This window comes from Azospira sp. I09 (assembly GCF_009177135.1).
Taxonomy (GTDB): domain Bacteria; phylum Pseudomonadota; class Gammaproteobacteria; order Burkholderiales; family Rhodocyclaceae; genus Azospira; species Azospira oryzae.
The window spans coordinates 1,909,368-1,966,344 of record NZ_AP021844.1; the positions used below are offsets into that span (position 1 = coordinate 1,909,368).

53 protein-coding genes, 1 tRNA gene, 1 other RNA gene and 1 pseudogene (1 of these 56 running past the window's edge) are annotated in these 56,977 nt (G+C 62.4%); 5 read left to right on the plus strand and 51 right to left on the minus strand.

Annotation, left to right across the window (positions count from 1 at the left end):
* Positions 1–12: 12 nt before the first annotated feature.
* The 21 genes from lpxC to rsmI form a co-directional block, all read right to left on the minus strand.
* A complete protein-coding gene (gene lpxC, locus AZSP09_RS08880) occupies positions 13–936 on the minus strand; it encodes a UDP-3-O-acyl-N-acetylglucosamine deacetylase (RefSeq protein ID WP_130459170.1) in 924 nt (307 codons plus the stop codon).
* Positions 937–1,160: 224 nt separating this feature from the next.
* Positions 1,161–2,312, minus strand: a complete 1,152-nt coding sequence (gene ftsZ / locus AZSP09_RS08885) for a cell division protein FtsZ (protein ID WP_014235354.1) — start codon at positions 2,310–2,312, stop codon at positions 1,161–1,163.
* A gap of 66 nt (positions 2,313–2,378) precedes the next feature.
* Entirely contained in the window at positions 2,379–3,608 is a 1,230-nt protein-coding gene (ftsA, locus tag AZSP09_RS08890; protein WP_014235355.1) for a cell division protein FtsA, read from the minus strand.
* 36 nt (positions 3,609–3,644) lie between these two features.
* The gene (locus AZSP09_RS08895) at positions 3,645–4,379 is read right to left on the minus strand and encodes a cell division protein FtsQ/DivIB (protein ID WP_014235356.1); all 735 of its coding nucleotides are present in this window, start codon (positions 4,377–4,379) and stop codon (positions 3,645–3,647) included.
* A 15-nt stretch (positions 4,380–4,394) separates the two neighbouring features.
* Positions 4,395–5,315 carry a D-alanine--D-alanine ligase gene (locus AZSP09_RS08900; protein WP_152089813.1) on the minus strand — a complete coding sequence of 307 codons (921 nt, stop codon included), beginning with the start codon at positions 5,313–5,315 and terminating at the stop codon, positions 4,395–4,397.
* Between the two features lie 19 nt (positions 5,316–5,334).
* Entirely contained in the window at positions 5,335–6,738 is a 1,404-nt protein-coding gene (murC, locus tag AZSP09_RS08905) for a UDP-N-acetylmuramate--L-alanine ligase (protein ID WP_152089814.1), read from the minus strand.
* Positions 6,735–7,802: an undecaprenyldiphospho-muramoylpentapeptide beta-N-acetylglucosaminyltransferase gene (gene murG, locus AZSP09_RS08910; RefSeq protein WP_152089815.1), complete on the minus strand. Its 1,068-nt coding sequence runs from the start codon at positions 7,800–7,802 to the stop codon at positions 6,735–6,737. The genes murC and murG overlap by 4 nt, the downstream gene beginning before the upstream one ends.
* Positions 7,799–8,965, minus strand: coding sequence for a putative lipid II flippase FtsW (gene ftsW / locus AZSP09_RS08915; RefSeq protein ID WP_130459175.1), 1,167 nt, complete (start codon positions 8,963–8,965; stop codon positions 7,799–7,801). Before ftsW ends, murG begins: the two co-directional genes overlap by 4 nt.
* Entirely contained in the window at positions 8,962–10,320 is a 1,359-nt protein-coding gene (gene murD / locus AZSP09_RS08920) for a UDP-N-acetylmuramoyl-L-alanine--D-glutamate ligase (protein ID WP_152089816.1), read from the minus strand. Before murD ends, ftsW begins: the two co-directional genes overlap by 4 nt.
* A gap of 30 nt (positions 10,321–10,350) precedes the next feature.
* Positions 10,351–11,454, minus strand: coding sequence for a phospho-N-acetylmuramoyl-pentapeptide-transferase (mraY, locus tag AZSP09_RS08925; RefSeq protein ID WP_014235362.1), 1,104 nt, complete (start codon positions 11,452–11,454; stop codon positions 10,351–10,353).
* Positions 11,454–12,863 (minus strand): UDP-N-acetylmuramoyl-tripeptide--D-alanyl-D-alanine ligase, encoded by a 1,410-nt coding sequence (locus AZSP09_RS08930; RefSeq protein WP_152089817.1) that lies wholly within the window; start codon positions 12,861–12,863, stop codon positions 11,454–11,456. Before AZSP09_RS08930 ends, mraY begins: the two co-directional genes overlap by 1 nt.
* Positions 12,860–14,365, minus strand: coding sequence for a UDP-N-acetylmuramoyl-L-alanyl-D-glutamate--2,6-diaminopimelate ligase (locus AZSP09_RS08935; RefSeq protein WP_172974726.1), 1,506 nt, complete (start codon positions 14,363–14,365; stop codon positions 12,860–12,862). Before AZSP09_RS08935 ends, AZSP09_RS08930 begins: the two co-directional genes overlap by 4 nt.
* Positions 14,362–16,095 (minus strand): peptidoglycan D,D-transpeptidase FtsI family protein, encoded by a 1,734-nt coding sequence (locus AZSP09_RS08940; RefSeq protein ID WP_130459178.1) that lies wholly within the window; start codon positions 16,093–16,095, stop codon positions 14,362–14,364. Before AZSP09_RS08940 ends, AZSP09_RS08935 begins: the two co-directional genes overlap by 4 nt.
* 1 nt (position 16,096) lies before the next feature.
* Positions 16,097–16,366, minus strand: coding sequence for a cell division protein FtsL (gene ftsL / locus AZSP09_RS08945; RefSeq protein WP_014235366.1), 270 nt, complete (start codon positions 16,364–16,366; stop codon positions 16,097–16,099).
* A 1-nt stretch (position 16,367) separates the two neighbouring features.
* Positions 16,368–17,327, minus strand: coding sequence for a 16S rRNA (cytosine(1402)-N(4))-methyltransferase RsmH (gene rsmH / locus AZSP09_RS08950; protein WP_152089818.1), 960 nt, complete (start codon positions 17,325–17,327; stop codon positions 16,368–16,370).
* Positions 17,324–17,773, minus strand: a complete 450-nt coding sequence (gene mraZ, locus AZSP09_RS08955) for a division/cell wall cluster transcriptional repressor MraZ (protein WP_014235368.1) — start codon at positions 17,771–17,773, stop codon at positions 17,324–17,326. Before mraZ ends, rsmH begins: the two co-directional genes overlap by 4 nt.
* Before the next feature lie 398 nt (positions 17,774–18,171).
* Positions 18,172–18,608: RNase P RNA component class A (gene rnpB / locus AZSP09_RS08960), an RNA gene on the minus strand.
* A 9-nt stretch (positions 18,609–18,617) separates the two neighbouring features.
* On the minus strand, positions 18,618–19,433 hold the full coding sequence (locus AZSP09_RS08965; RefSeq protein WP_152089819.1) for a DUF3025 domain-containing protein: 816 nt from the start codon (positions 19,431–19,433) through the stop codon (positions 18,618–18,620).
* Positions 19,430–19,939 carry a hypothetical protein gene (locus AZSP09_RS08970; protein ID WP_152089820.1) on the minus strand — a complete coding sequence of 170 codons (510 nt, stop codon included), beginning with the start codon at positions 19,937–19,939 and terminating at the stop codon, positions 19,430–19,432. The genes AZSP09_RS08965 and AZSP09_RS08970 overlap by 4 nt, the downstream gene beginning before the upstream one ends.
* A gap of 39 nt (positions 19,940–19,978) precedes the next feature.
* Complete coding sequence (gene pyrC, locus AZSP09_RS08975; RefSeq protein WP_152089821.1) at positions 19,979–21,013, minus strand: dihydroorotase; 1,035 nt, start codon at positions 21,011–21,013, stop codon at positions 19,979–19,981.
* A gap of 110 nt (positions 21,014–21,123) precedes the next feature.
* On the minus strand, positions 21,124–21,966 hold the full coding sequence (gene rsmI, locus AZSP09_RS08980) for a 16S rRNA (cytidine(1402)-2'-O)-methyltransferase (RefSeq protein ID WP_152089822.1): 843 nt from the start codon (positions 21,964–21,966) through the stop codon (positions 21,124–21,126).
* A 20-nt stretch (positions 21,967–21,986) separates the two neighbouring features.
* Between rsmI and AZSP09_RS08985 the strand changes: the two genes are divergently transcribed.
* Positions 21,987–22,391 carry a YraN family protein gene (locus AZSP09_RS08985; RefSeq protein ID WP_172974727.1) on the plus strand — a complete coding sequence of 135 codons (405 nt, stop codon included), beginning with the start codon at positions 21,987–21,989 and terminating at the stop codon, positions 22,389–22,391.
* Complete coding sequence (locus AZSP09_RS08990) at positions 22,372–22,749, plus strand: HIRAN domain-containing protein (protein WP_152089823.1); 378 nt, start codon at positions 22,372–22,374, stop codon at positions 22,747–22,749. The genes AZSP09_RS08985 and AZSP09_RS08990 overlap by 20 nt, the downstream gene beginning before the upstream one ends.
* Positions 22,750–22,929: 180 nt before the next feature.
* Here AZSP09_RS08990 and tyrS read toward each other — a convergent pair whose 3' ends face one another.
* On the minus strand, positions 22,930–24,204 hold the full coding sequence (gene tyrS / locus AZSP09_RS08995; RefSeq protein ID WP_014235375.1) for a tyrosine--tRNA ligase: 1,275 nt from the start codon (positions 24,202–24,204) through the stop codon (positions 22,930–22,932).
* Positions 24,205–24,347: 143 nt separating this feature from the next.
* On the minus strand, positions 24,348–25,175 hold the full coding sequence (locus tag AZSP09_RS09000) for a ferritin-like domain-containing protein (RefSeq protein ID WP_152089824.1): 828 nt from the start codon (positions 25,173–25,175) through the stop codon (positions 24,348–24,350).
* Between the two features lie 192 nt (positions 25,176–25,367).
* Here AZSP09_RS09000 and AZSP09_RS09005 point away from each other — a divergent pair, with 192 nt between their 5' ends.
* Complete coding sequence (locus AZSP09_RS09005) at positions 25,368–25,937, plus strand: glutathione peroxidase (protein WP_152089825.1); 570 nt, start codon at positions 25,368–25,370, stop codon at positions 25,935–25,937.
* A 46-nt stretch (positions 25,938–25,983) separates the two neighbouring features.
* Positions 25,984–26,787, plus strand: coding sequence for a GTP cyclohydrolase FolE2 (gene folE2, locus AZSP09_RS09010; RefSeq protein ID WP_152089826.1), 804 nt, complete (start codon positions 25,984–25,986; stop codon positions 26,785–26,787).
* Between the two features lie 180 nt (positions 26,788–26,967).
* Here the strand turns inward: folE2 and AZSP09_RS09015 are convergent, their stop codons facing one another.
* The 25 genes and pseudogenes from AZSP09_RS09015 to AZSP09_RS09130 all read right to left on the minus strand — a co-directional run bounded on the left by AZSP09_RS09015 (position 26,968) and on the right by AZSP09_RS09130 (position 54,333).
* Positions 26,968–28,050, minus strand: a complete 1,083-nt coding sequence (locus tag AZSP09_RS09015) for a sulfate/molybdate ABC transporter ATP-binding protein (protein WP_130459187.1) — start codon at positions 28,048–28,050, stop codon at positions 26,968–26,970.
* 10 nt (positions 28,051–28,060) lie between these two features.
* The gene (cysW, locus tag AZSP09_RS09020) at positions 28,061–28,927 is read right to left on the minus strand and encodes a sulfate ABC transporter permease subunit CysW (RefSeq protein ID WP_014235380.1); all 867 of its coding nucleotides are present in this window, start codon (positions 28,925–28,927) and stop codon (positions 28,061–28,063) included.
* Positions 28,924–29,772, minus strand: a complete 849-nt coding sequence (gene cysT / locus AZSP09_RS09025; RefSeq protein ID WP_014235381.1) for a sulfate ABC transporter permease subunit CysT — start codon at positions 29,770–29,772, stop codon at positions 28,924–28,926. Before cysT ends, cysW begins: the two co-directional genes overlap by 4 nt.
* Positions 29,773–29,846: 74 nt before the next feature.
* On the minus strand, positions 29,847–30,860 hold the full coding sequence (locus AZSP09_RS09030; RefSeq protein ID WP_014235382.1) for a sulfate ABC transporter substrate-binding protein: 1,014 nt from the start codon (positions 30,858–30,860) through the stop codon (positions 29,847–29,849).
* 133 nt (positions 30,861–30,993) lie between these two features.
* Positions 30,994–33,912, minus strand: a complete 2,919-nt coding sequence (locus AZSP09_RS09035; RefSeq protein ID WP_152089827.1) for an EAL domain-containing protein — start codon at positions 33,910–33,912, stop codon at positions 30,994–30,996.
* The gene (locus AZSP09_RS09040; RefSeq protein ID WP_152089828.1) at positions 33,909–34,943 is read right to left on the minus strand and encodes a cytochrome-c peroxidase; all 1,035 of its coding nucleotides are present in this window, start codon (positions 34,941–34,943) and stop codon (positions 33,909–33,911) included. The genes AZSP09_RS09035 and AZSP09_RS09040 overlap by 4 nt, the downstream gene beginning before the upstream one ends.
* A 234-nt stretch (positions 34,944–35,177) precedes the next feature.
* Positions 35,178–35,441 carry a transposase gene (locus AZSP09_RS09045; RefSeq protein WP_152089829.1) on the minus strand — a complete coding sequence of 88 codons (264 nt, stop codon included), beginning with the start codon at positions 35,439–35,441 and terminating at the stop codon, positions 35,178–35,180.
* 131 nt (positions 35,442–35,572) lie between these two features.
* The gene (locus AZSP09_RS09050) at positions 35,573–36,541 is read right to left on the minus strand and encodes a UDP-glucose 4-epimerase family protein (protein ID WP_172974728.1); all 969 of its coding nucleotides are present in this window, start codon (positions 36,539–36,541) and stop codon (positions 35,573–35,575) included.
* Positions 36,538–37,668 carry a glycosyltransferase family 4 protein gene (locus tag AZSP09_RS09055; protein ID WP_152089830.1) on the minus strand — a complete coding sequence of 377 codons (1,131 nt, stop codon included), beginning with the start codon at positions 37,666–37,668 and terminating at the stop codon, positions 36,538–36,540. The genes AZSP09_RS09050 and AZSP09_RS09055 overlap by 4 nt, the downstream gene beginning before the upstream one ends.
* Positions 37,669–37,678: 10 nt before the next feature.
* Positions 37,679–39,637 carry an asparagine synthase (glutamine-hydrolyzing) gene (gene asnB, locus AZSP09_RS09060; protein WP_152089831.1) on the minus strand — a complete coding sequence of 653 codons (1,959 nt, stop codon included), beginning with the start codon at positions 39,635–39,637 and terminating at the stop codon, positions 37,679–37,681.
* Positions 39,637–40,122 carry an asparagine synthase-related protein gene (locus AZSP09_RS20735; protein ID WP_172974729.1) on the minus strand — a complete coding sequence of 162 codons (486 nt, stop codon included), beginning with the start codon at positions 40,120–40,122 and terminating at the stop codon, positions 39,637–39,639. The genes asnB (AZSP09_RS09060) and AZSP09_RS20735 overlap by 1 nt, the downstream gene beginning before the upstream one ends.
* 7 nt (positions 40,123–40,129) lie before the next feature.
* Positions 40,130–40,975, minus strand: coding sequence for a class I SAM-dependent methyltransferase (locus AZSP09_RS09070; protein ID WP_197739008.1), 846 nt, complete (start codon positions 40,973–40,975; stop codon positions 40,130–40,132).
* Complete coding sequence (locus AZSP09_RS09075) at positions 40,972–42,069, minus strand: glycosyltransferase family 4 protein (protein ID WP_152089832.1); 1,098 nt, start codon at positions 42,067–42,069, stop codon at positions 40,972–40,974. The genes AZSP09_RS09070 and AZSP09_RS09075 overlap by 4 nt, the downstream gene beginning before the upstream one ends.
* Positions 42,066–42,908, minus strand: coding sequence for a glycosyltransferase family 2 protein (locus AZSP09_RS09080; protein WP_152089833.1), 843 nt, complete (start codon positions 42,906–42,908; stop codon positions 42,066–42,068). Before AZSP09_RS09080 ends, AZSP09_RS09075 begins: the two co-directional genes overlap by 4 nt.
* Positions 42,898–44,001 (minus strand): glycosyltransferase family 4 protein, encoded by a 1,104-nt coding sequence (locus AZSP09_RS09085; RefSeq protein ID WP_152089834.1) that lies wholly within the window; start codon positions 43,999–44,001, stop codon positions 42,898–42,900. Before AZSP09_RS09085 ends, AZSP09_RS09080 begins: the two co-directional genes overlap by 11 nt.
* Complete coding sequence (locus tag AZSP09_RS09090) at positions 43,998–45,497, minus strand: hypothetical protein (protein ID WP_152089835.1); 1,500 nt, start codon at positions 45,495–45,497, stop codon at positions 43,998–44,000. The genes AZSP09_RS09085 and AZSP09_RS09090 overlap by 4 nt, the downstream gene beginning before the upstream one ends.
* A 69-nt stretch (positions 45,498–45,566) precedes the next feature.
* Positions 45,567–46,811, minus strand: coding sequence for a lipopolysaccharide biosynthesis protein (locus AZSP09_RS09095; RefSeq protein WP_152089836.1), 1,245 nt, complete (start codon positions 46,809–46,811; stop codon positions 45,567–45,569).
* A 107-nt stretch (positions 46,812–46,918) separates the two neighbouring features.
* The gene (locus AZSP09_RS09100) at positions 46,919–47,587 is read right to left on the minus strand and encodes a class I SAM-dependent methyltransferase (RefSeq protein ID WP_152089837.1); all 669 of its coding nucleotides are present in this window, start codon (positions 47,585–47,587) and stop codon (positions 46,919–46,921) included.
* Positions 47,577–49,433 carry an asparagine synthase (glutamine-hydrolyzing) gene (gene asnB, locus AZSP09_RS09105; protein ID WP_152089838.1) on the minus strand — a complete coding sequence of 619 codons (1,857 nt, stop codon included), beginning with the start codon at positions 49,431–49,433 and terminating at the stop codon, positions 47,577–47,579. The genes AZSP09_RS09100 and asnB (AZSP09_RS09105) overlap by 11 nt, the downstream gene beginning before the upstream one ends.
* 15 nt (positions 49,434–49,448) lie before the next feature.
* Positions 49,449–50,744: a nucleotide sugar dehydrogenase gene (locus AZSP09_RS09110; RefSeq protein ID WP_152089839.1), complete on the minus strand. Its 1,296-nt coding sequence runs from the start codon at positions 50,742–50,744 to the stop codon at positions 49,449–49,451.
* 5 nt (positions 50,745–50,749) lie between these two features.
* Positions 50,750–51,757, minus strand: coding sequence for an NAD-dependent epimerase (locus AZSP09_RS09115; RefSeq protein ID WP_152089840.1), 1,008 nt, complete (start codon positions 51,755–51,757; stop codon positions 50,750–50,752).
* An 804-nt stretch (positions 51,758–52,561) separates the two neighbouring features.
* Positions 52,562–52,873: pseudogene (locus AZSP09_RS20320) on the minus strand (hypothetical protein); the annotation flags it as partial.
* Between the two features lie 57 nt (positions 52,874–52,930).
* Positions 52,931–53,116, minus strand: coding sequence for a hypothetical protein (locus tag AZSP09_RS20325; protein ID WP_232058769.1), 186 nt, complete (start codon positions 53,114–53,116; stop codon positions 52,931–52,933).
* 5 nt (positions 53,117–53,121) lie between these two features.
* Positions 53,122–53,604: a helix-turn-helix domain-containing protein gene (locus tag AZSP09_RS20330; RefSeq protein ID WP_232058770.1), complete on the minus strand. Its 483-nt coding sequence runs from the start codon at positions 53,602–53,604 to the stop codon at positions 53,122–53,124.
* Between the two features lie 495 nt (positions 53,605–54,099).
* Positions 54,100–54,333, minus strand: a complete 234-nt coding sequence (locus tag AZSP09_RS09130) for a hypothetical protein (RefSeq protein WP_152089841.1) — start codon at positions 54,331–54,333, stop codon at positions 54,100–54,102.
* A 218-nt stretch (positions 54,334–54,551) separates the two neighbouring features.
* Between AZSP09_RS09130 and AZSP09_RS09135 the strand changes: the two genes are divergently transcribed.
* The gene (locus AZSP09_RS09135; RefSeq protein WP_232058771.1) at positions 54,552–54,812 is read left to right on the plus strand and encodes a tyrosine-type recombinase/integrase; all 261 of its coding nucleotides are present in this window, start codon (positions 54,552–54,554) and stop codon (positions 54,810–54,812) included.
* A gap of 40 nt (positions 54,813–54,852) precedes the next feature.
* On the opposite strand, the gene AZSP09_RS09140 is transcribed toward AZSP09_RS09135, so the two are convergent.
* From AZSP09_RS09140 to AZSP09_RS09150, 3 genes are all read right to left on the minus strand, one after another.
* Positions 54,853–54,928 (minus strand) — tRNA-Phe (locus tag AZSP09_RS09140).
* A gap of 74 nt (positions 54,929–55,002) precedes the next feature.
* Positions 55,003–56,538, minus strand: a complete 1,536-nt coding sequence (locus AZSP09_RS09145; RefSeq protein ID WP_152089842.1) for a sensor histidine kinase — start codon at positions 56,536–56,538, stop codon at positions 55,003–55,005.
* Positions 56,504–56,977, minus strand: the 3' portion of a protein-coding gene (locus AZSP09_RS09150) for a response regulator transcription factor (RefSeq protein WP_014235386.1). It continues 210 nt past the right edge of the window; only the last 474 of its 684 coding nucleotides appear in the window; its start codon lies beyond the right edge, outside the window; the stop codon is at positions 56,504–56,506. Before AZSP09_RS09150 ends, AZSP09_RS09145 begins: the two co-directional genes overlap by 35 nt.

Sequence of the window (56,977 nt, forward strand, 5' to 3'; positions counted from 1 at the left end):
TCCCGCGCCGGCTCAGGCTGCCTGGACCGGCAGTTCCAGCCAGCGGGCGACGCCTGCCGGAGCCTGGGACTGGTCTTCGAAAGTGGCCCACTCCCAGGACTCGCGCTCCTGCAGCAGCTGGCGGGCCAGCATGTTGTTCAGGGCATGACCCGACTTGTGGGCGGTGAAGGCTGCCAGCAGGGGATGGCCCAGCAGGTAGAGGTCGCCCACCGCATCCAGCACCTTGTGTTTGACGAACTCGTCGCCATAACGCAGGCCGTCGCTGTTGAGCACCCGGTATTCGTCGAGAACGATGGCGTTCTCCAGGCCGCCCCCCAGGGCCAGGCCGTTTTCCCGCAGCATCTCCACATCCTGCATGAAGCCGAAGGTACGGGCCCGGGCCACTTCCCGGGTGTAGGACTGCTCGGCGAAGTCGACGCTGACGGACTGGGCCGACTTGTCGATGGCCGGGTGGTTGAAAATGATGGAGAAGGTCAGCTTGTAGCCGTCGTAAGGCTCGAAGCGGGCCCACTTGTCGCCGTCCCGCACCTCGATGGGGCGCGTGACGCGGATGAATTTCTTGGCTGCCGGCTGCTCTTCGATGCCGGCCGACTGGATAAGAAAGACGAAAGGTGCGGCGGAACCGTCGAGGATCGGCACTTCGGCCGCATCCAGGTCCACGTAGGCATTGTCGATGCCCAGGCCGGCGAAGGCCGACATCAGGTGTTCCACCGTCCCCACCTTGACCCCATCCACCTCCAGGCAGGAACACATGCGCGTATCACCCACCAGCAGGGCGTCGGCACGGATTTCCACGGGCTGGGGCAGATCCACGCGACGGAAGACGATGCCGGTATCGGGCGCGGCAGGACGCAGGGCCATGGTGACCTTGACGCCACTGTGCAGACCGACGCCGGAGGCGCGGATCAGGGATTTGAGGGTACGTTGTTTCAACATGTCGGCAATCGTTTTTCCGCTTCAAAATCAAAGCGAAGACGGAACAAGGGGGGAGCCCGCATTCTAGCACGAAGGCGGGCTCCCCCTTAAGGAGGCGTTTTGTTACAACACGTTACCGCAGGTCTGGGCGACCGCCAGACGCCGGTCACCCCGGCGGGAGGCAGCGCCGTCCGCTTGCCCGTCAGACGGGCAGGCAAAGACGCCCGGCCGGTCGCCCCCGACCCTTAGTCCGCCTGCTTGCGCAGGAAGGCCGGGATGTCGTAACGATCGACGCCGCTGTTGGCCAGGGCTTCGACGGTGGCGTTGCGGCCCTTGCGGATAACGGCAGGCACGGCGTCCAGCTGGCCGTAGTCGATGGCCATGGGAGCGTCGTCGGTACCGGTACGCACGGCGGTGTTGATCACCTCGAAGGACTGGCGGCGGGCTTCCGCCTTGCCCAGGCCGGTGGCGACCACGGTGACGCGCAGCTGCTCGCCCATGGCTTCGTCGAACACGGCGCCGAAGATGATGTGGGCGTCCTCGGCGGCGAATTCCTTGATGGTCTTCATCACCTCGTTCACTTCCTTCATCTTCAGGCTGCGGGAGGCGGTGATGTTCACCAGCACACCGCGGGCACCGGACAGGTTGATGCCTTCCAGCAGGGGGGAAGCCACGGCCTGTTCGGCAGCGATGCGGGCCCGGTCCACGCCGGAAGCGTAGGCGGAGCCCATCATGGCCATGCCCATTTCGCCCATGACGGTGCGCACGTCTTCAAAGTCCACGTTCACCAGACCGGGGAGATTGATGATTTCGGCGATACCGCCCACGGCATTGCGCAGGACGTTGTCGGCAGCCTTGAAAGCCTCTTCCATGGACACATCGTCGCCCAGGACTTCCATCAGCTTGTCGTTGAGGATCACCACCAGGGAATCGACGTGCTTCTGCAGCTCGGCGATGCCGGCCTCGGCGGCCTTCAGGCGCTTGCCTTCGAAGCCGAAGGGCTTGGTCACCACGGCCACGGTGAGGATGCCCATTTCCTTGGCCACTTCCGCCACGATGGGAGCGGCGCCGGTACCGGTGCCGCCGCCCATGCCGGCGGTGATGAAGACCATGTTGGCGCCCTTCAGCTGCTCGGCGATACGCTCCCGCTCTTCCAGGGCGGCGGCGCGGCCGGCTTCCGGCTTGGCGCCGGCACCGAGGCCGGAGGCACCGAGCTGCATCTTGTCGGCTGCCATGTTGCGGCTCAGGGCCTGGGCATCGGTGTTGGCGGCGACGAACTGCACGCCGTTCACCCCTTCACGGATCATGTGATCCACGGCATTGCCGCCGGCACCGCCGACGCCAACCACCTTGATCACGGTTCCGCTCGATTCTTCTTTATCAATAATTTCAAACATGGATCGCCTCCTTCAATTAACCACATTCAAACTTGCGTTGAACAAAACAGCTTGCATAGAAACTTTTTAGAAATTCTTCTCGAACCAGGACTTCATGCTGGAAAACACCTGCTTGACGCTGCGCGTCTCCTGCACCTTCAGACCCCGCTTGCGCTGGGTCTGGGCCTCGATCAGCAGGCCGAAGGCAGTGGAGAAGCGCGGGCTCTGCACCACATCCGCGAGGGCGCCGGCGTACTTGGGCACACCCAGGCGCACCGGCATGTGGAATATTTCTTCGCCCAGCTCGATCATGCCGGGCATCACCGAAGCGCCGCCGGTGAGGACGATGCCGGAAGACAGCACCTCGTCGAAGCCGGAACGGCGCAGCTCGGCCTGAATCAGTTCGAACAGCTCCTCCACCCGTGGCTGGATCACGTCGGCCAGGGCGCGGCGGGAGAGCTTGCGACTGGGGCGGTCGTCCACCCCTGCCACCTCCAGCACCTCTTCCGGGTCGGCCAGCTGGGACAGGGCGCAGCCGTACTTGCGCTTGATGTCCTCCGCCTCCCGGGTGGGGGTGCGCAGGGCCATGGCGATGTCGTTGGTGACCTGATCGCCGGCGATGGGGATGACCGAGGTGTGGCGGATGGCGCCCTGGGTCCACACGGCGATGTCGGTGGTGCCGCCGCCGATATCCACCAGGCACACGCCCAGGTCCTTCTCGTCCTCGGAGAGCACTGCGAAGCTGGAGGCCAGGGGCTGCAGCACCAGGTCGTTCACCTCCAGGCCGCAGCGGCGCACGCACTTGACGATGTTCTGGGCGGCGGAGACGGCGCCGGTGACGATGTGCACCTTCACTTCGAGGCGGAAGCCGCTCATGCCGATGGGCTCGCGGATGCCGTCCTGGTCGTCGATGATGAATTCCTGGGTCAGGATGTGCAGGATCTCCTGGTCGGCCGGGATGGGCATGGCGCGGGCGGTCTCGATCACCCGGTCCAGGTCCATGGTGTTCACTTCCTTGTCCTTGATGGCCACCATGCCGTTGGAGTTGAAGCTCTTGATGTGGCTGCCGGCGATGCCCGTATAGACGTTGGCCACCTTGCAGTCGGCCATCAGCTCCACCTCCTGGATCACCCGGGAAATGGCACTGACGGTCTCCTCGATGTTGACCACGACGCCTTTTTTCAGCCCCTTGGAATCCTGGCTGCCCATGCCGATGACGTTGAGACGCCCCTCCGGGGTGATCTCCGCCACCAGCGCCACGATCTTCGAGGTGCCGATGTCCAGGCCGACGACCAGTTCCTTGCTATCCCTGCTCATGATGTTCCTTTGCCTTCGCTACTTTTTGCATTGCACTCATTTCCCCGCGGCCGCCAGTCGCAGGGCGAAACCGTTGGGGTACCGCAAATCCACCACCTGGGGCCGGGGCGTGCGCTCCGCCAGCACCGTGTGATAAATCTCGATGAAACGTGACAGGCGCTGGCCCACCGGCGCCTTGGGCTGCTCCCGCCCCAGCTCCAGCACCATGCCGTCGTCCAGCTTCAGCTGCCAGGCCAGCCGGGGCGACAGCACCAGCTGCAGCGGCTGCCGCCCGGTGGGCTGCAACTGCCGGGAAAACTCGTCGAAACGGCGCAGCACGTCCGGAGCCGTGCCGATGGGGCCGTTCAGCTGGGGCAGCCCCTCCCCCCGGGACTGAGGCAGGCTGGCGGCGAACACTTCGCCGTAGGTATTCACCAGCTGGCCGCTGCCCTCGCCCCAGCGCGCCGCCGGACGATGCTCCTCGACCCGCACTTCCAGGCGGGAAGGCCAGGCCCGGCGCACCTCCGCCTTGCGCACCCAGGGCAGCTTTTCCAGGGCGGTACGCAGGGCATCCAGATTGACGCTGAAGAAGTTGCCCCGCACCAGACCGGACAGGGCCCGCTCCACTTCGCCCCGCTGCACTTCGCGCAGTTCCTGGGCGAACACCACTTCCTTGAGGGGGAACAGGGGCAGGCGGGCGGCGCCCAGGCCCAGCGCCACGAGCAAAGCCGCCGCGCCCGCTGCAAGCAGCAGGTCGGCTACGGCCGTCATGAGCTGGGGCTTGTGCCACATGTCGCCTCGCTGTCCTTAGCCCAGGGTGGCGAGGGCCAGGACCCTCAGCACCAGCTGTTCGTAATCCATGCCCGCCACCCGCGCCGCCATGGGCACCAGGGAGTGGTCGGTCATGCCAGGGGAGGTATTCACCTCCAGGTAGTAGTGGTTGCCGGCCTCGTCCATGAGGAAGTCCACCCGGCCCCAGCCGCGGCCGCCGATGGCCCGGAAAGCCTTCAGGGCGCCGGCCTGGATCTCGGCCTCCTTCTCGGCGGAAAGGCCGCAGGGGCACAGGTAGCGGGTGTCGTCCCGCAGGTACTTGGCTTCGTAGTCGTAGAACTCGTTGGCCGGCTCGATCTTGATGATGGGCAGGGCCCGCATGTCGTCGCCCTGGCCGATGATGGCCACGGTGTATTCGCCGCCGGTAATGCCCTGCTCCACCAGCACCAATTTGTCGTGCTCGGCGGCGGCGACGTAGGCGGCCTGCAGGCCGCCCTCGGTCTTGACCTTGGAAATACCGATGGAGGAACCCTCGCAGGCCGGCTTGACGAACAGGGGCAGACCCAGCTCCTCTTCCACCTCGGCGAAATCGCTGTGCTCGTTCACCAGGGCATAGGCCGGCACCGGCAGGCCCACGGCCTGCCACATCAGCTTGGTGCGCCACTTGTCCATGCCCAGGGCGGAGGCCAGAACGCCGCTGCCGGTATAGGGGATGCCCATCAGCTCCAGGGCGCCCTGGATGGTGCCGTCTTCGCCGAAGCGGCCGTGCAGGGCGATGAAGGCCCGGTCGAAGCCCTTCAGCTCGTCCAGGGAACGTTCCGCCGGATCGAAGGCGTGGGCGTCCACGCCCTGGTGCTGCAGGGCAGCCAGCACGCGGGAGCCGCTGTTGAGGGAAACGGCCCGCTCGGCAGACTTGCCGCCGAAGAGAACCGCCACTTTGCCGAAATCCTTGTTCATTGCTTTCTCACACACTCACTTACTTGGCCGCCGGCTGGGCGGCTAATTTGGCCGGGATGCCGCCGATGGAACCGGCACCCATGGTCAGCACCACATCGCCGTCCCGGACGCAATCCAGAATGGTCTGCTGCATGGCGGCGATGTCCTCCACGAACACCGGCTCCACCTTGCCGCCCACCCGCAGGGCCCGGGCCAGGGCCCGGCCGTCGGCGGCGACGATGGGTTGCTCGCCGGCCGCATAGACGTCGGCCAGGAGCAGGGTGTCCACGGTGGACAGCACTTTCACAAAATCTTCGAAGCAGTCCCGGGTGCGGCTGTAGCGGTGGGGCTGGAAGGCCAGCACCAGGCGGCGCCCGGGGAAGGCGCCGCGGGCGGCGGCCAGGGTGGCGGCCATTTCCACCGGGTGGTGGCCGTAGTCGTCCACCAGGGTGAAGCTGCCGCCGGTCGGGCAGGCCACTTCGCCGTAACGCTGGAAGCGCCGGCCGACGCCCTTGAATTCAGCCAGGGCGGTGACGATGGCCTCGTCGGCCACGCCCACCTCGGTGGCCACGGCAATGGCGGCCAGGGCGTTGAGTACGTAGTGGCGGCCCGGCAGGTTGAGGGTGATGGGCAGGCGGGTGGTGCTGCCATTGACCCGCACCACGTCGAACTTCATCTGGCCGCCGGCCTCGACGATGTTCTCGGCGTAGACGTTGCAGGTGGCCGGGTCCAGGCCGTAGCGGATCACCTGCTTGGGCACCTGGGGCAGGATCTCCCGCACATTGGGGTCGTCCACGCACAGCACCGCCACGCCGTAGAAGGGCAGGCGGTTGAGGAAATCGACGAAGGCGCCCTTGAGCCGGCCGAAGTCGTGGCCGTAGGTTTCCATGTGGTCGGCGTCGATGTTGGTGACGATGGAAATCACCGGCGACAGCAGCAGGAAGGAGGCGTCAGACTCGTCCGCCTCGGCCACCAGGAAATCGCCGGAGCCTAGGCGGGCATTGGCGCCGGCCGCATTGAGACGACCGCCGATGACGAAGGTGGGGTCCAGACCGCCTTCCGCCAGGATGGAGGCCACCAGGCTGGTGGTGGTGGTCTTGCCGTGGGTACCGGCGACGGCGATGCCCTGCTTCAGGCGCATCAGCTCGGCCAGCATCTGGGCCCGGGGCACCACCGGGATGTGGGCCTCCCGGGCCGCCACCACTTCCGGATTGTCGGCCTTGACGGCGGTGGAGACCACCACGGCGTCGGCACCGGCGATATTGGCCGCATCGTGGCCCTTGATGACCTTGGCGCCCTGGGCGGTGAGGCGGGCCGTGGCGGCGTTCTCGCCCAGGTCGGAGCCGGACACCTGGTAGCCCAGATTGAGCATGACCTCGGCGATGCCGCTCATGCCCGAGCCGCCGATGCCGACGAAATGCAGATGTTTGATCTTGTGTTTCATTCTTTGCTCGCAGCTTCCATGCATGCCTTGGCCACCATGGCCGTGGCATTGGGCTTGGCCAGCTCCCGCGCCTTCTCGCCCATCTGGGCCAGCTGGCTGCGGGGCATTTCCTTGAGGAGCGCCAGGCGCTCCGGCGTCAGTTCGTTCTGGGGCAGGAGGATGGCGCCCCCCACCTGGGTCAGGAATTCGGCATTGCCGGTCTGGTGGTCGTCCACCGCATGGGGATAGGGCACCAGGATGGCCGGCACGCCGGCGGCTGCCAGCTCGGCCACGGTGAGGGCGCCGGCCCGGCAGATCACCAGGTCGGCCCATTCGTAGGCGCCAGCCATGTCGTCGATGAAAGGCACGCAGTGGGCGGCGACGCCGGCGGCGTCGTAGCCGGCCTTGAGGGCGTCGATCATCTTCTCGCCGGCCTGGTGCACCACCTGGGGCCGCTCGGCCTCGTCGAACAGGGCCAGGGCCTTGGGCACCGTGTCGTTAAGGACCTGGGCGCCCAGGCTGCCGCCCACCACCAGCAGGTGCAGATTGCCTTCCCGGCCTTCGTAGCGCTTCAGGGGGTCGCCCAGGGCGGCGATTTCCGGACGCACCGGGTTGCCCACCCACTCCCCGTTCTTCATCACGTCGGGGAAGCCGGTGACCACCCGGTCGGCGACGCCAGCCAGGACCTTGTTGGCCAGGCCGGCGATGGAATTCTGTTCATGCACCACCAGGGGCTTGCCCAGCAGGGCGGCCATCATGCCGCCGGGGAAGGTGATGTAGCCGCCCATGCCCAGCACCACGTCGGGCTTGACCACGCGGATGGCGCGGAAGGCCTGCCAGAAGCCCCGCAGCAGATTGAGGGGCAGCAGCAGCTTGCGCAGCAGGCCCTTGCCGCGCAGGGCGCCGAACTTCACCGGCACCAGGGGGAAGCCGCGCTGGGGCACCAGCCGGGCTTCCATCCCTGCCGGGTTGCCCATCCACACCACGTTCCAGCCGGCCTCGTGCATGTAGTCGGCCACCGCCAGGGCGGGGAAGATGTGGCCGCCGGTACCGCCGGCCATGACCAGCAGGGTCTTCTGGCTCATACCTTGCCTCCCCGCATCAGTTGTCGATTCTCCCAGTCCACCCGCAGCAGGATGGCCAGGGCCACGCAGTTGGCCACCACGCCGGAGCCGCCGAAGCTCATCAGGGGCAGGGTCAGGCCCTTGGTGGGCAGCAGGCCCATGTTCACTCCCATGTTGATGAAGGACTGCACCCCCATCCAGATGCCGATACCCATGGCCACCAGGGCCGGGTAGAGGCGCTCCAGGGCCACCGCCTGGCGGCCGATGGCAAAGGCCCGCTGCACCAGCAGGGCGAACAGGCCCACCACCACCAGGACGCCGACAAAGCCCAGTTCCTCGGCGATGACAGCGAGGAGGAAGTCGGTGTGGGCTTCGGGCAGGTAGAACAGTTTTTCCACGCTGCCGCCGAGGCCGACGCCGAACAGCTCGCCGCGGCCGAAGGCAATCAGGGCGTGGGACAGCTGGTAGCCCTTGCCGAAGGCGTCGGACCAGGGGTCCATGAAGCCGAAGAGACGGTCGCGCCGGTAGGGGGAGACGATGATGAGGATGGCGAAGGCGGCCAGCAGCACCACGAACAGCACGGCGAAGAGCCGGGCCCGCATTCCGCCGAGGAAGAGGATGCCGATGGCGATGCTGATGATGACGACGAAGGCGCCGAAGTCCGGCTCCTTCAGCAGCAGGCCGCCGATCACCACCATGGCGCCGGCCATGGGCAGGAAGGCCTTCTTCAGGTCGTGCATGTGGGGCATCTTGCGCACCGTGTAGTCGGCGGCGTAGAGCACGGCGAACAGCTTCATCAGCTCGGACGGCTGCAAGTTGGCAAAGCCCAGGGGCAGCCAGCGGCGGGCGCCGTTCACGTCCCGGCCGATGCCCGGGATCAGCACCACGGCCAGCAGCACGGCACCGGCCAGGAACAGCCAGGGCGCCAGTTCCTGCCACACCTTGACCGGCACCTGGAAGGCCACGGCAGCGGCCACCATGGCGACGCAGAGGAATACGCCGTGGCGGATGAGGAAGTAGGCCGGCTGGTAGCCGAAGGCCTTGCTGCCCTCGGCGGTGGCGATGGAGGAGGAATAGACCATCACCAGCCCCAGGGCCAGCAGGCCGAGGACGGACCAGAGCAGGAGCATGTCCACTTCCGTGGGCTCCTGGCGCGGCTGATTGAGGGCCTGGACCATGCTCATGCCCGGCCCTCCAGCTGTTGCACCGCGTCGATGAAGGCCTGGGCGCGGTGGGCGTAGTTCTTGTACATGTCCAGGCTGGCGCAGGCCGGGGACAGCAGCACCGCGTCGCCGGCCTTCGCCTGGGCGGCCAGCCAGGCGACGGCGGCGGCCATATCGGCGAAGGATTCGGTGGGCAGGCCGCAGCCGGCGATGGCCTGGCCGATGGCCGGGCCATCCTTGCCGATCAGGGCCACGGCACGGCCGTGCTGCTGCAGGGCGGCCTTGAGGGGCGAGAAGTCCTGACCCTTGCCGTCGCCGCCGAGAACGATGGCCAGGGGCCGGCCCAGGCCCTCGATGGCGGCCAGGGTGGCGCCCACGTTGGTGCCCTTGGAGTCGTCGTAGTAATCGACGGCGCCGATGCGGGCCACGTGTTCCACCCGGTGGGGCAGACCCTTGAAGGCCTTGAGGGCGGGCAGCACGGCGGCGGGAGCGACGCCCACCGCCTCCAGCAGGGCCAGGGCGGCCATGGCATTGGCGGCGTTGTGCAGGCCGGCCAGCTGCATCTCGGCCAGGGCCAGCAGCTTGTCGTTGCCGCGCATCAAGTAGCCGTCGGCAATACCGTAATCCAGAGCCCGGCCCGGCTGGTCCAGGCCGAAGGTGACGAAATTGCGGCCGCAGCGGCCCAGGCCCAGGCTGCGGTCGTCGTCCCGGTTGAGGATCATGGCGCCCTTGCCCTGAAAGATGCGGGCCTTGGCCTCGGTGTAGCGGTCCATGGAGCCGGCGTAGCGGTCCAGGTGGTCTTCCGAGACGTTGAGCACGGTGGCGGCGTCGGCGTTGAGGCTGTGGGTGGTTTCCAGCTGGAAGCTGGACAGTTCCAGCACCCACAGCTGCGGCAGGTCGTTGCCGTCGAGGGCATCCATCAGGGCGTCCAGGGCGGCGGGGGAGATGTTGCCGGCGACCCGGGTGTTAAGGCCGGCGGCGGCACCGAGGGCGCCGGTGAGAGCCGTGGTGGTGGTCTTGCCGTTGCTGCCGGTGATGGCGATGACCTTGGCGGCGGGGCTGTAGCGGCCCAGGGCCCAGGCAAAGAGTTCGATTTCGGAAACCAGGGGCACGGCGCCGGCCACGGCGCTCACCTGCTCCACCGGCACCCCCGGGGAGATGGCGATGAAATCTGCCCCGGCGAAGGTAGCGGCCTGGAACGGGCCGGTGACAAGCTCCGCAGACGGCACGGCGCTGCGGAAGGCGTCCGCATTGGGCGGCAGGGCACGGCTGTCGGCGACGCGCACCCGCGCGCCTTCCCGGGCCAGCCATTTGGCCATGGCCAGGCCGGACTCGCCGAGTCCCACTACCACCGCCTGTTTGCCTTGGACGTTCATTTCGTTCTATTGCCTTCGCTTAACGCGGTTTCAACGCAGCTTCAGAGTGGAGAGGCCGAACAGCACCAGCATGATGGTGATGATCCAGAAGCGGACCACCACCTGGGTTTCCTTCCAGCCTTTCTGTTCAAAGTGGTGATGCAGGGGCGCCATCAGCAGGATGCGTCGCCCCTCGCCGTAGCGCTTCTTGGTGTATTTGAACCAGCTCACCTGCAGCATCACCGACAGGGTTTCGACGACGAAGACGCCACCCATGATCAGCAGCACGATTTCCTGGCGCACGATCACCGCCACGGTGCCCAGGGCCGCGCCCAGGGCCAGGGCGCCCACGTCGCCCATGAACACCTCGGCCGGATAGGCGTTGAACCACAGGAAGCCCAGGCCGGCGCCGCACAGGGCGCCGAGGAACACGGCCAGCTCGCCGGCGCCCGGCACATAGGGCAGGAACAGGTACTTGGCGTAGCCGGCGTGGCCGGCGACGTAGGCGAACACCGCCAGGGCCGCCGCCACCATGACGGTGGGCATGATGGCCAGGCCGTCCAGGCCGTCGGTGAGGTTCACCGCGTTGGAGGTGCCGACGATGACGAAGTAGGTCAGGGTGATGAAGCCGATCACACCCAGGGGATAGGAGAAGGCCTTGAAGAAGGGAATGATCACTTCGGTCTGGGCCGGGCCGGTGGCGGAAAGCCCCAGATAGACGGCGGCTGCCAGGCCGAATACGGACTGCCAGAAGAACTTCCAGCGGGAAGCCAGGCCGTTGGGGTCCCGGTACACCACCTTCTTCCAGTCGTCGTACCAGCCCACGGCGCCGAAGCCCAGGGTCACCACCAGCACCACCCAGACGTAGCGGTTGGAGAGGTCGCCCCACAGCAGGGTGGTGATGCCGATGGCGATGAGGATGAGGACGCCGCCCATGGTGGGGGTGCCGGTCTTCACCAGATGGGTCTGGGGGCCGTCGGTGCGCACCGCCTGGCCGATCTTCTTCGCCGCCAGCCAGCGGATGACGCCGGGACCGGCGACAAAGGAGATGAGCAGGGAGGTCATGGCGGCCAGCACCATGCGCAGGGTGATGTAGTTGAAGACGTTGAAGGCCCGGATATCCTGGCCCAGCCATTGGGCGATCAGCAGCAGCATCAGCTGTTCTCCTTGGAATTTTGGTTGGCGGCCGGCGCCGTCAGGGCGTCCACCACCCGCTCCATCTTCATGAAGCGGGAGCCTTTCACCAGCACGGTGGTATCGCCGGTCAGTTCGGCCTGCACCGCCTGCACCAGGGCCTCGAGGTTCTTGTAGTGGTGGCCGCCGGCGCCGAAGTTGCGCGCCGCCTGGGCCGCGGCCTCGCCCAGGCAGTGCAGCTGGTCCACGCCCTGGGACTTGGCGTAGCCGCCGATTTCGTCGTGATACTGGCCGCTCATGGCGCCGATCTCACCCATGTCGCCCAGCACCAGGATCTTGCGGCCCACGGTGGCGGCCAGCACGTCGATGCCGGCCCGCACCGAATCCGGATTGGCGTTGTAGGTGTCGTCCAGGATGACGGCGCCGGCGGCGGCCTGCTTCTGCTGCAGGCGGCCCTTGACGCCACGGAAGGACTCCAGCCCGCCGACCACGGCCGCCAGGGAAATGCCGCCGGCCAGGGCGGCGGCAGCAGCGGCCACGGCGTTGCGGGCGTTGTGCAGGCCGGGCACCCGCAGGCGGATGGCGGCATTGCCCTTGGGCGAGGTCAGGTCGATGCGGGTTTCCAGGCCGTGCAGCTGCACCTTGCCGCCCACGTCGGCGGGCTTGTCCAGGCCGAAGGTGACGACACGGCGACGCTCGTTCACGCCCTTCCAGTAAGCGGCGAAGGCGTCGTCGGCGCTGACCAGGGCGACGCCACCGGGCTTCAGTCCGGCATAGATGGTGGCCTTTTCCTCGGCCACCTGCTGCAGGTCGCCCATGCCTTCCAGGTGGGCGCGCTGGGCGTTGGTCACCAGGGCCACGGTGGGCTGGGCCAGGCGGGTCAGGTAGCCGATCTCGCCGGGATGGTTCATGCCCATCTCGATGACGCCGGAACGGTGGGTGGTGCGCAGCTTGAGCAGGGTCAGGGGCAGGCCGATGTCGTTGTTGAAGTTGCCCTGGGTCGCCAGCACCACCATGGCCGGATCGTAGCCATCCAGCACGGCCTGGGCCTGGAGGATGGAGGCGATCATTTCCTTGGTGCTGGTCTTGCCGTTGGAACCGGTGACGGCGATCAGGGGCAGGGAGAACTTGGCCCGCCAGTAGCCGGCCAGGGCGCCCAGGGCCAGGCGGGTGTCGGCCACCGCCACCAGGGGCAGGCTGACCTTGCCCTGCAGCTGCTCCACCGTATCCACGGCCACCACGGCGGCGCAGGCGCCCCGCTCGCTGGCCTGGGCCAGGTATTCGTGGCCGTCGAAACGCTCGCCGCGCAGGGCGACGAACAGCTCGCCGCGGCCGACGCTGCGGCTGTCGGTGGAAACGCCGCCGAACAGCACGTTGCTGCCGTAGGCGGTGCCGTTGGTGGCCCGGGCCACTTCGAATAGATCCATCATGCTGCCATGCTCCCGGCGCGCTGTTGCAGGGCCCGCGCCACGGCCTCGATGTCCGAATAGGGGCGCCGCACCAGGCCGGCGGCACCCATGATTTCCTGATAGGGCTCGTGGCCCTTGCCGGCCACCAGCACCACGTCGGCCACATCCGCCCGCAGCACGGCGTGGGCCACAGCCACCTCCCGCTCCGCCTCCAGCGCCGCCTCCGGCGCTCCGGCGCGGATCTCGGCCAGGATGGCCAGAGGATCTTCGCTGCGCGGGTTGTCGCTGGTCAGCAGCACATCATCGGCCAGGCGGGCGGCGACGCTGCCCATGAGGGGGCGCTTGCCCTTGTCCCGGTCGCCACCGCAGCCGAAGACGCAGTGCAGGCGACCGCCCCGGGCTTGAGCCACCTCCCGCAGGGCGGTCAGGGCGTTTTCCAGGGCATCGGGGGAGTGGGCGTAATCCACCACCACCAGGGGCAGGCCCTTGCCGCCAAAACGCTGCATGCGGCCGGCGGGCGGGGTCAGGCGGCACAGGCGCTGGCCCACCGTTTCCAGGGGCAGGCCCAGGGCCAGCAGGGCGCCGGCCACGGCCAGCAGGTTGGCCACGTTGTAGCGGCCCACCAGGCCGGTTTCCACCTCCACCCGGCCCTGGGGGGCGATCAGGGTGAAGGCCAGGCCTTCGGCGCCATGGCGCAGGTTTTCGGCAGACAGCAGCCAGTCGGCCTCGGGCGCCTGGCGGCCTTCCAGGGTGTAGCCGATGCGCAGGCTGGCGGTGGTCTGGGCCAGCAGCTCCCGGCCGAAGGGATCGTCCAGGTTGATCACCGCCTCGTTCAGCTCGGGCCAGGCGAAGAGCCGCTCCTTGGCGGCGCCGTAGGCGGCCATGGTGCCGTGGTAGTCCAGGTGGTCCCGGGTCAGGTTGGTGAACACGGCGACGGAGAAGCGGGCGCCATGGCAGCGGCCCTGGTCGAGGCCGATGGAAGAGACTTCCATGGCGCAGGCGACGGCGCCGGCAGTCTTGTACTCGGCCAGCAGGCGGTGCAGGGCCAGCGCATCCGGGGTGGTGTTGGCGGCTTCGCCCAGGGCGTCGGGAAAGCCGTTGCCGAGGGTGCCGATGACGGCGCAGGAGCGGCCGGCGCCGCCCAGGGCCTGGGCGATCCACTGGCTGCAGGTGGTCTTGCCGTTGGTGCCGGTGACGCCCACCAGGGCCAACTGCTCCGAAGGCCGGCCATAGACCAGGTTGGCCAGATGGCCGGCGAAGGACTGCAGGTTGTCCACGCCCAGCTGGGGCACGGCGGCCCAAGCGGGATTCCAGGCAAAATCCCGGGCTTCCCAGAAGACGCCGGCAGCGCCCTTCTCCAGGGCGGCGGGAATGAAGCTGCGGCCATCGGCGGCATGGCCGGGATAGGCGACGAAGACGTCGCCGGGCTGCACCCGGCGGCTGTCGTTCTCCAGCCGGGTGACGGCGACGCCCTGGGCGCGCAGCTGGTCGAGAAGGGCCTGGGCCACGATGGCACCGCTCACAGGGCCTCCTTGCCGGCATTGGAGCCGGCCACCTGCAGGGCCGCATCCTGGGGCACGCCCAGGGTGCGCAGGGCACCGCTCATGATGTTGGCAAAGGTGGGACCGGCCACGTCGCCGCCGAAGTGCTTGCCGCTGGAAGGCTCGTCGATCATCACGGCGACGATCAGGCGGGGGTCGCTGGCCGGGGCCAGGCCGACAAAAGAGGCCACGTACTTGCGGGCGTAGACGCCGCCTTCCAGCTTGTGGGCGGTACCGGTCTTGCCTGCCACCCGGTAGCCGGGGATCTGGGCCTTGGGCGCGGTGCCGCCGGGCTGCACCGCCATTTCCAGCATGGCCCGGACCTCGCGCACGGTCTGGGGCGAGAACACCCGCTCGCCCTTCACCGGATTGCCGTCGCCCTTGAGCAGGGTCAGGGGAATCAGCTCCCCGTCCCGGGCGAACACGGTGTAGGCCCGCACCATCTGCATCAGGGAAACGGAAATGCCATGGCCGTAGCTCATGGTGGCCTGTTCGATGGGGCGCCAGGTCTTCCACGGCCGCAGGCGGCCGCCCACTTCGCCGGGGAAGCCGAGCTTGGGCGCCTGGCCGAAGCCCAGGTTGTCGAACATGGTCCACATTTCCTCGGGCGGGAAGGTGCCGGCCACCTTGGCGATGCCCACGTTGGAGGATTTCTGGATCACCTGGGCCAGGGTCAGCAGACCGTGGGCGTGGGAGTCGGAAATGGTGGCGGTGCCGATGGTCAGCTTGCCCGGGGCGGTGTTGATGACCGAGTCGAAACGGAACTTGCCCTTCTCCAGGGCCAGGGCCGCCGAGAAGGGCTTCATGGTGGAACCGGGTTCGTAGGTGTCGGTGACGGCCCGGTTGCGCAGCTGGGCACCGGACAGGTTGGCCCGGTTGTTGGGGTTGTAGGTGGGCCAATTGGCCAGGGCCAGGATTTCGCCGCTGCGGGCGTCCACCACCACGGCGCCGCCGGCCTTGGCGTCGTTGTCGTCCACCGCCTGCTTCAGCTGGGAGAAGGCCAGGTACTGGATCTTGGAATCCAGGGCCAGGGTGATGTCCTTGCCGTCCTGGGGCGGCTTCACCGAGCCCACGTCCTCGACGATCTGGCCGCGGCGGTCCTTGATCACGCTGCGGAAACCGGGGCGACCCAGCAGCTGGTCCTGGAAGGCCAGCTCGACGCCCTCCAGGCCCTTGTCGTCCACGCCGGTGAAGCCGACGATGTGGGCGGTCATGTCGCCGGAGGGGTAGTAGCGGCGGTATTCCTTGTTCTGGTGGATGCCCGGCAGCTTCAGGGCGGCGATGCGCTCCCCGGTGTCCGGCGGGATCTGCCGCTTCAGGTAGACGAAGTTCTTGTCCTCGGCCAGGCGGCGGTTCAGCTCGCGGCCGTCCATTTCCAGCATCTTGGCCAGGTTCTGGGACTGCTCCGGGGTCAGCTTGACGTCCGCCGGGATGGCCCAGATGGAACGCATGGGGGTGGACACGGCCAGCACGTCGCCGTTGCGGTCGGTGATGCGGCCCCGGGAGGCGGAGATTTCCAGCTCCCGGCGATAGCGGGATTCGCCCTTTTCCTGGAGGAAATCGTTGTTGATCACCTGCAGATAGAAGGAACGGCCGGCCAGAACGGCAAAGCCCCCGAGCAAGGCGAGGGCGGCAAGGCGGGAGCGCCAGGCGGGGAAAGCCAGCTGGAGCACCGGGCTTTCGGTGTAGCGGTGGCTGCGGGCCCGGGCCATCTCAGCGGCCTCCTGCGGGCACGTTGATCACCTTGGCCGGCTCCGGCGCATGCATGTGCAGCTTGTCCCGGGCGATTTTCTCGATGCGGGGATGGGTGGCCCAGGTGGACAGTTCCAGCTGCAGCTGGCCCCACTCCACGTCCAGGCTGCGGGCCCGCTCCTGCTCCCCTTCCAGTTCCTGGAACAGCTTGCGCGCCTTGTGCTGGGATGTGACCACGCCCAGGGCGCAGATCATGGCCGCCAGCAGTAGGAACAGGTTGAGGCGCAGCATCTCAGGCCACCTTCCGGCTCAGGGGCACTGCGGTGCGTTCCGCCACGCGCATGATGGCGCTGCGGGAACGGGGGTTGGCCGCCACTTCCTCCTTGGAGGCCCGCACCGCCTTGCCCACCAGCACCAGGGTCGGCTGGGGCAATTGGTCGGCACGCAGGGGCAGACCCTTGGGCAGGTGACTGGCAGGCTCGGCTTGGTCACGCAGGAAATTCTTGACGATGCGATCCTCCAGGGAATGGAAGGAAATCACCGCCAGTCGGCCGCCGGGCTTGAGCAGCGCCAGGGCCTGGGAGAGGGCTAGCGAGAGCTCCTGGAGCTCTTGATTGATATGAATCCGTATAGCTTGAAAGCTTCGCGTCGCCGGGTCCTGACCGGGCTCGCGGGTCCGCACGGCTTCAGCGACGAGCGCGGCAAGCTGCCTTGTGGTTGCAACAGGCCGCTCGGACCGAGCAGCCACAATCTTCTTTGCAATCTGCTTAGCAAACCGTTCTTCCCCATAGTCCCTTATAACCTCCGCAATTTCCGTCTCATCGGCGCGGGCCAGCCATTCCGCGGCGGTTTCGCCCCGGGTGGTGTCCATGCGCATGTCGAGAGGGGCATCGAATCTGAAGCTGAAGCCCCGCTCTCCCTCATCGATCTGGGGCGAAGACACTCCGATATCCAGGAGCACCCCGTCCACCAGCCCGATTCCCTGTTGCTGCAACACCTCCCCCATCTCGCTGAAAGGGGTGTGATGCAGCGAAAAACGCTTGTCCTGGATCGCCGCCCCGGCCGCGATGGCCCGAGGATCCCGATCGAAAGCCACCAGCCGCCCCTCGGGCCCGAGGGACTCGAGGATCAGCCGGCTGTGCCCGCCGCGGCCGAAAGTGCCGTCCACATAGACGCCCCGCGGGTCAACGCGGAGGGCCGTCACCGCTTCCTGCAGGAGCACGGTGACGTGGGTACTACGTTCGGTGGTCACAGAACAATGCCCTCGAAACTGGCGAGAGCCTCAGGATCCTGGAGCGCCGCCAGGGCCAGCTCGTTCTGCTTGGCCCAGGAGTCCTCGCTCCAGATTTCAAAGTGGTCACCCATGCCCACCAGCATCACCTGTTTATCCAGCTTGGCCAGGGAACGCAGGGCGGGAGGGAGAAGAAGACGTCCGGTGGAGTCGGCTTCCTGGACGGAAGCGGTCCCCAGGATCACCCGGCGCACCGCGGCGGTGGCGGGATTCATGGTGGCGATCTTGGACAGCTTGTCGGCGATGGGCTGCCATACCGACTCGGGATAGACCTTGAGGCAACCGTGGGGGTGGTAATTGACCACCAGGCGGCCGGCGGAATTGAGGGCGAGTTCGGGCCGGTGACGTGCTGGCACAGCCAGCCGCCCCTTCGCATCCAGACTCAGCGTATCCGCCCCTTGAAACATGACTTCCCCTGGTTTCCCCCGAGGTCCTTCGGCAGGCGGGAGGATTTCGCTCACTCCACAATTCACCACCGAACACCACGTTTCACCACTTTAGTGCACTCAAACCTTAGCGTCAATGGGGAAATGGCATTTTTTTCTTTTGCGACAAGGGCTTACAGCGCTTTCTGACAAAATTTTACAGAAAAAATTTCCTTAAAAATCAATATTGATACAAATCAAACCGAAAGTACTTTATTAGGAGTTGAAGGACCAACTCCGCCCCCAGGGCACCCCATGCCATCGGGGTGACAGGCAAGACGACGAGCTAAAGAGAGAACGGCGGAGACAAGCTGAAAGAACGACGGGCGAACGCCTGCCGGCCCCGGCCACGGGCGGGGGTCTGGAAAATACGAATAGGGATGTGAAGCTGGCCGATAAGCCGGGTTCTGTTGGGCGTTGGAGGCGAACCTCCGCAGCCTGGCAGCCATTCCTCTAGGCGCCGCGTTACCACGGCGCTCAAGCAACCTACCCGGGAGCAGCGCGAGCCACGCCTAATGCTCCCCTATTTGGTCTTGCTCCGAATGGGGTTTGCCGTGCCGTCTGTGTCGCCACAGCCGCGGTGGGCTCTTACCCCGAACCGGCTTGCGCCGGCCCGTCCGGACCTGAGGTCCGGCCACCGTTTCACCCTTACCTGATCTCCGGTTTGCACCGGAGCCATCGGCGGTCTGCTCTCTGTTGCACTTTCCGTCGCCTTCGCCTTGCGGCTTATAGCGCCTGGCCGTTAGCCAGCATCCCGCTCTATGGAGCCCGGACTTTCCTCTCGGTACGAATACCCAGCGGCTGCCTGGCCAGCTTCACCCCGCCATTATACGGGCTTGGCGTGCCGCCCCGGACGGAATTGCCAGGCATCGGCGTAATAGTCCGGATTTTCGTTGTCCGGGGTTACCCCGGGCAGGCCCAGCAGCGGCAGGGGCTGCAGCTCCCGGGGCCGGCCGTGGTGGCCGGCGGCCAGCTCAGTCGCCAGGCGCGCATCCAGGGCCGAGAGGTCGCCGCTATCCACCGCCGCCAGGGCGGCGACATCCACCTCATAGAGCACCGCCTTGGCCGTCAGCCCGCGGAAAGGGGCCAGCAGGGACTCATAGGTGGCGTGGCCGAACACCACCACCCGCAGGGAAGCGGCCAGGTCCGCCCGGCGCTGCCAGAACAGCTCCTGCCAGCGGAACTCCCGCAGCAGCTGCAACAGGGAAGGATCGCTGGACAGCACCAGGGCGCCGCACTCGTCAAAATGGGTCATGGCATCCCGGGCGCCGCCGCGCCCACTCCCCGGGGCATCGTCCCCGGCTGCCGCCAGGGCCTGCAGGTGGCGGCCGTTGATGGCCTGCTTGCTCAGGGGAAAGGCACACCACACCAGGGCGTTGAAGAAGTCGTGCCAGTTGTCGGGCCGGGTTTCCACCTGGCCGTTGGCGCCGATGCGCGCCTCGTAGCCCAGGCCGTCGTCCCGGGGCGGCGGAAAACTCAGGGGATGGCCGGTGGCCGAGCGCAACCCCAGACCGGCCGCCAGCGCCGTCAGGCCGGCCAGGGCGGCGGCATCGGGCACCGGCGGCCAGGGCGGCTGCAGCCGCGCCAGCCAGGGAGCCAGAGGCGCGAAGAGGGGATTGGCGTAGGGAGCCGGCCGGCTCACTGCTGGGTCGGCGCGGGCACGGCGGGAGCCGCTGCGGCGGGTTCCGTGGCAGGGGCCGGCACCGCTTCCGCCGCCGCAGCCGGCGGCGTCACAGGTTTGGGTTCCGGGGTGAAGACAAAGCGGTCGCCCTTCTCCTCGAACACGCCCACCTTGTCGCCCAAACCTTCCTGGGGGGCCGCCGCCAGCTTCTGGAAGCCTTTGCAGGTCTGGGTTTCGGTGAGGAAATAGGCCTCGCCCTGCTTCAGCACGAAGGTGCCGGGACCGGGCTGCCACAGCTCGACCCTGGTGTTGCGGGGAGCCGGATTGAGCAGGTGGATGCGCTGGCAGTCCGGCAGGCGGGCGGCGATGACGGCGAACTTCACCGTCTTCTCCCAGAAGAAGTTCTGCTCCCGGGAGACGCTGATGGCGTGGTCGCGGCCATCGATGCGATAGGCGGCGGCGTCATTGATGCAGCCGGCCAGCAGGGGCAGGGACAGCAGGGGCAGGAGCAGCAGGGGCTTCTTCATGGCAGGCATCCTCGGGGAGGCTGTGGAGCGGTCAGGTCGTCAGGCGACGAAGGTCCAGGGCAGGCTCTCGCCGGCCCGCAGGGGGGTCAGGCTGTCGCCGCTCAGGTAGGCCAGGCTGGCAGGCACGGCCTGGGCCTTCTTTTCCAGGGTGATTTTGCCGCTGTTGCGCGGCAGGCCGTAGAAGTCGGCGCCGTGGAAGCTGGCGAAGCCCTCCAGCTTGTCCAGGGCGCCCGCATTGTCGAAGGCCTCGGCATACAGTTCCATGGCATGCAGGGCGGTGTAGCAGCCGGCACAGCCGCAGGCCGCCTCCTTGGCGCCGGTGGCATGGGGCGCCGAGTCGGTGCCGAGGAAGAACTTGGGATTGCCGGAGATGGCCGCCTGCACCAGGGCCTGGCGGTGGGTCTCGCGCTTCAGCACCGGCAGGCAGTACCAGTGGGGACGCACGCCGCCCTGGAAGATGGCGTTGCGGTTGTAGAGCAGATGGTGGGCGGTGATGGTGGCGCCGATGTTGGCGCCGCTCTCGGCAACGAAGGCCGCCGCGTCGGCGGTGGTGATGTGCTCGAACACCACCTTGAGGCCGGGGAAGTCCTTCAGCAGGGGCATCATGACGGTGTCGATAAAGGCCTTTTCCCGGTCGAAGAGATCGATGGCCGGATCGGTGACTTCACCGTGCACCAGCAGGGGCAGGCCCCGCTTTTCCATCTCGGCCAGGGCCGCCGAGCACTTGGCCAGGCTGGTGACGCCGGCGTCGGAATTGGTGGTGGCGCCGGCCGGGTAGAGTTTGACCGCCTTGACGAAGCCGGAGGCCACGGCGGCGGCGATTTCGCTCGCCGGGGTGTTGTCCGTCAGGTACAGGGTCATCAGGGGCTCGAAGCTCATGCCGGCCGGCAGGGCCGTCAGGATGCGCTGACGGTAGGCGGCCGCCTGCTCCACCGTGGTCACCGGCGGCTTCAGGTTGGGCATGACGATGGCCCGGGCGAACTGGCGGGCGGTATGGGGCAGCACGACGGCCAGGGCTTCGCCGTCGCGCAGGTGCAGGTGCCAGTCGTCGGGGCGGGTGATGGTGATTTGCATGGAAGTTCTTCGTCAAAGGGCCTTGCGGCTGATAAACGTAATTTTAGCTGCCGCCCTGCCCCACTGTCTGTAGGCAGTTGGCGGGCAGCCGCGGCGAGTTACGGAGCGGCTTAGCCGGCGTCCTTGAGGGCCAGGGCCTTCTGGTACAGCTCGTTCTTGGAGGCGCCGGTGATTTCGGCGGCCAGCTTGGCACACTGCTTCACCGGCAACCCTTCCGCCAGCAGCAGCTTGAGCACCCGCTCGCCGGCGCCGTCGTCGGCATCTTCCGGCGCGGCTTCCACCAGCAGCACGAATTCGCCGCGCTGGCGGTTGCTGTCGGCCTTCAGCCATTCGAGGGCTTCGCCCAGGGGGCAGGCGTGGATGGTCTCGAAGAGCTTGGTCAACTCCCGGGCGAAGACAATGGTGCGTTCCGGGCCGAAGGCGGCGGCCAGGGCCTCCACCGATTCCAGCACCCGGTGGGGCGCCTCGTAGAAGACCAGGCTGTAGGGCAGCGCCGCCAGGGCTTCCAGTTCCTTCTGGCGCTGGCCGGCCTTGGCCGGGAGGAAACCGTAAAAGAGGAAATGGGGCGCCATCAGGCCGGAGGCAGAAAGGGCCGTCACCGCGGCGCAGGCGCCGGGCAGGGGCACCACCTTGAAGCCGGCCTCCCGCACTCGGGCGACGATACGGGCGCCGGGATCGGAGACGGCGGGCGTGCCGGCGTCGGAGACCAGGGCCACGGCCTCGCCGGCGGCCAGCTTGTCGATGACGCCCTGAGCGGCCTGTTCCTCGTTGTGCTGGTGGGCCGGCAGCAGACGGGCACCGCTGCCGAAGTGGCGCAGCAGGGGCTGGCTGTGGCGGGTGTCCTCGGCCGCCACCCAGGGCACCGCCTTGAGCACTTCCACCGCCCGCAGGCTCATGTCCTGGAGATTCCCCAGGGGGGTGGGGACCACATACAATGCAGATTCAATTGTCATCAATACTCGCGAGCCGGACCGTGAACACAGGCGCCAAAGATACCACGGCAGCAGCCCCCTCCCCCGCCCGGGACCCGCGGCAGGCCGACGGCAGCCTGGCCGAGGCGCGCGCCGCCGCCTGGCTGGAGGGCCGGGGACTGAAGGTGCTGGCGCGCAACTACCGGGTCAGGGGCGGCGAAATCGACCTGGTCTGCCGCGACGGCCGCACCACGGTCTTCGTCGAGGTGCGCCTGCGCCGCAACGGGGATTTCGGCGGCGCCGCCGCCAGCATCACCCGGAAGAAGCAGCAGCGCCTGATCCTGGCGGCCCGCCACTGGCTGCAGGAACAGGGCGACAGCGCCTGCCGTTTCGACTGCGTGCTGTTGCAGGGCGAGGCGGCGAGCGCTCCCTTGGAATGGCTCAAGAATGCCTTCGACGCCGATTAGGACCTTCCTGCTCTCGTGCCTGCTGCTGGCGGCGCCGGTGGGGGCCGCCGAGGTGCGCATCCTGGTGCAGAGCTCGCCCCTGGCCGGCAGCCAGTATTACGGCAGCGACACCCTGTGGCCGGCCATGGCCGTGGGCGACCCCCTGACCCTGCACCGGGAACCGGACAATCCCCACGATCCCCGGGCGGTGCGGGTGGAGTGGCGCAAGGCCAAGCTGGGCTACCTGCCCCGGGCGGAAAACGCCGCCGTGGCCGCCGCCCTGGACCGGGGCGAAGTGCTGGAAGCCCGCATCAGCCGGCTGACCCGCCACAGGAATCCCTGGCGGCGGGTGGAGGTGCAGGTGTGGGTGCGCCTGTAGCTGTGGCGAAAAGAAAGTAGGCATGGCCCGGGAGGCAGGAAAGACGGCCGTCCCCAGCATGCCATGCCGCCAAAGCCCATGCCTGCTACCTCTCCAGGCACCCCCTGAAAACGACAAGGGCACAGACCCACCTTCCCGGTGACCTCTGTGCCCTCTGTGGCCAACGCTTTTAAAGCAGCGTCAGATCCAGCTCACCAGCCCGTACTGCTTCTTGCCCCGGCGCAGGATGGTGAAGCGGCCGAAGAGGCGCTCGCCTTCGCCGATCTGGTGCTCGATGCCTTCCACCTTCTGGCCGTTGATGGCCACGCTGCCGCTCTGGATGAAGGTGCGGGCTTCGGACTTGGACTTGGCCAGGTTGGCTGCCACCAGGGCGTCGATGAGGCCGCCCTGGGCCTTGTCGATGGCGACGCCGGGCATGCCGTCCTGAGCCAGCTGCTCCAGGTCGTTTTCCGTCAAAGAGGCCAGTTCGCCGGAGAACAGGCTGTGGGAAATGCGCTGGGCCGCCTTGAGGGCCTCGTCGCCGTGCACCAGGCGAGTGGCTTCCTCGGCCAGGATGCGCTGGGCTTCGGGCTTGCCGCCGCCGGCCTTGTCCGCCGCCTCGATTTCGGCGATGCGGGTCAGGGGCAGGAAGGTGAAGAACTTGAGGAACTTGTAGACGTCCGCGTCGCTGGTGTTGAGCCAGAACTGGTAGAAGGCGTAGGGCGAGGTCTTCTTCGGGTCGAGCCAGACGGCGCCGGATTCGGTCTTGCCGAACTTGGTGCCGTCGGCCTTGGTGATGAGGGGCACGGTCATGCCGTACACCTGCTGCTGGTGCAGGCGGCGGGTCAGGTCGGTGCCGGCGACGATGTTGCCCCACTGGTCGGAGCCGCCCACCTGCAGGATGCAGCCGAAACGCTTATACAGCTCGGCGAAGTCGTAGCCCTGCAGCAGGCTGTAGGAGAACTCGGTGTAGGAGATGCCCTGGTCTTCCCGCACCAGGCGCTGCTGCACCGATTCCTTCTTGATCATGGCGTTCACCGAGAAGTGCTTGCCGATGTCGCGCAGGAATTCCAGGCAGTTCATGCCGCTGAACCACTCGTAGTTGTTGGCCATGCGGGCGGCGTTGGGGCCGTCGAACTTGAGGAAGGGCATCACCTGGCCGCGGATCTTCTCCACCCAGGTGGCGATCACGTCGGGGGTGTTGAGCTTGCGCTCGGTGGCCTTGAAGCTGGGGTCGCCGATCATGCCGGTGGCGCCGCCCACCAGGGCGATGGGCTTGTGGCCGGCTTCCTGGAAGCGCTTGAGGATCAGCACCGGCACCAGATGGCCCAGGTGCAGGCTGTCGGCGGTGGGATCGAAGCCGCAATAGAGGGTCACCGACTCCTGGGTCAGCAGTTGATCGAGCGCCTGGGCGTCGGTCAGCTGGGCGATGAGCCCGCGATCGTGCAGATCCTGGATGAGGGGGGACTTGTACATTGCTATTTCTCCACGGCAGAACGGCTGGCCGCCCGGTGGCGGCCGCAAAGACGGGAGATTTTACCAGAGCCGGGGCGCCAGGCTGGCGCCGCCGGGCCGGTGAGGGAGAAAAGGGGGGAGCGGCGGAAAGCGGCGGGACCGCCTCAGGCCACCTTGAGGCTTTTGCGGTAGCGGCTCAGGTCCTGCACCGTCTCGAAGGTCTGGTCGAAGAGGCTGGAGAGGTTGCGCAGGATGCCGCCCACCACCCGGGCTTCCCAGGTCTTGTCGAAACAGATCTGGGTGTCGAGCCAGCGTTCCAGCCACTCCGGGTCCGGCAGGCGGCTTTGCACCGTGTCGTTGGGGAAGAGGCTCTGGTTCACGTGCAGGTTGGTGGGGTGCAGGGGCTTGCCGGAGCGGCCGCTGGCGGCCATCAGCATGCCCAGCTTGGCGAAGGCGGCCCGGGCGCTGTCGCCGAACTTGTCGATGGCCCGCTTCATGTACTTGAGGTAGGCGCCGCCGTGGCGGGCCTCGTCCCGGGAAATGTGGTCGTAGATGGCCTTGATCACCGGTTCGGTGTGCCATTCGCTGGCCCGGCGGTACCACTGGGTCAGACGCACTTCGCCGCAGAAATGCAGCATCAGGGTTTCCAGGGGCGGGGCCGGGTCGAACTCGAAGCGCACGGCGTGCAGCTCCTCCTCCGTCGGCACCAGCTCGGGACGGAAGCGGCGCAGGTATTCCTGCAGCACCAGGGAATGCTTCTGCTCTTCGTAGAACCAGATGGACATGAAGGCGGAAAAGTCGGAATCGTCCTTGTTGTCCCGCAGGAACATCTCCGTGGCCGGCAGGGCGGACCATTCGGTGATGGCGTTCATTTTGATGGTGATGGCCTGCTCGTCGGAGAGCAGGCCGGCGTCGAACTGGTCCCAGGGAATGTCGTCGGCCATGTTCCAGCGGGCTTTTTCCAGGCTGGTGAAGAGTTCCGGGTAGAGCATTTTTATGTTTTCTCTGTTGGAGTTGGGGGCGCGCAGCTAGAGACAGCGCCAATGCCGCCCGGTTCCCTGCTTTTTTGCAGCGTCCGCCTTCGTGCGGAGGCCTGGGCCGGGAACCCGGAGCCGCCAGTTGCTGTCTTGAGTAAGCCGGGCTGCTGGCCTGGAGCCATCGACCTGCCCCTGCCCGGAGGATTCATGCCCCGACTTGCCGCCCGAGTTCTGCCCGCCCTCCTCGTCCTGTTCAGCCTGATAGGAACCGCCATGCCGGCCAGCGCCGCCGATTGTCCGCCCCTGCTGCAGCACACCTTCCCCGCCCTGCAGGACGAAAAGCCCCAGCCCCTCTGCCAGTACGCCGGCAAGGTGCTGCTGGTGGTCAATACCGCCTCCTACTGCGGCTTCACCAACCAGTACGACGGCCTGGAAGACCTCTACGCCGAACTGAAGGGCCAGGGCCTGGTGGTGCTGGGCTTCCCGGCCAACGACTTCGGCCAGCAGGAGCCGGGCTCCAACCAGGAGATCGCCGATTTCTGCCGCCTCACCTACGGCGTGCGCTTCCCCATGCTGGCCAAGACCTCGGTGGTGGGCAAGGACGCCAACCCCTTCTACCAGGCCCTGGCCAAGGCCACCGGCCAAGTGCCGCAATGGAATTTCCACAAGTACCTGATCGACCGCAGCGGCAAGACCGTGCTGTCCTTCGGCAGCCGCACCACGCCCAACGACCCCCAGCTGCGCCAGGCCATCCAGCGCTTCCTGGCCCAGCCCTGAACGACAAAAAGGCGCCACGCCGCCCCCAACCCCACGGAGAGACGATATGAATGCACCGGACAAGATGTTCCACCTGCCCGATGTCCAGGCCACCCCGGATCAGCGCCAGCTGGCGATCCAGAAGGTGGGCGTGAAGGGCCTGCGCTATCCCCTGGCCCTGGCTGCCGCCGACGGCGCCGTGCAGCACACGGTGGCCGAGCTGACCATGGCCGTGGGCCTGGCGCCGGAGGTGAAGGGCACCCACATGTCCCGCTTCGTCGAAATTCTCGAACGCCCCCGGGGCGCCCTGCAGGCGGCGGACCTGCCGGCCCTGCTGCAGGAAATGCTGGGCCATCTGCAGGCCGAGAGCGGCAGCATCGACCTGGCCTTCCCCTACTTCATCGCCAAGGCGGCCCCGGTTTCCGGCGTTTCCAGCCTGCTCGACTACGACGTGCGCCTGCAGGTGGAGCAACAGCCCGGTGCCCCGATCCGCACCACCCTGGCGGTGACCGCCCCGGTCACCAGCCTCTGCCCCTGCTCCAAGAAGATTTCCGAGTACGGCGCCCACAACCAGCGCTCCCACATCACCATCAGCGCCGAACTGCGCCAGCCCATGGCGGTGGAGGAACTGGTGCGCCTGGCCGAGGAGGAAGCCTCCTGCGAGGTCTTCGGCCTCTTGAAGCGCCCGGACGAGAAGTGGGTCACCGAACGGGCCTACGACAATCCCAAGTTCGTCGAGGACCTGGTGCGGGACATCGCCCTGCGCCTCATGGCCGAGCCCCGCATCGGCCGCTGGTCGGTGGCTTCGGAGAATTTCGAGTCCATCCACAACCACTCGGCCTACGCCGAACTGTGCGGCGAAAACGTCTGAGACCCGGTGCCTGAAACCCGGCGCCTGAGGCCCGACCGCCAAGACCCGGCGACCTGAGGCAGGGCACGGAATTCATCCAAGCCCTGCCCTGAAACGCAAGAGGGGCGCCATTCTCCGGCATGCATTGCCGAAGAATGGCGCCCCTTCTGCTTTAGCAGGCACCCGTTCCTGGAGAACCGATCAGAACAGGAAGGGCTGCTTTTCCTGGGCCTGAGCCGGCGCCACCGCCCCCTCGCCGTTGGCGAAGACCTTGACCTGGCGCGGCTTCAGCCACACCTGCTGGCCGGCCGTCAGGCCCAGCACCTGCTGGCGTTCCCGGGTCAGTTCCACTTCCACCAGTTCCCCCTGGTGGATCACCTCCACCCGCACCAGGGGGCCGATGGTCTGCACGTAGCTGACCTTGGCCTCCAGGGATTCGGGCGTGGCCACGGTGTCGATGTCGATATCGTGGGGGCGGATGAAGGCCACCGCCTCCTGGCCGGCGGGCACGTCGTCCCGGGCCACCTCGGCCCAGGCGCCATGGACCCGGCTGTGGAAGACGTTCACGTTGCCGAGGAACTGATAAACGAAGGGACTGGCCGGGTTGGAATAGACCTCGTCCGGGGAACCCACCTGTTCGATGCGGCCCTTGTTCATCACCACCACCCGGTCCGCCACTTCCAGGGCCTCTTCCTGGTCGTGGGTGACGAAGACGGAGGAGATGTGCATCTCGTCGTGCAGGCGGCGCAGCCAGCGGCGCAGTTCCTTGCGCACCTTGGTGTCGAGGGCGCCGAAGGGCTCGTCCAGCAGCAGCACCTTGGGTTCCACCGCCAGGGCCCGGGCCAGGGCGATGCGCTGGCGCTGGCCGCCGGAAAGCTGGGTCGGGTAGCGGTCCGCCAGCCAGTCCAGCTGCACCAGGGAGAGCAGGTCCATGACCCGCTTGCGGATCTCGGACTCGCTGGGCCGCTCCTTGCGCGGCTTGACCCGCAGACCGAAGGCCACGTTCTCGAACACGTTCATGTGGCGGAACAGGGCGTAGTGCTGGAAGACGAAGCCCACCTGGCGCTCCCGGGCGTGGAGGTGGGTGGCCTCGCTGCCTTCGAACATGACCTGGCCCTCGTCCGCCGTTTCCATGCCGGCGATGATGCGCAGCAGGGTGGTCTTGCCGCAGCCGGAAGGACCGAGCAGGGCCACCAGCTCGCCGGTGGGGATGGAGAGGGAGACGTCGTCGAGGGCGACGAAGTTGCCGAAACGCTTGGCGATGTTGCGGATTTCGATACTCATGGCGGCAGGCTCAGTTGGTTTTCTCGGGGGGCAGTTCGGCGGTCAGCATCGCGGTCTCGGCCCGCATGCGCCACTCCACCAGGGTCTTGGCCACCAGGGTGACCAGGGCCAGGAGGGCGAGGACGGAGGCCGAGGCGAAGGCGCCGATGGCGTTGTATTCGTTGTAGAGAATTTCCACGTGCAGGGGCAGGGTGTTGGTCTCGCCGCGGATGTGGCCGGAGACCACGGAGACGGCGCCGAACTCGCCCATGGCCCGGGCATTGGCCAGGATCACCCCGTACAGCAGGCCCCACTTGATGTTGGGCAGGGTCACCCGCCAGAACATCTGGAAGCCGGAGGCGCCGAGGGAGACGGCGGCCTCCTCCTCGTCCTTGCCCTGGGCCTGCATCAGGGGAATCATTTCCCGGGCGACGAAGGGGAAGGTGACGAAGAGGGTGGCCAGGATGATGCCGGGCACGGCGAAGACGATCTTCACGTCGTGCTCGGCGAGCCAGGGGCCGAAATAGCCCTGGGCGCCGAACATCAGCACGAAGATGAGGCCGGCGATGACCGGGCTGACGGCAAAGGGCAGGTCGATCAGGGTGATCAGCAGGCTCTTGCCGCGGAACTCGAACTTGGCGATGGCCCAGCTGGCGGCAATGCCGAAGGCCACATTGAGGGGCACGGCGATGGCCGCCACCGCCAGGGTCAGGGTCACGGCGCTGCGGGCCTCCGGGTCCAGCAGGCCGTTGACATAGGCTTCCCAGCCGCCCCGCAGGGCTTCGGCGAAGACCGCCGCCAGGGGCACGCCGAGGAACAGGGCAAGGAAGGCGAAGGCCAGGGTCAGCAGGGTGTAGCGCACCCAGGCCGGTTCGGTATTGGCACGGCGCACGCTCATTGCTCGCCTCCGGTATTGCGGTTGTTGTGTCGGTTGGCGGCCCACCACTGCAGACCGTTGATGGCCAGCAGCAGAACGAAGGAAATGCCCAGCATCACCACCGCCAGGGCGGTGGCGCCCACGTAGTCGTACTGCTCCAGCTTGGAAATGATGAGCAGGGGCGTGATCTCGGAAATGAGGGGCATGTTGCCGGCGATGAAGATCACCGAGCCGTATTCCCCCACGGCCCGGGAGAAGGAGAGGGCGAAACCGGTGAGCAGGGCCGGGAAGATGGCGGGGAAGATGATGCGGCGGAAGGTCTGCCAGCGGGAGGCGCCCAGGGTGGCGGCGGCCTCCTCCACTTCCGGCTCGATGTCCTCGATCACCGGCTGCAGGGTGCGCACCACGAAGGGCAGGCCGATGAAAGTGAGGGCCACGACGATGCCCAGGGGCGTGTACGCCACCTTCAGGCCCAGAGGCTCCAGGTACTTGCCGATCCAGCCGTTGGTGGAATAGAGGGTGGCCAGGGTGATGCCGGCCACGGCAGTGGGCAGGGCGAAGGGCAGATCGACGAAGGAGTCGATCAGGCGCTTGCCGGGGAAGTCGTAGCGCACCAGCACCCAGGCCACGATGAGGCCGAAGAAGGCATTGATGACGGCTGCCAGGGCCGAGGCGCCGAAGGTCACCCGATAGGCAGCGAGGGCCCGCTCGGTGGTGGCGATGTCCCAGAACTGGGCGAAGGTCAGGGCGGTGGACTTGAGCACCAGGCCGCCTAGGGGGATCAGCACCAGCACCGAGAGATACACCAGGGTGTAGCCCAGGGCCAGGCCGAAGCCGGGGAGGACGTTGTTTTTCTTGGCTGACATGGGTTTCTCAAACGACGGCGCCGGGGAGCCTTGCAGGCCGGCCCGGCGCCGTGGGGGTCGGGGGCGGGGGTGGATTACTTCTGCACGTAGAGCTGGTCGAAGGAGCCACCATCGACGAAGTGGGCCTTGGCCGCCTTGCTCCAGCCGCCGAACACTTCATCCACGGAGAAGGTCTTGATGTTGGGGAACTGGGCGGCATACTTCTTCAGCACTTCCGCATCCCGGGGCCGCAGGTAGTTCTGGGCGGCGTTCTCCTGGCCTTCCTTGGACCACAGGTAGTCCAGGTAGGCCTGGGCCTGCTTGCGGCTGCCCTTCTTGTCCACCACCTTGTCCACCACGGCCACCGGGAACTCGGCCAGGATGGAAACGCTGGGATAGACCACCTCGAACTCGCCGCGGCCGAATTCCTTGGCGATCAGCTCGGCCTCGGACTCGAAGGTGACCAGCACGTCGCCCAGGCGGCGCTGCATGAAGGTGGTGGTGGCATCCCGGCCGCCGGCGGCGAACAGGGGGGCGTTCTTCAGGATCTTGCCGACGAATTCCAAGGCGCTCTTGTCGTTGCCGCCGGGCTGCTTGAGGGCGTAGCCCCAGGCGGCCAGGTAGGTGTAGCGGCCGTTGCCGGTGTTCTTGGGGTGGGGCACGATCACTTCGACGCCGGACTTGGCCAGATCGGACCAGTCCTTCAGGGCCTTGGGATTGCCCTTGCGCACGATGAACACCATGGTGGAGGTGTAGGGCGAGGCGTTGTTGGGGAATTTCTTGGCGTAGTCCTTGGCCACCAGGCCCTTGTCGGCCAGGTAATCGACGTCGGTGGCCTGGTTCATGGTCACCACGTCCGCTTCCAGGCCGTCGGCCACGGCCCGCACCTGCTTGGAGGAACCGCCGTGGGACTGCTTCACCTCCACCTTCTCACCGGCCTTGGCCTGCCAATGCTTGGTGAACATGGGGTTGTAGTCCTTGTAGAAATCCCGGGCCACATCGTAGGAGGCGTTGAGCAGGGTGACATCGGCCAGGGCCGGGGCGACCAGGCCGCCCGCCAGGAGCAGGGCGGCGAACAGGCGGGAAACGGGGGAAACGGCGTTCTTCATGGGGGTTCCTTCCAGCGATGGCTGACTCTTCAGAAGCGAACTCTAAACAAGGTGTTTAGAACCACAAAGCTTCTTTGGCTATTTGTTTATTTGAGAAAACGCATAAAGCAAAGGCCCGTACGGCCCTTGCCCCTCACACCGGCAGACGGTTCTCACTGCGCTGCCAGTCGCCCTTGAGCAGGGGAATCTGGTGCGGCGGCACCGGTTTGCTGAACAGGTAGCCCTGCAGTTCATCGCAATCCAGGTCGCTCAGCACCTGCCACTGGGCCTCGGTCTCCACCCCTTCGGCGACGGTGCGCATGCCCAGGCCGTGGGCCAGGAGGATCACCGCCCGCACCACGGAGCGCGCCTCCCGGTCGTCCAGGAGGCGGGAGACGAAGCTGCGGTCGATCTTCACCTCGTCCACCGGATACCGGGAGAGATAGGAAAGGGAGGAATAGCCAGTGCCGAAATCGTCGATGGAGACCCGCACCCCGGCCTGGCGCAGGGTGCTGAAGATGGCCAGGATCTGTTCAGGGTCGTCGGCCAGGGAGCTTTCCGTCAGCTCCAGCTCCAGGCCGGCCGGGTCGATGCCGCTCTGGGTCACCACCTGCAGCACCTCCTGGGCGAAGTCCCAGCGCCGCAGCTGGCGGGCCGAGACATTCACCGCCACCCGCGGCACCGGCACCCCCTGCTCCTGCCAGGCCCGCAGCTGGCGGCAGGCGGCCACCAGGCACCAGTGGCCGATGGCGTCGATGAGGCCGGCGTTTTCCGCCAGGGCGATGAAGCTGTCGGGCATCACCAGGCCCCGGGTCGGATGGCGCCAGCGCACCAGGGCCTCGACCCCGGCGATGCGGCCGCTGCTGGCACCGATCTGGGGCTGGTAGTAGAGCAGCAGCTGCTCGCCCTCGACGGCCCGGCGCAGGTCGTTCTCCAGTTCCAGCCGCTCCAGGGAACGCTCGTTGTGGCTGGCGATGAAGAAGCGGTAGGCCGCCCGGCCGCCGTCCTTGGCCGCGTACATGGCCACGTCGGCATGCTTGAGCAGGGACTCCCCGTCCTCCCCGTCGGCCGGGTAGAGGGCGATGCCGATGGAGGTGGAGGCAAAAATTTCCCGCTCCCCGAGCCGCACCGGCTGGTCGAACTGGGCCAGCAGCTTGCCGGCGACGATGCTGGCATCCTCCGCCGACAGCACTTCGGGCAGCAGCAGGACGAACTCGTCGCCGCCCAGGCGGGCCAGGGTGTCGCCCTCCCGCAGGCAGAGGCTGAGGCGGGCCCCTACTTCCTTGAGCAGCAGGTCGCCCTGGTCGTGGCCCAGGGTGTCGTTCACCGCCTTGAAGCGGTCCAGGTCCAGCAGCAGCACCGCCAGCTTGCGCCGGGAGCGGTGGGCCTGGCGCAGGGCGTTTTCCAGGCGGTCGTAGAAAAGGCGGCGGTTGGGCAGGCCGGTGAGGGGGTCGTGGTAGGCCAGGTGGTGGATGTGGGCCTCGGCCTGCTTGCGGTCGGTGATATCGGTGAACAGGCCCACGTACTGGCTGACCTGGCCGGCCCCGTCCTTGATGGCGGTGATGGACAGCCACTCCGGATAGGTCTCGCCGGACTTGCGCCGGTTGATCACTTCGCCCTGCCACTTGCCCTGCTCCTGCAGGCTCTGCCACATCTGGGCATAGAAGGCCGGATCGTGCTGGCCCGAGGCCAGGATATGGCCCGGCGCCCGGCCCCGGGCGTCCGCCTCGGAATAGCCGGTGACCTCGGAGAAGGCCGGATTGACCGACTGGATGCGGCCCCGGGCATCGGTCACCACCATGGCCTCGCCCAGGCTGTCGAAGACCCGGGCCGCCAGATGCAGGCGGGCCTCAGCCTGCTTGATTTCGCTGATGTCGCGGAAGGAGGCCACGTAGCCGGCCTGGTCGGCGTCGCCCTCGCCGCCCCGCAGGGGCGCCCCCAGCACGGCCACCGGGAAGGCACTGCCGTCGCTGCGCACGAAATCGTCCTCGCCCTCGAACACGGCGCCGGTGGCCAGGGCCCGGGCCAGGCCGGAAACCTCGGCCGGCGCCGCGCCGGGCCACAGCACCGTGGCGGCATCGCGGCCGAGCAGGCCGCCCGGCGCCGCCCCCAGCAGGGCTTCGGCGCGCTGGTTGGCGAAGGTGATGCGCCCGCCCCGGTCCAGGGCCAGGATGCCTTCGGCCAGGGTATTGGCGATGTTGTCGAGGAAGGCATGGCTGTGGCCCAGCTCCAGGGCCGACTTCTTCAGCTCCACCATGATGTAGACCACGGTGGCGATGAGGAACAGGGCAAACAGGGCCAGCAGCAGGCGGTAGCTTTCTGCCTGCTTCAGGTCCTGGCGGTAGATTTCGCTGTAGTCCCGGTAGGAGGCCTCCAGGCTACCGGCGAAGGGGCTGCCGGTGAGTTCGTTGAGCAGGCTCTCCACGTCCAGGCGATGGCGCAGCACCTGCTGGCCGTGGGCCGTCATCAGCAGCACCTGGCGCCGCACCTCCAGGGGCCAGCCGACGACCTGGTCCTGCAGGGCGGAGAGGTCGGCGGCCACCGCCGGCATGTCGTCGGCCTCGCCGCGGATGAGGAACTCCATGATTTCCCGCCCCACCGTCGCCAGCAGGGCGCTGTGGGGCACGCTGCCGCGGCCGTCCGGGCTGTCGCTGGCACGCAGGAGCTGGCTGGAGAGATTGAGGAAGTGGTCCTGGGAATTGCGCAGCAGGGCGTTCTGCTGCTTGAAGCGCTCCAGTCCTTCCCGCTTTTCCTGCCACAGGGCCAGCACCGGAGTCATGGCCTCGCTGCCGTGACGCTGCAGTTCTGCCTGCAGGCGTTGCAGCAGGGCGGAAATGCGCTCGTCCGCCGCCGCCACCGCGTCGTAGTCCTGCAACTGGCGGTGGCGCAGCTTGAGCAGGTCCTGGTTGAGGCGGGCGTCCAGGGCGACGATCTCATGCACCAGGGCCTCGACCCGGGCCTGCTCGGCGACATCGGCCCCGGTGCTGCGCTGGAACAGCCCCACCAGGATGACGGTGAGGATCAGCACCAGCAGCCAGGGGGCGGCACCCTTCCAGGACGGCAGGCGGGTCATGGCCGCACGTCCCCGTTGAGGGACTGCAGGAAGGTGACGATCAGGGTTACATCCCGGGCCGGCAGTTCCACGCCCAACTGGTAGCGCCCCATGAGGGCCACCGCCTCGTCCAGGGAGGAAGTGGCGGCGTCGTGGAAATAGGGGGCGGTGAGCGCCACGTTGCGCAGGGTCGGCACCTTGAACACATGCCGGTCCTCGTCCCGGCCGGTGACGTTGAAACGCCCCATGTCGGCGGCGGTCAGGGCCTTCTTGTTGGCGAAGTAGTTGTCCATGACGCCGAAGCGCTGGAACAGGTTGCCGCCCACATTCACTCCCTGGTGGCAGGAAGAGCAGCCGTGGCGCTTGAACAGGCGGTAACCGGCCTTTTCCTCGTCGGACAGGGCGGTGTCGTCGCCTCGCAGCCAGCGGTCGAAGCGGGAGGGGGTGAGCAGGGAGCGTTCGTACTCGGCAATGGCGTGGCGCACCGTGGCCGCCGTCAGCCCGGCCGGGTAGGCACTGGCGAAGCGGCTGCGCAATTCCTTGTCGGCCTGCAGCTTGGCCAGCACCTGGTCCCAATCCGCCGCCATTTCCAGCGGATTGTGCACCGGACCTTCCACCTGCTCCTCCAGGGTGGCGGCGCGGCCGTCCCAGAACTGGCGGAAATTGAAGGCGGCATTGAGCACCGTGGGGGCATTGATGCCGCCCTTCTTGCCGTCCACGCCGCGGGATACCGGCATGCCGTCGGCACCGCCCCGCTGCAGGTCATGGCAGCCGGCACAGGCCAGGGAGTCGTCGCGGGAGAGGCGGGGATCGTTGAAGAGGAGGCGCCCCAGGGCCACCTTGGCCGGGTCCACCGGCAGGCTGTCGGGCAGGGGCAGCAGGGGCTCGCCGGGGCGGATCGGGGTGGTCGCCAGCAGGTCGGGCATGGGTTCGACCGCGGCATCGGGCGAGGCCGCCAGGCGCGGATACAGCAAGGCCCCCACCGCCGTAACGGCCAGTACGCAGATCACTGCGAACAGGCGCAAATTGGGAAGACCTGCCGGCTTCGCCATGGACGTGCTCCAACCTCGTTGAACTCGGCGCTTCCGGTCTGATGCCGGAATCCACCCTTAACCGACAGCATAAAACAAAAAAGGGACACCCATGAGCTTCAACGATTGGGGGGCTAGCGTACTGGGGTGGTGGTAGAAAGATATGCCAACCTAGCCCCGGGCCACTTGGCTTTAGCAGCTTCGTGACTTTATTCTGCGCGTGCTGGCTACGATTTAGTTATTGGCTTCGGCAGCCTAGAAATGAAAACGGCCCACATTGCGGTGGGCGCGCTCCTCGGTGACACGCTTCAATTCAGCCTTTAGCCTTCGAATCTCTGCCGACTGGCTTTGCTTTTCCTGCCGCGTCTCTGTCGATACACCATACGCCTTGCTCCAGGGCATGCGCACTATGAATTGACACTCTGAGCCGGTTAGCACTTTTGCTACAGGATATCCACGCTCCATCATCTGCTTGACCGCCTCGATCCTGAATTCTTCCGGGTAACGCTTGCTGCTCATGACTTCTCCTTTTACCTAAGTTTAAGGCTTCGGAGCGTCTACTGGTTCCGGGGCGATTCAGTGCCCCAGTCTCCACTGAACCAGCAAAAATTGGCACTCCCACAACCAATCCCAAGAAGGGCAAAAGTACATCAAATACGCGCGTCATGCAGCGCCATCTTTCTTAGTTGTTCGCCCATTGAAACTACAGGTTTCCAGCCAAGTAAGTCTCTGGCCTTGGAGCTATCGACCACCAGAGACCCCAACAGTCGGTCCGCCACAGCGCGCTTACCCAACAATCGGACTAAAGCCTGGATCCAGATGACCGGTACTGGCAATAAACGCGGGGGAACGTCATAGGCATTGGCCACCTTACGTAAAAGCTCAGTCGTAGAAACGTCTTCACCATCCGAAATCAAGAACACTTCATTCGCTGCGCGAGGTGAACGCTCAGGGTCAGCGCATAGAGCTATGAAATCCACTAGGTTCTCCAGAGCAATCAGCGAGCGTTTATTGTGCACAGCGCCGAGCGGTAGTGGCATGCCCTTGCACAGCCAGCGCACCATAGAAGCAAAATTACCTTTCACCTCTGGACCATAGACCAGCGGAGGGCGGATGATCACCACCTCCATATCAGTATTGCGCGCCAGCGCTACAAGGCCCTGCTCAGCCTCAAATTTCGAGATACCATAGGCATCTTCGGGGGCCGGGATATCCTCAGCATGAAAGGGAGTGTTTGATGCAGTACGCTCACCATTGACTTTGATTGAACTGATGTAAACAAAGCGGTGCACACCGGCTTTTGCCGCTTGTTCAGCTAAGGCCAGCGTGCCCTGCACATTGACCCTGCGGTATTCAAGCAACGGATCGGTAGATTCTTCCTTCATGATGTGCGCACGTGCAGCGCAGTGAATGACAACCCCGACCTCCTCCAAACAGGCAGTCCAGTCAGTGCTTGAGCCCAGTTCACTTACCCACTCAACCCTCACCTCGAGAGGGAGGTTTGTTTTTTTTTGCCGAACGGCAGCAATCAACGGACGCCGGCCAGAGGCCAGTAACTTCTGCAGCAGAGCTTGCCCCAAAAAGCCCGTGCCGCCTGTAACGAGCAAACCTTTAGTCACTTGTTCGTCCCGTTGGTCAGTTCGCGATAAATCACCAGGTGGGCATCCAGCACCTTCTCAATAGCGAATTCGCGCTCGGCCAAGACTCTGCCAGACGCACCCATCTGCTTGCGCCGGTCTTGGTCTTCAATCAAAGACTGAATTGCATCCGCCAGAGCCAAAGCATCCCGAACGGGTACCAAAAGGCCTGTCGCTTCTGGCTCGATGGCATCTCGGCAACCAGGAACATCGGTGGTTACCACGGCTCGACCACATGCCGCCGCCTCGATGAGCGCTTTGGGCAAACCTTCACGATATGAAGGCAAAACAACGATATTCGATTTGGCATAAAGATCAGGGATATCACTTCTATACCCCAGGACCTCCACGACCCCCTCTTTGCTCCAATCTGACAGCTCCTTTTCGGTGATTGATGTGAGATTACCTGGGTCAGGGGATCCTGCTAGGCAGAACCTGGCAACAACACCGCGCTCCTTCAGCACCCGAGCCACCTCAACGAACTCCCTCACCCCCTTGTCTTCTAAAAGACGGGCGGCAAACGTAATCACCGGTACACCTTCTGGCTCTGGTCGCATCGGGTACGCGGCAAGCGAAATCCCCGAGCCTCTGATCAGGGCTGTTTTCTCTTTACACACAGCCCCCATACCTATCAGTGATGCACGATCATCTGGGTTTTGAAAGATTACCTTCGCGTTCGGGTGCCCCAATGCGAGCTTATACAGCCACTCAACACCCCGGCGCACCCAGGAACACGTCTGGTTGCGATCAACAAATACTGTTCCCAATCCAGAAATGGCGGCCACCATAGCAGGCACACCTGAAAGTCTGGCCATCAAGCCGCCATACAGTACGGGCTTGATGGTTACCAAGTGGACAAGTTCAGGCCTGATTTTTCGCATCAGCCGATAAAGCCCCCACAAGGTTCGAAGTTCAGCCAATGGGTTGCGGCCACTGCGAGATATTGGCAAAAGGTGGTGCTCAAACCCCAACTCGGCAATCCGTTGGCACGCCATGCCTGGCGCCGTTGCGATGTGGACAGTAAATCCTGCATTTCTAGCCCCGATCGCCAAGGGCAGGCGATGCGACAGAAAAAATTCAGGGACGTTGACTACGAACAGCAGAATCACAGTTCTATACCTATCGCAGGTTTTCCAACCAAGCCTGGAACATCAACACATCCCAGAGCAGGTATTGCCAGTTCCGCTTTCCGGATAAATGCTCAGCCCATTTGGCACGGATGGGGCCGGGGTTGAAAAAGCCTTCGCGCCGCAGACGCCCCTCATCCAGCAAAGCTTCGGCCCAATCTTTGAGAGGCCCGCGCAGCCATACATCGATCGGTACACCGAAGCCCATTTTGGGACGCTCAATCAGCTGCTTGGGTACATGCCGATAGAGGACCTCTCGCAATATCCATTTACCTATACCATCGCGCAACTTCATTGACTGCGGGATACGCCAGGCAAACTCAACCACACGGTGATCCAGGAACGGAACGCGGCTTTCCAGAGAAACACCCATCGCCGCCCGATCCACCTTGGCCAAAATATCGTCCGGCAAATAGGTCAGACCATCCAGCGCCATCATCTGCTGTACGCCATCCAGTCCCCGTAAATTAGGGCGATGATCTGTCAGTGTGGTTGGCGGTTCAGCTCCCTGCAACACGATATCTGTAGGGCAAGGCCAATGGCTGATCAACCCCAAATACAGTTCTTCCAGTGTGCGTGAGTCCAGGACAGCCGCTCCCTTGTGCAGCTTGTCGCCAAAATTCGCGTAGCGAGAGGCAGTTGGCAGCCACCGTGTCAACTGGTTCCAGCGGTCGGGTGAAACCGAGGCCAATACCTTAGACACAACTTGCCGCAGCGCCAACGGAATCGGCTGCATCTTGTTCCACCACGCATTACTTATCACATAGCGGTTATAGCCACAAAATAACTCGTCTCCCGCATCACCGGAAAGCGAAACTGTCACATGTTGCTTCGCAAGCTCAGACACCAAAAAGGTGGGAATTTGTGACGAATCAGAAAACGGCTCGTCATACAGCAACGGCAATTTTGGTATAACCGTCATCGCCTGCTCCGGGGAAACATAGAGCTCTGTATGATCAGTGCCAAGGTGTTTTGCCACGGCCTTGGCATGCACGGCCTCGTTGTAGCCTTCCTCGTTGAACCCAATAGTGAAGGTTTTCACTGGACGTAATGACTGCGCCTGCATCAACGCCACGACTGTGGAAGAATCTATACCACCAGACAGGAAGGCACCCAGCGGTACGTCCGCCATCATCTGCTGACGCACTGCGTCCTTCAGCAAAATCTCCAGTTCGTCCACAGCCTGTTTGGCATTACCTGCGAACGGGCTCGCCACGCCAGTTTCTGCCACCTGTGCAAGCGACCAATACGCAGAAAGCTTCGGCTCACGTTCCCGCAGTGAAACCGTCAGGGAACATCCCGGGGGCAACTTGAAGATATTCCGGTAGATGGAATAGGGCGCCGGTATGTAGTTATGGCGCATGAAGAGGCACAACGCATCGCGATTCACCTCTGAACAAAAGTCCGGATGCACATGCAGAGCCTTTAGCTCAGAACCGAACAGGAAGCAGGCTCTCTCCCCCTGGCCCTGCCAACCATAGTAGAGCGGCTTTTCGCCTATCCGATCGCGCACCAAGGTCAGCGTTTGGCTCTCACGATCCCACACGGCAATGGCAAACATGCCAATAGCGCGCTCAATTGTTGCGATGATGCCCCACGTGTCAAATCCGGCCAGCAGAGTTTCCGTATCCGAATGCCCGCGCCAGCCCCCCACCGCCGTCACGCCAGTGCCGACTTTGTCGAGCTCGGCGCGCAAATCGAGATGGTTATAAATCTCCCCATTGAAAACGACCACATAACGCCCACTGGGCGACACCATTGGCTGATGGCCAGCCGGGGACAAGTCAACGATCGATAAGCGGCGATGCGCCAAACCGATACCGACAGCCCTGTCAGACCATAAACCGGAATCATCCGGGCCGCGATGCCTGATCGCATCCGCCATGCGGGATAAAGTCGCCTCGGCTGAATCACTTCCCGCCGCCGTCAGAAAACCAGCAATGCCGCACATTATTTGCCTATCACCCGTTGATGCCATTGAGGGTACATCAACATCATCCACAACACAGCGCGCCGATCCAATCCCATTTGATGCGCCCGCAAGACATCCGCCTCCACCTCCGCATTCAATCCGAATGCCTCAAGGTCTGCTGGATTGAGCAGGCCCTCCGCCCAATCTTTTAGCGGCCCCTCTAACCATTTTCTCACAGGCATGCCAAACCCCTGTAAAAGGCTCGCCGCCAGCCGGGCTCCACCCGGCAACTGTCGCTGACGCAGAGCTGCAATGCGCTTTGTCCAAGCAAAGCGCGGGTATCCGCCAAACAACTCATCGCCGCCATCGCCCGATAGGCACACCGTCACAGACTCGCGTGCGAAACGCGACACCAGATAAGTCGGTATTGAACTGTTATCCGCAAACGGTTCGTCAAAAAACCCGGCGAGCATCGGTAAAGCAGGATCAGTCTCTGGCCCCAGCCATCCGAAGATTTCACACATATCTTCGTCAGCTCTTTATGCCTACCGCACACCAATAGGGAGGCCTGTCCGAGAAACGTATGTCTTTGAGTCCCGCATCATCAAGCATCGTCAAAATTTCCACGCGAGAAAACCGCTGCTCCAAACGGGTGCCAAATCTATCGAGTGCATCGGTTCTGAGCACATAAAAAGGCTTGTCTTTGTAGTAAGCCAATGGCCAACTGTCTGGACATATTCCAAAGCGATCCAGAAGCAATGCCATCCTGGCCAGCGGCCAGTAGATGGTCAGTGCCAATGCCTGACTCGCCCAGTAACGCAAGCCGAAGGGCATGCGGGAGACCAAGCGTCGAACCATGTCGCTTGCCTTCCAGATACCGCAGTACACCACACCACGGTTATCGAAGGAGTAATAAAGATAAACAAGGAATGGTGCGCCCGGCTTCAATTTCTCGGCAATAGAGCGGATTGCCGCCGCCGTGTCCGGAACATGGTGCAGGACCCCGAGAGAGTATGCAAAATCTAAAGAAGCATCTTCAATCGGCAATGATCCAACAGAGGCCTGTTCAAAGCGCACATTTGGAGCACCTGCCAGATTTTGCCGCGCCACGGCAAGCGCATCGCCGCTAGCATCGACCAGCAGCAATTGGCCCACTCTTGGCGCAACGACCGCAGCCCAACGCCCGCTGCCGCACCCCACATCTACACCGGCTGCATTTTCAGGCAGTGCCCCCCAAGGAAAGATCGAAAAATAATCGTCAAATATCTGCTCCCGCGTCTCGTGGCTCAAACCATTCTGATTAAACCTGGACCACTCATCGCCGAATCCGGCGACAGTTGCATCATCGATATTGTTTTTTTTCTTGATCGCCATCATTCACTCGAACTTAACAGAACTTTATTAAATGCCACTGAATGCAAAGCTGCTGTGTTTTCAAGACTAAAATGCAAATGCACACGTTTTCGACCGCGTATACCCAACTTTGAGGCTTTGCCATCGTCCGTCAGCATACGGATAATCGCTGCCGTCATTCCGGAATAATCGCCACGTTGCAAAAGTATCCCGTGATCCCCGTCTTCAACCAGTTCCGGAATGCCATCCATTGCAAATGCAACACAGGGAATCGCGAATGACATCGCTTCCAGGATCGCAGTAGGGCACCCCTCGTTCCACAATGACGGCAACACAAATACCCGCGCGCGCCTGAACCATGGCGAAACATCGGCCTGAAAACCCTCGCAGCTCACATGGCCGGAAAGACCGGCTTCTGCAATCGCCTGCTGCACCTCCCCGTTCATGTCGTCGCGACCGACGAACGCAAACTTCGCATCCGGCACGGCCTTCAGCACGTCGCGAACCACCTGCAGATACTCCCGGTGGCCTTTCCTTGGATTCAGGTTCGCCACGGTCAACACCTCCAAGGGCCGCTCACTTAGTGGAGGCACACCTGCGGGTAGCGACTCCAGTCCGTTGTAGATCACAAAGACCCGCTCGGTGGGTATCCCACAACGCGACACCAACGTCTGCTTCGCTATAGCTGAATTGGTGATCCATGCGTCAACCAGGGGATGCATGAAGCGCTCCACCAAACGAAAGAACCGATCCAGCCGACTATTCGAATCGGGGTTCCATCGCACTCCGTGAACTAGCTTTACGCTCGGCAGAAAGATGCGAAGCAGTCGCAACAGCAACGCAGCCCGCGCACCGCACACATAGATCACATCCACAGGATGGCTGTGAACATGCTGAATCAAACGCCAGAACGCACCGAGCATCAATCCCCCATTAGCCCTCCCGCGCCCCAGCACCAGCGGCTCACGACCTTGCGAACAAATCCAATCGCACCAAGGACCTTCGCCATACAAGGTTGCCAGTCGGTAATCCACTTCTTGCGAAGCGATTGCCATGCGCGAAAGGCTACGCTCAGCACCGCCAAGCTCGCTTGACGAGAAAACTATCAGAACCTTCATAAGTGGCGCGTCAATCTTCTCGATGTTGAGTAGATTAGGCAATTGAACCCGTGATAAAAAAAGCGCATTACTGACGGGAGCAGACGTCCTCGAAGCGCGAAACCGAACTGAAGAACCATCCTGAAATAGCCTTTCGCAATAAGGCAACCTCTTTGCCTGATTGCGAGCCGGGTAGACAACCGATCTCCGCTCTCGTCTGTGCAGTAGCTTCTAAGGATGATGGGAAAAACACAGGCAGGCCCAAACCTCTGGATCAAAAATGCATAGGTCAATCCCTCAAAACCTCTCAAGTCCTCCTCATATGGAATTACCAGCAAACAGTCTCTGCGGACAACTGGCAGGCATTCCCCAGGTGTTTGTTGAAGTAGATACGTTTGTAGGTCAAGCCAGAGCGGCGCCTCTTGTGCTGGTCCTATTAACGTGCCATCTGCTTTGTTAATGCACCTGAAGAAAACCACTGGACACTCTCGTGGGGTGGACGCCAAAGCGGCACATGCTGTATAGGCAGCGTCTGCAACAAATGCATCATCAGAATCCATGAAGATGAGCCATTCACCTGCGGCATGTTCAGCTCCAACCTGCTTTGCTCCCGTAGGCCCACGGTTGAATGGTAGCCTGATCACTCGCACAAGCCGATTGCCAATCTGTTCTTCGAATACAGCTGAAACCGCTTCGAATGATCCATCATTGGATGCATCATCGACAACGATAACTTCGCCTGGTTTCCCACTTTCTTCCAAGAACCGCAGTGAGCTCTTAACCGATTCAATCACTTCGCCGGCGCGGTTAAACACTGGGGTGATGATGGAAAATTCTGGCTTCACTTGGTTAACGCTCATGTTCGATGCGGGGTCGATGCCCCATCATTTGTGTGAAGTAAGTGCAACTCTTCTGTCGATACGAAAGTAAGCGGGCAGGATCTTCCGCCACGGCTACCATGGCATCAGCGAGCTTTTTCACGTAGGCTGTTTTATCAATGCGCTTAATGTAGTTGCCAGCATCGAACTGATTCAGGAAAAGCGGACCGGCAAGTACGCCTGACCAGTAATGCACGGGTGGCTCCAGGAGAAAGCCATTCTCCCCATCTAAAACCATCTCACGATGAGCATAGACATCGTTAGCCACAACGGCAAGTCCGTGTGATATGGCTTCCAAGACAACCATGCCGAAGCTTTCCATGTAGCTCGGATGTACAAGCACGTCCGAATTTCGCATGAACTTAGACCAGATTTCGCTACGGCTCAGGTTCGCCTTATGAATCTGAACGCCTTCTTGCTGCGCAAGCGACGCATACTCCTCCGACAAGTGGGTCACAAGGTCGAGTTGTGCACACGGTATTTTCAGCCTTACTAGACGAAAGGCCTCAAGCAACTCCGCCCCCCCCTTGATCAAGAACTGCGTTCCGACGAAAAGGAATCTTGGCCCCCCTGGTTCCAATCGATCGACATTGGTAACTTGCTGCGTCATGCGGGGATAGACCACAATCGCTTTATCCAGCACGGCTTTGCCAAAAAGCTCACCCACAGCAGCCCGGCATGCCTCACTGATACAGCGAATCTGCACGCATCTTTTTGAGCGCAAAACGTAACTCAAGGCATATCGCCAAAGGGTCATAGCGGACGGGTTATAGGCGACTAGTGAGTAAGGGTTGTCAAGATCAACAATGAACTCGCCAGTGGCAATCACAGCACCCCAGACATATATGACAGCGTCAATCGGAGCCTCTTTCGGCCTGATTTTAATATTAACAAGGGGGAGCTTTTGACGCCAATTTCGACCAACAGATCCAGAAAGCGCCGCCTTTTCAGAAACTTGAGCGCCACGCGCTCTACAGGCAAGTTCTGGATTTATGACTTGGCATGAGTTCCAGCATCGAATGGTGTCAAGATGTCTATCACGCAGATAGGAATGTGGGAAAAAGTAAATCTTCATACTTTACTTCGCGAGAACAGTTCGCGAAATCCTACTGCTCCGTACATTAAAAACATGATAATCACTATTGGGATTAGCACCTGAAAAAAGCCGGTGCCTCCGCGTACAAGATTGAACATATAGGCCATCGAGGACAGCCCCACGACGAAGCGAATATGGTTACCAGGCTGCAGCCCGCTCAGTAGCCAGACATGGACCAAGGCCAAAAAGCGGCCAAGTCCAAAACAGACGATGAGCAGAGACAAAAAACCAAAACCGTACAAAAAGTCTACGACGAAAGACGGTGGCAGTGTCATTGTCACGGGTTTATCTTCATACATCTCCGGATACATCCACTTTTGTATGGCCACGCTACCATAATGCAAAGGCTTCTCGGCCCATATCACACGCGGCACCATGGAAAGTACCATGTTGTAGCTCCACGCGATACCATGATCGACGCCGAAGATCATTTCCGATGGTGCCGCCTTGTTCAGGAAAGTCGCAAGGTGATCAACCAGACCGTACGAAGAGGCAATATTTTGCACAGGCATGAGGAAGCCGTAGTTTGACTCATCGCAAAATTTCTTCGCAATACTGGCACTCATTCCCGAGATTGTGCGTTCTGCTCCCTTTGCGTCCAAAATGATCACGGTTTTCTGAGGGGTTGGCGTGCGCCCTACCCATCGACAGTAGTCTGCGATGCTTCTTTCATCGATGCTTCTTTCAATTGGCGCTTGCGGAGTTGCAATGTATCTCACGACTTGTAACGCCGGCGTGACCAATACGGTACTTGCAAGCAGCGTGGCACCTAGCACAGCTCGCACATTTGGATGTTTGGAGTACGTGTATAACCGAGCTAGCGCCAATGCAAACAGGGGTAGCACAATTACTCGACGCGAAGTTAGAGCGATGCCCATGAAGAGCGCGAACACTAGGCCTGCTACGAATATCAACAGAAGCAGCCACCACTGTGCTTTCTGCTGGCCTGATGTTAGCAAGGCTGGAATAGCTACAATCAGACCATAAATGAATAGCTCAGAGAGCATGAATAGGGGGCCGTTTCCCAGCCGGGATTCGTTCTGATCGTTGCCAATGAAGGGGGTAAATGTACCCTGTTCAAAAACAGTCTGCGACAGAAAAAAAACCGCCAGCACCATTAACACCATTAGTACCGCAGAAACTCTCTCTGGTTTTACGCTGAATGATTTAGATTTGAATGCTTGCTCCGGCTGGAATGATCTCCCAGTTCGCATGCCGAAATACACCACCAGCAGACTGACTATTGATAGCAAAACTGCGGCCGTCAAAGCGCCCTCAGTCAAGACCACATTCTGCTGTGTATCGACCCAACCTTGGTATAGCAGCCATGCATGTAATGGAAATGCAAGAAACCAAAGTCCGGTGAAGTAGAACATGGGCGATAATATTACATTGTCTATGGATGCTCTTTTTTTTAAATCAAAAAATAACCAGACGACAAAACCAGCAGATAAAATTAGTAACTTAGTCATCATTCAGGGCTAAGCCTACACTTTACTTTCATTCGCTTTGCAAGCACCGACTTATCATGCACCGCCTTTTGTCTACTCAATTTTCTGCCGCGCTTTAATCGAGAAATTATCGTTACCAAGCCAGATGTAAAGATAAAAAACACCGACAGCATGAACTAAAGTGATTGCCACAAGCGGTGCGATGTAACCCAAGGCGCCAAATAGAAACCAGACAAGGATGAGCTTAAGTGTGACTTCTAATGTCACTATTTTTACCAAAGGTTTGGTATTCATCAGCGCATAAGCAAACTCGGCAGGCCATCGAGAAACAGAAATGAAGAACATGGCGATCGACGCAATCGCATAGGGCCAGTATCCTTCCGGCGCGTTCTCCGCCACCCATAAACTCAAAACCCAATGTCCCGCAAAACCATAAACCAGTGCAGCGAAACCAGCGAATACTAATAAGGCAGTCAAGCCTTTACGATAACCATTTCGGATTGCACCGTGGTCAGACCGGGCGTCCATTGCGATGATGTGGGGCGCGTAAGCACCGGGTATGCGCGACAAAATAAGAATGCAAACTTCAGGTATGCGCCATAGCAGGTAAAAGCTTGCAGCGACCTCAGGGCCAGCCACCCAGCCGACGATTAGTGCATCGGCTTGAAGCGTTAACAGCAAAATTCCATAGACGACGTAATCCCGCCCGACCCGACCGCTCACGCGCTGCCATAACGCCCGAAAACCAGTAATGCGCAGTCTCCAGCTCAAACCAAAGTTATCACGCCTCCAGTGCATCCATGCCAGACAGCGCACACAAAGCATGCTGACGACTTGCGCCCCGACCACACCTGGCAGACCTGCGTCCAGCATCAGCCCAATACCAACACCTGCCGCGAAAATTAATTGCCCCACAGCTTCGTTCGCATTACCCGTAGCTTGCCGATGGCGGGCAACGAATGCCAGCCGATCGGCGTTGTACTCATAAGAGATAAGGAGTAGCACGCAGGACAACAGGATTGCAGCACGGATTTCCAAATCAGCCAGCACATCCGTCAGCAGCCATGGCGCGATCATCCAAAACATCGCTAGTGCGATGAGAGCATAGGCCACATAGGCAAGTTTGGAAAATGCGTAGGCTTCAGCAAAACCACTACTGTCACCTGTTGCCGCACGCTCCGCCATGACTCGTGCCATGCTGCCAGATAACCAGCCAACACCTATGGCGACATAGTTATTTGCCGCCATAATCATGGTCAAAATTCCGAATTTCTCCTTGCCTAAATAAGACAAATAAATTGGCACCAAGGCAAGCTGCACGAACATGGTCACAAACATCAGACCATAACCGCTTATCAAGGCGGCTGCGTAGTCTCGATTAATCTGAGTACGAATTCGCAAGTTAGGCAATGACTTAATCACACAGGCAGCCTTAAGAGACTTAATCAGGCATGCCGGATTACCACCATGAAAGATGAGGCCAGTCGTGGGTAAATAGCTGACAAGGCGGAGATCAGATAAGATTTGATGGTATTAAAATTGGTTCGTCGATCAATATGATCGAAAAACAAAATATCGGTGAGTCGGAATCCACAACGGTCGCAAATGGCTTGAATGTGCTCCGGGTAATAAACCATGACATGATCCCAATATACATTCAGAAACCTGCCGGTCAGTATCTGGCCATAAGCCAGCCCAGATGTAGCATTCGGGGTCGTAACACAGAGAACACCTTGTGGCGAGAGATGCCGCATGAGATTTTCAACCGCGTTGATCGGAGCATTCATGTGCTCAATCACGTCCGAAAGGACGATAAGATCAAACTGCCTGCCTAAACTCATATCCTCACAGTTGGCATTCATGATCTCCACCCCGTGCTTGTAGGCATGATCGATACCTTCCTGATCAATATCCACCCCCGTCAGGCTTGCTGCCACTGCACCCAATCTATGATGAAGCCAGACGGACTGGTTATTCGGTAGATATCCCTTAACTCCGCCAGCCGCCCCAACATTTAGTACATTTTTACCCGAAGCCATACGCTCTATATAGCTGAATGGATCGACTACTTTTCTCGGCTTGACGTCCAGCCTTACTAAATCATTAACTCGCATCTGATTTTTCCGTTTTCAACCAAATTTGTATCGCTATCATTTTTGCAATTTTGTTTGCAGGTACAGTGCCAGCAATGAATCTTTGCCACTCAGTTCTGATTAATTCCGGGTCAAACAATCCCTGCGCATCATCAGCCGTCTCTAGCATTTGCCTCGCTAGCTGACGCCAAGGCCCTTTTAACACGTTGGCCTCTTGTATCCCCATGCCGAAACCTCGCTTTGGTGCTTTTAGAAGTGCGTCCGGCATGAGATCGGACACCGCTTCTCGAAGAATCGCTTTTAACCAGTTTGGATTCTTGAGATCAGGAATCTTTTTGTCAGCAGGCGTGGCCAGAGCAAACGACACCATCTCCTGATCTAGGAAAGGGGACCGAAACTCCACGGACGCCGCCATGGCAGGAAGATCACCCGCGATGGTGACCGAGTGTGGGTTTTCCACCATCAGGCCAACAAAATTGGACTCATCGATGAAGTGAAGCGAAGGACAAAGATCGCCCCAGTAAGCCAGTTCTTCGGCAGCAACGTTGGCGAGATCCGCCTGAACGTCGGCAGAGAGAAAATGTCCCCATTCTGAATTTGCGAGCCTTCGGTACCAGGTGGCTTTGCGCTCACCGGGCTTGGCTGCAATCCAGCCCAGACGGGTAGACTTCAGTGGCGATAAAAGCTTTCTTGTCGGCGCCAAACGATCAAGCCAGCGAGAAACTCTCAGTGTGCGGATGTGTCCCGTATAGCCATAGAATAACTCATCGGCTCCATTACCCGTGAGCACCACCTTGATACCATCTTCTTGGATCGCACGACTCAACGCGTAGGTGTGAAGCAGCGGGAGAAGCATAATCGGCTCCCCATAGATTCGAAGCAGCTTCTCAAAGATTTGCCATTGATCTTCAGGATCGAAATAGAACTCGCGATGTCGTGTACCCAGTTGCTCTGCCATAAAGCGAGCGCGACGCAAATCTTCATCCTCGGAATTGAAACCGAGTGCATAAGTATGGACTGGCGAACTGGACTGTGCTTGCATCAGCGCTACAATCGCAGAGCTATCGACGCCCCCCGAAAGCAAGGCACCAACCGGCACATCTGCTTGCATCCTGAGCTTTACCGACTCCTCAAGGATCTCTCGCAGGTGATTAGGCGTGATAGCGTCTATCGATGGTGTTGGTGTCCAGTAACGCCACGTGCGTTGGACTTGACCATCGCGAACCACCATTGCATGCCCTGGACGCAATTTTTTGATGCCTCGGTAGGCCGTGTGTGGGTCCGGAATATGGCGCAGGTTGTGCAACAGCGTGGCCGCGATTGCGGCATGGTCGTAGTCTTTATTGACTCCCTGGACTTGCTTTACTGCCGGTATTTCAGACGCAAAAATGAATGCGCTGGTTGTCTGGGCGTAAACGAACGGTTTCTTCCCAACGGGGTCACGTGCACAGAACAGGTTTTTGCTTTCGCGATCGTAGATGCCAAACGCAAACATCCCGCGAAGTTTCTGGAGCATGTCTTCACCCCAAAATCGGTAGGCTTCGACAAGCACTTCGGTGTCAGTATGTGACCTAAAGACGGCCCCCTTAAACTCAAGATCACTACGTAGCTCTTTGTGGTTATAAATCTCGCCGTTGAAAACGATTACAAATCTATTATCTGCAGAATGTAAAGGCTGGCTTCCTGACTCTGTCAGATCAAGTATCGCAAGTCGGTTATGACACAAGCCAAGCTGTCGATCTTCAGTCAGCCACAGTCCATCCGAATCTGGGCCGCGATGCCGCTGAATATCGAGCATCCTCTGCAAGTACGGACCAAGGCTAAGCTCAACCACCGCCTTTAGATAGATTCCACCTATTCCGCACATAAAACGCAGAGATCCTTATAAGCGCCAGACATTGAAGCCCGCAGACTTCAGTGTTTCGGGGTTGAATGCAGACTTGATGTCGATGAACACGCCACCCGCCTTGAGCTTTTTGGCGATTTCAAGTAGTGGCTTATTCATATATTCCTTATGTGACACCGCGGCTACGAGCGCCTCCGCCTGAGGCAGACTATCCCAAGACACGAGATTGATGCTGTACTCGTGTTCCGCCTCGGACGGCTCTGCAATAGGGTCGTGAACCACGACATCACAACCATAGTCCTGCAACTCGCGCACCAAGTCGGCCACTTTGGAGTTACGCAGGTCGGGGCAGTTTTCTTTGAATGTCAGCCCCAGAACGATCACTTTGGCGCCTTTGATGCAGCTACCGGTGTCGATCATCTGCTTGACGGTCTGCTGTGCAACATAGTTTGCCATGCCGTCGTTGATGCGCCGACCAGCGATGATGACCTGGGGGTGGTAGCCGAGCGTTTCCGCCTTATGGGTCAGGTAGTAGGGATCGACGCCAATGCAGTGCCCACCGACAAGGCCGGGGCGGAAGGGCAAGAAGTTCCACTTGGTACCGGCGGCCTGGAGAACTTCAAGTGTGTCGATACCGATTTTGTCGAAAATAATAGCCAACTCATTCATCAAGGCTATATTGAGATCGCGCTGAGTATTCTCGATAACCTTGGCGGCCTCAGCCACTTTGATGGAACTGGCGCGGTGTACCCCAGCGGTGATGACAGACTCGTAAAGATCACCCACCGTTTTCAGGGTCGGCCCATCATCGCCAGAGACCACCTTCACGATTTTGGTGATAGTGCGCTCCTTGTCGCCTGGGTTAACACGCTCCGGGCTATAACCTACGTGGAAATCCTGCCGCCACTTCATTCCTGAATACTGTTCTAGCAGTGGAATGCATACCTCTTCTGTGGCGCCCGGGTAGACCGTGGATTCATACACCACGATGGCTCCCTTTTTCATGTGTTGGCCCACCGTTGTGGATGAGCCAACCAAAGGAGAGAAGTCCGGGATGTGTGCCTCGTCTACCGGGGTGGGCACTGCCACAACAATGATGTCGGCCTCAGAAATCACTGCCGGGTCAGTCGATACCGTCAGCTTTGTTGCTGCTTTCAGACTCTCCGAGTTTACCTCGCCTGTCGGGTCGCAATGGTTTCTGTAGCTGGCGATCTTGGCCTCGGAAAGGTCGTAGCCTAGAGTGCGATACCTTTTTCCAAATTCCACTGCGAGCGGCAACCCAACGTAACCCAACCCAACGACGGCAACAATTGTGTTCTCTGTGATTGTCATGATTTTCAGACCTTGAAGTAATCGCGATACCAGGCTACGAATCGTGCAATACCGTCATCCACACTCGTAGCAGGTTTGTAGTGGAACTGATTGACCAAATTCTCGACGTCTGCGTAGGTATCGGGCACATCGCCGGCCTGCAAGGGTAAAAGCTCCATTTCCGCCTTTTTGCCGAGCGCTTTTTCGAGGGCACCGATGTAGTCCATGAGTTCAACGGGTCTGCTGTTGCCAATGTTGTACACACGCCAAGGAGCTTTGCTAGTGCCAGGATCGGGCAGGACTCCGCTCCAGTCGAGATTAGGTTGGGCAGGACGATCCAGGATACGAATGACGCCTTCGACAATGTCGTCGATGTAGGTGAAATCTCGACGATGCTTGCCGTAGTTGAAGACCTGAATGGGCTCACCAGCCAGGATTGCCTTGGTGAACTTGAACAAGGCCATGTCGGGCCGGCCCCAAGGTCCATAGACGGTGAAGAAGCGCAGGCCGGTAGTAGGCAGACCATAGAGATGGCTGTAGGTGTGAGCCATCAATTCGTTGGACTTCTTGCTAGCAGCATAAAGACTGAGCGGGTGGTCAACGTTTTGGCGGACCGAAAAAGGCATGGTCGTATTCGCGCCATAGACACTGGAACTGCTGGCATAGACCAGATGCTCCACACCGTTATGTCGGCATCCTTCGAGGATGTGGGCGAAGCCAACGATGTTGCTATCAATGTATGCAAGCGGGTTTTCGATGGAGTAACGGACGCCAGCCTGAGCCGCCAAGTTGACCACCCGCTGCGGCCTGTATGCTGCAAAACAATCGTAGACTGCCTTGCGATCCGCAAGATCAATTCTCAGATGGGCGTACTTGGGATGGTTAGCAAAGCGCTCTAGACGAGCCTCTTTAATAGCTGGATCATAATAATCGTTGTGGTTGTCAATGCCAATGACGATGTCACCACGCTCCAAAAGACGTAAAACGAGTGTGGAGCCAATAAATCCAGCTGCCCCGGTAACCAGTACTTTCATCACTTATTCAATCTTTGCTGCAGTAAATTCTGCTCTATCACTACCAAAAAACCCGCGCGTACACTTTGGGCAGCACATCGGCCAAATCGGAATGCTGACGGTTGGCCAGAATCACATCGGCCTACGTCTTGAATAACGCTAGGTCGCGCACCATCGGGGAATTAAAAATCGGCGCGAAGCAGAACCGGCTCGTAGACCACCAACGCGATGCCTTTGGCCTTGATGCGCTTCATGATGCCCTGAATGGCGCTGGCACGGAAGTTGTCTCACCCTGCTTCACGAGCAGCTGTTAGATACCCACGATGCAGGGCTTGCGCGCAAAAACCTCTTGCGCGAGCATGACCGCCTCCGAAGGTTGTCCTTATTATCGACATTTTAACCTTCGGTATTGTGGTGCGGCAATGAATCTATCCTGTGGAATTAGCCCTATTGTATCGCGGCATCCTCCTTGGGCGGCTCTGCGAATACGCCATCGGTCTTGAGTTGCTGCTGCACCACCGACTCCATGCTCACCGCATTCACAACCAGTTCGAAATACTCCAAGATTTCCAACTCATGCCGGGTGATGTAGCTTTGAGGGCACCGTTGCCAAGCAGTTTGGTCAGAGAGCCCTTGACCGCCATCAGGTTGAGCAGGCCGGGGCCGTATGAAAGAGTCAAGAACATGGATAACCCTGAAGTTAAATTATATGGGTGACACTTTGAGGGTCAGGCAGTCGTCTTGGGGGCCAGTGGTGTCCCGTTCGTTGAAGCCGCCGATCCGTATCACACCGAAATAGCCCCCCCCGACCTCCTCCAGGCCGACCTATTCCCCAGCTAGGAGATAGCCGATGTTAATCCTGAGCCCGCACCAATAGATCAACCCACTTTGGCAAACCTGGTTGGTGTGGAAGTAGCGGAGGCATTCCAGCTCGGGCAGCCGTTCCGGGTTGGACCGGGTTGAGGCTTGGTAGCAGCAGGCCGGGTACTGTTGCCCCAGTCCTTCGCAGGGACGACACTCGTTCGTTGTAGTGTAGCCTTGCCGGAAAGCATCCAGGCAAATCTGCTGGGCCGCCAGGTCCTTTGCCGGCGACTGCCCGAGGGAACGCTTGAGGGTCCGGTGCATGCGCTCATGGCGACCGTTCTGTTGGAGCTAGCCCGGTTCGATGCGCTCGGGAACGATATCCAGGCGTATTCACCAGATGGAGAGGAGGGAAAGACCACCAACGCCGGCGATGGCAAAGGAGACGCCGTTGTCGGTACGCAGGCGCTCTAGCAACCCGTATTCCCAGAACAGGCGCTCAAAGCTCTGCCTGGCTTCTGGCAGGCTGGTGCCGGTACAGCCATCGCCGGTCAGGAGGTAACAGCTGGCGTGACCCATGACGGTCAGGGGATAGCACCAGCAACCGCCCCGGGCGCGGAACTTCCCCTTGTAGTCGGTACTCCACAGTTGCGCAGCGGGGGGCGGGAGGGGGCGACTCGACACCGTTGTCGTCGGGGTTCGATCTGGCCGGCGGCCTTGAGGACGTTGTAGATGCTGGTCTTGGAGGGAACCAGTTCGGGGCCGAAGCGCTGGGACAGCAGGGCCTGGATCTTCTTCGGCCCCGGGGTATCCCGCTGGCCGGTCCGTAACTCGAGAATGGCCTGGCGAATAGCAACGGGAATTTCCAGACCAGAGTGATGGGGCTTGCGGCTAAGCTCGGCCAAGCCGTCGAAACCGTCTTCCCGGTAGCGCTCAACCCATTTGTAACCCGTCTTGCGGCTGATGCCGTAGCGGTCGTACAGCAGACTGAAGGAGCTGAATCCTAGCAAGTAGTCGGCCAGAAACAAGAGCTTCTCGTCCATCGGTCTCACGTCCTTCCAGGGCATGACAGCCTCCTCTCGAATTCCTCCAGGCAGGGTAAATCTGTTACCCATGCCCTTGAACTTCACCGTTACCTATCAGCGTGAACCGTACCCGTAATTTTCTTCGGCGCCTTTGCACTGGACCTGGCCCATCTCCTTTTCCAGTTTGCCGACCTGCTTGATGAGAGGGGGAGTTACTTGTCGCGTTCGGTGGGCTTGAAGTCGGTGCGCCGCTCTAGCGGCTCGGCCTCAAGCAAGACATCGGCATGCGCCACGGCGATGGTGTTACTGACCACCATCAGTTCCACCGCCTCCACCTGTCCTGATCCCTTTCATATTGCGCAGCCCCCGCCCGAGTCACGTCGGTGACGTGACCTGCTTTGCCTGCAGCCGGGCAATCGCGCCCGGCAAATGCCTTCGAGCGCGACGGCTGATGGGGCTCAGTATCCCGACAAAGGCCCGGGCCAGGCGTTCCTTGCTGACGCCACGATCGATGGCACGGCAGAGCATGTAATATCCCTAGATGCTGGAGGCCTGGTTGATGCGGTATTTGTAGGCGTAAGTCTCGTGATCCTTGGCGATCAGACAGGGGGCCTCGTATGCACCGAGATCCTTCAAGACCAGGACGCACAATTGGCCATCAATCAGGATGAATTCCGGCTTGGTCATGCCGCGCTGGATCGCCGGCATGGGTTCGATCAGGCCGATTTCATGGAGAGAGGAGACAACCTGCTTGTACTTGCGGGCGCTCATCCCCCCATCCGGGCTGCATTTGCAGGGCGTCAGAGCATCCAGCGCGATCCGATCTGATAACTGCGCAATTTCCTGGCAAGAAGAGCGCCCGAGTTCAGGTTATCGCGATGAACGGTATTGGAGTGGCGTTCGATGAGCGACATAGCATGCTTTGGCGATGAAAAGCTGCCACCATTTCACCGGCAGGTCACAGGAAGTCCGAGCGAAAATGCTGCTCGTTGAGGACAGGCGAGAACAAGGGCAATCCGCGCCTGGAAGCAGGGCTACTACGTGCCGGGATACCGCACGATCTGAGGCACACCTGGGCAACGTGGCAGCGACAGGCCGGGACACCCACCCATGAGCTGCAACGATTGGGGGGCTGGCGTACTGGAGCGATGGTGGAAAGGTATGCCCACCTAGCCCCGGACCACTTGGCTTTAGCGGCTTCGCGGCTTGATTCGGTGCTTGCTAGCTACGATTCAGCTACGGCAGCCTAGAAATGAAAACGGCCCACATTGCTGTGGGCCGCTTGGAATCTGGTGGCCAGTCGCGGAATCGAACCACGGACACGCGGATTTTCAATCCGCTGCTCTACCAACTGAGCTAACTGGCCAAAAACGAAGGCCGCATTGTAGCCACGACCTACCGACCTGTCAAAGACTTTGTGACATTTATTTCGCAACGCCCTCACACCGACCCCGGCGGCGGCAGGGAGCGGTTCCAGGCGGAGGCCAGGGGCGCATCTTCGGCCAACTCGGGACGGGGCTCCTGGTAGGCAGGGAAAACCACCCGGGCGATGCTGCCCTGACCCTTGGGATTGGGCCGCAGGCTGGCCTGGGCGTGGTGCAGCTCGGCGATCTCGCGGACGATGGGCAGGCCCAGGCCGGAGCCTTCGGTGCCCGCATCGTCCACCCGGTAGAAGCGCTCGAAAACCAGTTCGGACTGCTCCTCGGTGATGCCGATGCCGCTGTCCTCGATCTCCAGCACCACTTCCGATTCGCCGCCCTCGCTGCGCCGGCGCACCACCCGGCAGGTGACCAGGCCGCCCACGGGGGTGTAGCGCAGGGCGTTGTCGATGAGGTTGTTGATCATCTCCCGCAGCAGGAAGGAGTTGCCCTCGATCTCGGTGGCGCCGTCGGCCGGCTCGTAGCCCATGTCGATGTAGTTCTCCAGGGCCCGCATGACCCAGTCCTCGACGATCTCCCGCAGCAGCTTGTCCAGGTTCATGGGCGCCAGGGGCTGGCTGGCGGCGCCGCTGCCGGCCTCGGCCCGGGCCAGGGTGAGCAGCTGGTTCACCAGGTGGGAGGCCCGGTCCACCGCCCCGGCCATCTGCCGCAGGGCGTACAGCAGACGCTCCGGATCGTTCTCCCGCATGGCCAGCTGGGCCTGGGTCTTGAGGCCGGTGAGGGGGGTGCGCATCTGGTGGGCGGCGTCGGCGATGAAGCGGGTCTGGGCCTCCATGTTGCGCTCCATGCGCTCCAGCATGCCGTTGAAGGCCTCGATCAGGGGCTGCAGTTCTTCCGGCACCTTGCGCGTGTTGATGGGCGAGAGGTCGCCGGGACGGCGGGCCTCGATGCGGCTGCGCAGCTTGGTCAGGGGTTTCAGGCCTTGGGAGAGGCCGAACCAGACCAGGATCACCGCCAGGGGAATGATGACGAACTGGGGCAGGATGACGCTGGCGATGATCTTGTTGGCCAGCTGGGAACGCTTTTCCAGGGTCTCGCCCACTTCCACCACCAGCCAGCGGTCGTCGGGCCGGTTGGGATCGGCGAGGAACTGGTAGGCGATGCGCAGGTCCTGGCCGTTGAATTCGCCGTCGCGGAAGCTGATCTCGCCGGTGTCGTCCCGGGGCCGCACCAGCTCGGGGGCCACCGGCAGTTCCTTGTCGCCGGCCAGGCGCGTGCCTTCCCGGGTGATGACGTGAAAATAGACGCTGTCCACCTCGTCGGCCCGCAGCACGGCCCGGGCCGAGCCGGAAAGGTTGATCACCGGCTTGCTGTCGCTGTAGCGGATCTGCCGGGCGATGGCATTCACGTTCTCCCGCAAAGCCTGGTCGTAGGGATAGCCGGCGACGATGTTGGCGAAGTAGTGGGTGATGGCGATGCTGATGGGCCAGACGAAAAGCAGGGGCGCCAGCATCCAGTCCAGGATTTCCCCGAACAGGGAGCGCTGGGCGTCGCCCCCCTCCTTAGCGGCCGGCGCCGGGTTCTTGCGGCTTTTCAAGGCAGTAACCGAGTCCGCGCACGGTGGCGATACGCACCCCGCCGGATTCCAGCTTCTTGCGCAGGCGGTGGATGTACACCTCGATGGCGTTGTGGCTCACCTCCTCGCCCCAGCCGCACAGGTGGTCCACCAGCTGGTCCTTGGAGACCAGGCGGCCGACCCGGGAGAGGAGGATTTCCAGCAGCCCCAGTTCCCGGGCCGAGAGGTCCAGGTTCTGGCCGTCCAGCTGGGCCACCCGGCCGGCCTGGTCGTAGGTCAGGGCACCGCAGGTGATGACCGGGGCGGTGCCGGAGGAACGCCGGGTGAGGGCCCGCACCCGGGCCTCCAGTTCGGCCAGTTCGAAGGGCTTGGCCATGTAATCGTCGGCCCCCAGGTCCAGGCCCTTGACCCGGTCGCCGGTGCCGTCGAGAGCGGTGAGGATCAGTACCGGCAGCTGCAC

Coding starts and splice junctions, on each gene's coding strand:
- AZSP09_RS09085 (WP_152089834.1), bottom strand. CDS start 44,001: ATGAAGATTTACTTTTTCCCACATTCCTATCTGCGTGATAGACATCTT.
- AZSP09_RS20330 (WP_232058770.1), bottom strand. CDS start 53,604: ATGCCCTGGAAGGACGTGAGACCGATGGACGAGAAGCTCTTGTTTCTG.
- AZSP09_RS08900 (WP_152089813.1), bottom strand. CDS start 5,315: ATGAACAAGGATTTCGGCAAAGTGGCGGTTCTCTTCGGCGGCAAGTCT.
- ftsA (WP_014235355.1), bottom strand. CDS start 3,608: ATGAGCAGGGATAGCAAGGAACTGGTCGTCGGCCTGGACATCGGCACC.
- AZSP09_RS09005 (WP_152089825.1), top strand. CDS start 25,368: ATGCCCCGACTTGCCGCCCGAGTTCTGCCCGCCCTCCTCGTCCTGTTC.
- AZSP09_RS09110 (WP_152089839.1), bottom strand. CDS start 50,744: ATGACAATCACAGAGAACACAATTGTTGCCGTCGTTGGGTTGGGTTAC.
- lpxC (WP_130459170.1), bottom strand. CDS start 936: ATGTTGAAACAACGTACCCTCAAATCCCTGATCCGCGCCTCCGGCGTC.
- AZSP09_RS09045 (WP_152089829.1), bottom strand. CDS start 35,441: ATGAGCAGCAAGCGTTACCCGGAAGAATTCAGGATCGAGGCGGTCAAG.
- folE2 (WP_152089826.1), top strand. CDS start 25,984: ATGAATGCACCGGACAAGATGTTCCACCTGCCCGATGTCCAGGCCACC.
- cysT (WP_014235381.1), bottom strand. CDS start 29,772: ATGTCAGCCAAGAAAAACAACGTCCTCCCCGGCTTCGGCCTGGCCCTG.
- AZSP09_RS09090 (WP_152089835.1), bottom strand. CDS start 45,497: ATGATGACTAAGTTACTAATTTTATCTGCTGGTTTTGTCGTCTGGTTA.
- AZSP09_RS09015 (WP_130459187.1), bottom strand. CDS start 28,050: ATGAGTATCGAAATCCGCAACATCGCCAAGCGTTTCGGCAACTTCGTC.
- murC (WP_152089814.1), bottom strand. CDS start 6,738: ATGAAACACAAGATCAAACATCTGCATTTCGTCGGCATCGGCGGCTCG.
- AZSP09_RS09040 (WP_152089828.1), bottom strand. CDS start 34,943: ATGGCGAAGCCGGCAGGTCTTCCCAATTTGCGCCTGTTCGCAGTGATC.
- AZSP09_RS09070 (WP_197739008.1), bottom strand. CDS start 40,975: ATGATGGCGATCAAGAAAAAAAACAATATCGATGATGCAACTGTCGCC.
- AZSP09_RS09030 (WP_014235382.1), bottom strand. CDS start 30,860: ATGAAGAACGCCGTTTCCCCCGTTTCCCGCCTGTTCGCCGCCCTGCTC.
- mraY (WP_014235362.1), bottom strand. CDS start 11,454: ATGCTGCTGCTGATCGCCCAATGGCTGGGCCAGGATATCCGGGCCTTC.
- AZSP09_RS20735 (WP_172974729.1), bottom strand. CDS start 40,122: ATGTGTGAAATCTTCGGATGGCTGGGGCCAGAGACTGATCCTGCTTTA.
- AZSP09_RS09000 (WP_152089824.1), bottom strand. CDS start 25,175: ATGCTCTACCCGGAACTCTTCACCAGCCTGGAAAAAGCCCGCTGGAAC.
- AZSP09_RS09035 (WP_152089827.1), bottom strand. CDS start 33,912: ATGACCCGCCTGCCGTCCTGGAAGGGTGCCGCCCCCTGGCTGCTGGTG.
- ftsZ (WP_014235354.1), bottom strand. CDS start 2,312: ATGTTTGAAATTATTGATAAAGAAGAATCGAGCGGAACCGTGATCAAG.
- murG (WP_152089815.1), bottom strand. CDS start 7,802: ATGAGCCAGAAGACCCTGCTGGTCATGGCCGGCGGTACCGGCGGCCAC.
- asnB (WP_152089838.1), bottom strand. CDS start 49,433: ATGTGCGGAATAGGTGGAATCTATCTAAAGGCGGTGGTTGAGCTTAGC.
- ftsW (WP_130459175.1), bottom strand. CDS start 8,965: ATGAGCATGGTCCAGGCCCTCAATCAGCCGCGCCAGGAGCCCACGGAA.
- AZSP09_RS08940 (WP_130459178.1), bottom strand. CDS start 16,095: ATGGCCCGGGCCCGCAGCCACCGCTACACCGAAAGCCCGGTGCTCCAG.
- AZSP09_RS20325 (WP_232058769.1), bottom strand. CDS start 53,116: ATGGGTCACGCCAGCTGTTACCTCCTGACCGGCGATGGCTGTACCGGC.
- tyrS (WP_014235375.1), bottom strand. CDS start 24,204: ATGTACAAGTCCCCCCTCATCCAGGATCTGCACGATCGCGGGCTCATC.
- AZSP09_RS09115 (WP_152089840.1), bottom strand. CDS start 51,757: ATGAAAGTACTGGTTACCGGGGCAGCTGGATTTATTGGCTCCACACTC.
- rsmI (WP_152089822.1), bottom strand. CDS start 21,966: ATGACAATTGAATCTGCATTGTATGTGGTCCCCACCCCCCTGGGGAAT.
- AZSP09_RS09130 (WP_152089841.1), bottom strand. CDS start 54,333: ATGAGCGCCCGCAAGTACAAGCAGGTTGTCTCCTCTCTCCATGAAATC.
- AZSP09_RS08895 (WP_014235356.1), bottom strand. CDS start 4,379: ATGTGGCACAAGCCCCAGCTCATGACGGCCGTAGCCGACCTGCTGCTT.
- AZSP09_RS09100 (WP_152089837.1), bottom strand. CDS start 47,587: ATGCGAGTTAATGATTTAGTAAGGCTGGACGTCAAGCCGAGAAAAGTA.
- pyrC (WP_152089821.1), bottom strand. CDS start 21,013: ATGCAAATCACCATCACCCGCCCCGACGACTGGCACCTGCACCTGCGC.
- mraZ (WP_014235368.1), bottom strand. CDS start 17,773: ATGTTTCAAGGGGCGGATACGCTGAGTCTGGATGCGAAGGGGCGGCTG.
- AZSP09_RS09095 (WP_152089836.1), bottom strand. CDS start 46,811: ATGTTTGTGACCATGTTCGTGCAGCTTGCCTTGGTGCCAATTTATTTG.
- asnB (WP_152089831.1), bottom strand. CDS start 39,637: ATGTGCGGCATTGCTGGTTTTCTGACGGCGGCGGGAAGTGATTCAGCC.
- AZSP09_RS08930 (WP_152089817.1), bottom strand. CDS start 12,863: ATGATGGATCTATTCGAAGTGGCCCGGGCCACCAACGGCACCGCCTAC.
- cysW (WP_014235380.1), bottom strand. CDS start 28,927: ATGAGCGTGCGCCGTGCCAATACCGAACCGGCCTGGGTGCGCTACACC.
- murD (WP_152089816.1), bottom strand. CDS start 10,320: ATGAACGTCCAAGGCAAACAGGCGGTGGTAGTGGGACTCGGCGAGTCC.
- AZSP09_RS08990 (WP_152089823.1), top strand. CDS start 22,372: ATGCCTTCGACGCCGATTAGGACCTTCCTGCTCTCGTGCCTGCTGCTG.
- AZSP09_RS08970 (WP_152089820.1), bottom strand. CDS start 19,939: ATGAAGAAGCCCCTGCTGCTCCTGCCCCTGCTGTCCCTGCCCCTGCTG.
- AZSP09_RS09075 (WP_152089832.1), bottom strand. CDS start 42,069: ATGAAGGTTCTGATAGTTTTCTCGTCAAGCGAGCTTGGCGGTGCTGAG.
- ftsL (WP_014235366.1), bottom strand. CDS start 16,366: ATGCTGCGCCTCAACCTGTTCCTACTGCTGGCGGCCATGATCTGCGCC.
- AZSP09_RS09080 (WP_152089833.1), bottom strand. CDS start 42,908: ATGAGCGTTAACCAAGTGAAGCCAGAATTTTCCATCATCACCCCAGTG.